This is a genomic window from Methylobacterium sp. FW306-05-D (genome assembly GCF_058782155.1).
On sequence record NZ_JBYSXL010000007.1, the window covers coordinates 1 to 57,022 of the forward strand.

At 70.6% G+C, this 57,022-nt stretch carries 44 protein-coding genes; 19 read left to right on the plus strand and 25 right to left on the minus strand.

Features of this window, described 5'->3' with window-relative positions; translation table 11 throughout:
• The first annotated feature begins 41 nt into the window (after window positions 1-41).
• The 7 genes from urtE to AC3WLN_RS04575 all read left to right on the plus strand — a co-directional run bounded on the left by urtE (window position 42) and on the right by AC3WLN_RS04575 (window position 9,559).
• Window positions 42-731 carry an urea ABC transporter ATP-binding subunit UrtE gene (urtE, locus tag AC3WLN_RS04545; RefSeq protein ID WP_492479982.1) on the plus strand — a complete coding sequence of 230 codons (690 nt, stop codon included), beginning with the start codon at window positions 42-44 and terminating at the stop codon, window positions 729-731.
• A gap of 29 nt (window positions 732-760) precedes the next feature.
• The gene (locus tag AC3WLN_RS04550) at window positions 761-1,777 is read left to right on the plus strand and encodes an alpha/beta fold hydrolase (protein WP_492479983.1); all 1,017 of its coding nucleotides are present in this window, start codon (window positions 761-763) and stop codon (window positions 1,775-1,777) included.
• Between the two features lie 123 nt (window positions 1,778-1,900).
• Window positions 1,901-3,130: a formamidase gene (fmdA, locus tag AC3WLN_RS04555; protein WP_492479888.1), complete on the plus strand. Its 1,230-nt coding sequence runs from the start codon at window positions 1,901-1,903 to the stop codon at window positions 3,128-3,130.
• 218 nt (window positions 3,131-3,348) lie between these two features.
• Entirely contained in the window at window positions 3,349-3,672 is a 324-nt protein-coding gene (locus tag AC3WLN_RS04560) for an FmdB family zinc ribbon protein (protein WP_492479890.1), read from the plus strand.
• A gap of 183 nt (window positions 3,673-3,855) precedes the next feature.
• Window positions 3,856-5,292, plus strand: coding sequence for a carbohydrate porin (locus tag AC3WLN_RS04565; RefSeq protein WP_492479984.1), 1,437 nt, complete (start codon window positions 3,856-3,858; stop codon window positions 5,290-5,292).
• An 80-nt stretch (window positions 5,293-5,372) separates the two neighbouring features.
• Window positions 5,373-6,425 carry an aliphatic amidase gene (locus AC3WLN_RS04570; protein ID WP_492479891.1) on the plus strand — a complete coding sequence of 351 codons (1,053 nt, stop codon included), beginning with the start codon at window positions 5,373-5,375 and terminating at the stop codon, window positions 6,423-6,425.
• A gap of 182 nt (window positions 6,426-6,607) precedes the next feature.
• Window positions 6,608-9,559, plus strand: a complete 2,952-nt coding sequence (locus AC3WLN_RS04575) for a PAS domain-containing hybrid sensor histidine kinase/response regulator (RefSeq protein ID WP_492479893.1) — start codon at window positions 6,608-6,610, stop codon at window positions 9,557-9,559.
• A gap of 96 nt (window positions 9,560-9,655) precedes the next feature.
• Here the strand turns inward: AC3WLN_RS04575 and AC3WLN_RS04580 are convergent, their stop codons facing one another.
• The 12 genes from AC3WLN_RS04580 to AC3WLN_RS04635 form a co-directional block, all read right to left on the minus strand.
• A complete protein-coding gene (locus AC3WLN_RS04580) occupies window positions 9,656-11,332 on the minus strand; it encodes a methyl-accepting chemotaxis protein (RefSeq protein WP_492479985.1) in 1,677 nt (558 codons plus the stop codon).
• 179 nt (window positions 11,333-11,511) lie between these two features.
• Complete coding sequence (locus AC3WLN_RS04585; protein ID WP_492479895.1) at window positions 11,512-12,315, minus strand: inositol monophosphatase family protein; 804 nt, start codon at window positions 12,313-12,315, stop codon at window positions 11,512-11,514.
• A gap of 47 nt (window positions 12,316-12,362) precedes the next feature.
• The gene (locus AC3WLN_RS04590) at window positions 12,363-13,301 is read right to left on the minus strand and encodes a phosphotransferase (protein ID WP_492479897.1); all 939 of its coding nucleotides are present in this window, start codon (window positions 13,299-13,301) and stop codon (window positions 12,363-12,365) included.
• A 25-nt stretch (window positions 13,302-13,326) separates the two neighbouring features.
• Window positions 13,327-14,289: a phosphotransferase family protein gene (locus tag AC3WLN_RS04595; protein ID WP_492479899.1), complete on the minus strand. Its 963-nt coding sequence runs from the start codon at window positions 14,287-14,289 to the stop codon at window positions 13,327-13,329.
• On the minus strand, window positions 14,286-15,584 hold the full coding sequence (locus tag AC3WLN_RS04600) for a Zn-dependent hydrolase (RefSeq protein ID WP_492479901.1): 1,299 nt from the start codon (window positions 15,582-15,584) through the stop codon (window positions 14,286-14,288). The genes AC3WLN_RS04595 and AC3WLN_RS04600 overlap by 4 nt, the downstream gene beginning before the upstream one ends.
• Window positions 15,559-16,311, minus strand: a complete 753-nt coding sequence (locus tag AC3WLN_RS04605) for a DeoR/GlpR family DNA-binding transcription regulator (protein WP_463776777.1) — start codon at window positions 16,309-16,311, stop codon at window positions 15,559-15,561. Before AC3WLN_RS04605 ends, AC3WLN_RS04600 begins: the two co-directional genes overlap by 26 nt.
• Before the next feature lie 436 nt (window positions 16,312-16,747).
• On the minus strand, window positions 16,748-18,292 hold the full coding sequence (locus AC3WLN_RS04610; RefSeq protein ID WP_492479904.1) for an amidase: 1,545 nt from the start codon (window positions 18,290-18,292) through the stop codon (window positions 16,748-16,750).
• A 36-nt stretch (window positions 18,293-18,328) separates the two neighbouring features.
• Entirely contained in the window at window positions 18,329-19,042 is a 714-nt protein-coding gene (locus tag AC3WLN_RS04615) for an ABC transporter ATP-binding protein (protein ID WP_492479905.1), read from the minus strand.
• Window positions 19,039-19,782, minus strand: coding sequence for an ATP-binding cassette domain-containing protein (locus tag AC3WLN_RS04620; protein WP_492479907.1), 744 nt, complete (start codon window positions 19,780-19,782; stop codon window positions 19,039-19,041). Before AC3WLN_RS04620 ends, AC3WLN_RS04615 begins: the two co-directional genes overlap by 4 nt.
• The gene (locus tag AC3WLN_RS04625; RefSeq protein ID WP_492479909.1) at window positions 19,779-20,870 is read right to left on the minus strand and encodes an ABC transporter permease subunit; all 1,092 of its coding nucleotides are present in this window, start codon (window positions 20,868-20,870) and stop codon (window positions 19,779-19,781) included. Before AC3WLN_RS04625 ends, AC3WLN_RS04620 begins: the two co-directional genes overlap by 4 nt.
• Window positions 20,867-21,739, minus strand: a complete 873-nt coding sequence (locus tag AC3WLN_RS04630; RefSeq protein WP_492479911.1) for a branched-chain amino acid ABC transporter permease — start codon at window positions 21,737-21,739, stop codon at window positions 20,867-20,869. The genes AC3WLN_RS04625 and AC3WLN_RS04630 overlap by 4 nt, the downstream gene beginning before the upstream one ends.
• Before the next feature lie 8 nt (window positions 21,740-21,747).
• A complete protein-coding gene (locus tag AC3WLN_RS04635) occupies window positions 21,748-23,001 on the minus strand; it encodes an urea ABC transporter substrate-binding protein (protein ID WP_492479913.1) in 1,254 nt (417 codons plus the stop codon).
• A 422-nt stretch (window positions 23,002-23,423) separates the two neighbouring features.
• On the opposite strand from AC3WLN_RS04635, the gene atzD reads away from it, so the two are divergent.
• From atzD to AC3WLN_RS04670, 7 genes are all read left to right on the plus strand, one after another.
• Window positions 23,424-24,530, plus strand: a complete 1,107-nt coding sequence (gene atzD, locus AC3WLN_RS04640; protein WP_492479915.1) for a cyanuric acid amidohydrolase — start codon at window positions 23,424-23,426, stop codon at window positions 24,528-24,530.
• A 4-nt stretch (window positions 24,531-24,534) separates the two neighbouring features.
• The gene (gene hydA, locus AC3WLN_RS04645; protein ID WP_492479917.1) at window positions 24,535-25,956 is read left to right on the plus strand and encodes a dihydropyrimidinase; all 1,422 of its coding nucleotides are present in this window, start codon (window positions 24,535-24,537) and stop codon (window positions 25,954-25,956) included.
• A gap of 126 nt (window positions 25,957-26,082) precedes the next feature.
• A complete protein-coding gene (locus tag AC3WLN_RS04650) occupies window positions 26,083-27,075 on the plus strand; it encodes an ABC transporter ATP-binding protein (protein ID WP_492479919.1) in 993 nt (330 codons plus the stop codon).
• A gap of 29 nt (window positions 27,076-27,104) precedes the next feature.
• Entirely contained in the window at window positions 27,105-28,379 is a 1,275-nt protein-coding gene (locus AC3WLN_RS04655; RefSeq protein WP_492479920.1) for an ABC transporter substrate-binding protein, read from the plus strand.
• 65 nt (window positions 28,380-28,444) lie between these two features.
• Window positions 28,445-29,401, plus strand: a complete 957-nt coding sequence (locus AC3WLN_RS04660) for an ABC transporter permease (RefSeq protein WP_492479921.1) — start codon at window positions 28,445-28,447, stop codon at window positions 29,399-29,401.
• A 2-nt stretch (window positions 29,402-29,403) separates the two neighbouring features.
• Window positions 29,404-30,294 (plus strand): ABC transporter permease, encoded by an 891-nt coding sequence (locus AC3WLN_RS04665; RefSeq protein WP_492479922.1) that lies wholly within the window; start codon window positions 29,404-29,406, stop codon window positions 30,292-30,294.
• Window positions 30,295-30,357: 63 nt separating this feature from the next.
• Complete coding sequence (locus tag AC3WLN_RS04670) at window positions 30,358-30,690, plus strand: hypothetical protein (protein ID WP_492479923.1); 333 nt, start codon at window positions 30,358-30,360, stop codon at window positions 30,688-30,690.
• 18 nt (window positions 30,691-30,708) lie between these two features.
• Here the strand turns inward: AC3WLN_RS04670 and AC3WLN_RS04675 are convergent, their stop codons facing one another.
• The 8 genes from AC3WLN_RS04675 to AC3WLN_RS04710 all read right to left on the minus strand — a co-directional run bounded on the left by AC3WLN_RS04675 (window position 30,709) and on the right by AC3WLN_RS04710 (window position 41,085).
• Window positions 30,709-31,734 (minus strand): ABC transporter ATP-binding protein, encoded by a 1,026-nt coding sequence (locus AC3WLN_RS04675; protein ID WP_492479924.1) that lies wholly within the window; start codon window positions 31,732-31,734, stop codon window positions 30,709-30,711.
• Window positions 31,731-32,792, minus strand: coding sequence for an ABC transporter ATP-binding protein (locus AC3WLN_RS04680; protein WP_492479925.1), 1,062 nt, complete (start codon window positions 32,790-32,792; stop codon window positions 31,731-31,733). Before AC3WLN_RS04680 ends, AC3WLN_RS04675 begins: the two co-directional genes overlap by 4 nt.
• On the minus strand, window positions 32,789-33,718 hold the full coding sequence (locus tag AC3WLN_RS04685) for an ABC transporter permease (RefSeq protein ID WP_492479926.1): 930 nt from the start codon (window positions 33,716-33,718) through the stop codon (window positions 32,789-32,791). Before AC3WLN_RS04685 ends, AC3WLN_RS04680 begins: the two co-directional genes overlap by 4 nt.
• Window positions 33,718-34,671, minus strand: a complete 954-nt coding sequence (locus AC3WLN_RS04690) for an ABC transporter permease (protein ID WP_492479927.1) — start codon at window positions 34,669-34,671, stop codon at window positions 33,718-33,720. The genes AC3WLN_RS04685 and AC3WLN_RS04690 overlap by 1 nt, the downstream gene beginning before the upstream one ends.
• 190 nt (window positions 34,672-34,861) lie before the next feature.
• On the minus strand, window positions 34,862-36,412 hold the full coding sequence (locus AC3WLN_RS04695; RefSeq protein WP_492479986.1) for an ABC transporter substrate-binding protein: 1,551 nt from the start codon (window positions 36,410-36,412) through the stop codon (window positions 34,862-34,864).
• A 369-nt stretch (window positions 36,413-36,781) separates the two neighbouring features.
• On the minus strand, window positions 36,782-39,118 hold the full coding sequence (locus AC3WLN_RS04700; protein ID WP_492479928.1) for a TonB-dependent receptor family protein: 2,337 nt from the start codon (window positions 39,116-39,118) through the stop codon (window positions 36,782-36,784).
• A 219-nt stretch (window positions 39,119-39,337) separates the two neighbouring features.
• Window positions 39,338-40,432 carry a bifunctional DNA-binding transcriptional regulator/O6-methylguanine-DNA methyltransferase Ada gene (gene ada, locus AC3WLN_RS04705; protein ID WP_492479929.1) on the minus strand — a complete coding sequence of 365 codons (1,095 nt, stop codon included), beginning with the start codon at window positions 40,430-40,432 and terminating at the stop codon, window positions 39,338-39,340.
• 323 nt (window positions 40,433-40,755) lie between these two features.
• On the minus strand, window positions 40,756-41,085 hold the full coding sequence (locus AC3WLN_RS04710; RefSeq protein ID WP_492479930.1) for a CsbD family protein: 330 nt from the start codon (window positions 41,083-41,085) through the stop codon (window positions 40,756-40,758).
• Between the two features lie 375 nt (window positions 41,086-41,460).
• On the opposite strand from AC3WLN_RS04710, the gene AC3WLN_RS04715 reads away from it, so the two are divergent.
• On the plus strand, window positions 41,461-43,086 hold the full coding sequence (locus tag AC3WLN_RS04715) for a hybrid sensor histidine kinase/response regulator (RefSeq protein ID WP_492479931.1): 1,626 nt from the start codon (window positions 41,461-41,463) through the stop codon (window positions 43,084-43,086).
• Window positions 43,087-43,142: 56 nt separating this feature from the next.
• On the opposite strand, the gene AC3WLN_RS04720 is transcribed toward AC3WLN_RS04715, so the two are convergent.
• From AC3WLN_RS04720 to ptsP, 4 genes are all read right to left on the minus strand, one after another.
• Entirely contained in the window at window positions 43,143-44,678 is a 1,536-nt protein-coding gene (locus tag AC3WLN_RS04720; RefSeq protein ID WP_492479932.1) for a carbohydrate porin, read from the minus strand.
• A 106-nt stretch (window positions 44,679-44,784) separates the two neighbouring features.
• Window positions 44,785-46,509, minus strand: coding sequence for a fructose-specific PTS transporter subunit EIIC (locus AC3WLN_RS04725; protein ID WP_492479933.1), 1,725 nt, complete (start codon window positions 46,507-46,509; stop codon window positions 44,785-44,787).
• Window positions 46,510-46,577: 68 nt separating this feature from the next.
• Window positions 46,578-47,537 (minus strand): 1-phosphofructokinase, encoded by a 960-nt coding sequence (gene pfkB, locus AC3WLN_RS04730; protein WP_492479934.1) that lies wholly within the window; start codon window positions 47,535-47,537, stop codon window positions 46,578-46,580.
• Window positions 47,534-50,086, minus strand: a complete 2,553-nt coding sequence (ptsP, locus tag AC3WLN_RS04735; protein WP_492479935.1) for a phosphoenolpyruvate--protein phosphotransferase — start codon at window positions 50,084-50,086, stop codon at window positions 47,534-47,536. The genes pfkB and ptsP overlap by 4 nt, the downstream gene beginning before the upstream one ends.
• Window positions 50,087-50,255: 169 nt before the next feature.
• Between ptsP and AC3WLN_RS04740 the strand changes: the two genes are divergently transcribed.
• Complete coding sequence (locus AC3WLN_RS04740) at window positions 50,256-51,239, plus strand: LacI family DNA-binding transcriptional regulator (protein ID WP_492479936.1); 984 nt, start codon at window positions 50,256-50,258, stop codon at window positions 51,237-51,239.
• 592 nt (window positions 51,240-51,831) lie between these two features.
• On the opposite strand, the gene AC3WLN_RS04745 is transcribed toward AC3WLN_RS04740, so the two are convergent.
• Window positions 51,832-52,062: a hypothetical protein gene (locus tag AC3WLN_RS04745; protein WP_492479937.1), complete on the minus strand. Its 231-nt coding sequence runs from the start codon at window positions 52,060-52,062 to the stop codon at window positions 51,832-51,834.
• Between the two features lie 664 nt (window positions 52,063-52,726).
• On the opposite strand from AC3WLN_RS04745, the gene AC3WLN_RS04750 reads away from it, so the two are divergent.
• From AC3WLN_RS04750 to AC3WLN_RS04760, 3 genes are all read left to right on the plus strand, one after another.
• Window positions 52,727-53,575, plus strand: coding sequence for a hypothetical protein (locus AC3WLN_RS04750; RefSeq protein ID WP_492479938.1), 849 nt, complete (start codon window positions 52,727-52,729; stop codon window positions 53,573-53,575).
• 413 nt (window positions 53,576-53,988) lie between these two features.
• Window positions 53,989-54,633: an SCO family protein gene (locus tag AC3WLN_RS04755; RefSeq protein WP_492479939.1), complete on the plus strand. Its 645-nt coding sequence runs from the start codon at window positions 53,989-53,991 to the stop codon at window positions 54,631-54,633.
• Between the two features lie 22 nt (window positions 54,634-54,655).
• A partial coding sequence (locus AC3WLN_RS04760) for a galactose oxidase-like domain-containing protein (RefSeq protein WP_492479940.1) occupies window positions 54,656-57,022 on the plus strand: 2,367 nt, incomplete at its 3' end.

Here is a 57,022-nt window from a genome sequence, read left to right on the forward strand (position 1 = left end):
CCCCCTCCCCCGTACCGCCCATCCAGGCCGGACTCCCGCCGATGCTGGCGATCGGCGACCTGCACGCGGCCTACGGCCAGAGCGAGGTGCTGCACGGCCTCGACATCGCGGTGGCCCCCGGCGAGATCGTCGCCGTGATGGGCCGCAACGGCATGGGCAAGACCACGCTGATGAAGACCCTGATGGGCATCGTGCCGCTGAAATCCGGCTCGATCCGGGTCGACGGCGCCGAGGTCGGCGGCCTCAAGAGCCACCAGCGCGTGGCGCAGGGCCTCGCCTACGTGCCGCAGGGGCGGATGATCTTCTCCGCCATGACCGTGCAGGAGAACATCGAGACCGGGCTCACCGTGACGAACGAGCGCCGGGTGCCGCAGGACCTCTACACGATGTTCCCGGTGCTGCTGGAGATGAAGGGCCGGCGCGGCGGTAACCTGTCCGGCGGCCAGCAGCAGCAGCTCGCCATCGCCCGGGCCCTGGCGAGCCGGCCCAAGGTCCTCCTCCTCGACGAGCCCACCGAGGGCATCCAGCCCTCGATCATCCGCGAGATGGGCCGCACCCTGAAGAAGATCCGCGACGAGCGCGGCCTCTCCATCGTGGTCTCCGAGCAGGTGCTCAGCTTCGCCCTCGACGTGGCCGACCGGGTGCTGGTGATCGAGAACGGCCACATCGTCCACGAATCCCTGCGCGCCGACATCGACGAGGCCCAGGTCGCCCGCTTCCTCTCCGTCTGACGGGGTCCGGCATGCCGAAAGGGGCAGAGATGGCCGATTACGAGATCTTCGAGCTCGGCGACTTCGTCCTCCAGTGCGGGAAGACGCTGCGCGGCGCCAAGCTCGCCTACAAGACCTTCGGCACGCTCAACGCGGCGAAAGACAACGCCATCGTCTATCCGACCTGGTACTCGGGCCAGCACACCGAGAACGCGTGGCTGATCGGCCCCGGCAAGGCCCTCGACCCGGAGCGGTACTTCATCATCATCCCGAACATGTTCGGCAACGGGCTCTCGTCCTCGCCGAGCAACACGCCGGCCCCCTGGAACGGGCCGCGCTTTCCCAACGTCACCGCCTACGACAACGTCACGGCCCAGCATCGCCTCGTCACCGAGCATTTCGGCATCGAGAGGCTGGTCCTCGTGACGGGCTGGTCGATGGGAGCGCTCCAGACCTACCACTGGGGCGCGCTCTACCCCGACATGGTGCCCCGCATCCTGCCGTTTCAGGGTTCGGCCAAGTGCTCGCGGCACAACTTCGTCTTCCTCGAGGGCGCCAAGGCCGCTCTGCAGGCGGATGCCGCCTACGCGGAGGGCTGGTACACGAGCCCGCCGAACCGGGGCCTGCGCGCCTTCGGCCGGGTCTATGCCGGCTGGGGCCTGTCGCAGACCTTCTACCGGATCGAGGCCGACCGGACCCATATGGGCTACGCCTCGCTGGAGGACTTCCTCGTCGGGTTCTGGGAAGGGCTGTTCTACACCCGCGACGCCAACGACCTGCTCGCCATGCTCTGGACCTGGCAGAACGGCGACATCAGCGCCAACGACCGCTTCAAGGGCGACTTCGAGGCCGCGCTCGGCGCCATCCGCGCGAAGGCGATCCTGATGCCCGCCTCCACCGACCTGTACTTTCCTCCCGAGGACAACGCCATCGAGGCGGCGGCCATGCCGAACGCCGAGCTGCGCGTCATCGACACCTGGTGGGGCCACTTCGCGGGCGGCCCGGGCACGAGCCCCGACGACATCGCCACACTCGACGCGGCCCTGAAGGAGCTGCTCGCAAGCTGACCGGCCCCGGGCCGGGGCGCGTCGCGCCCGGCCATCACCGGCACATCACCCGCCGACGGATCTCACCGCCGGCGCGAACGGGGACGCATGTCCTCACGTCTGGCAAGGGAGCAACGACCCAACATGCCCGAGACCCTGATCAAGGTCGATCTGACCCAATCGGCCTACGACAACGACATGGTGCACAACCGCTGGCACCCCGACATCCCGATGGTGGCCATGGTCAAGCCGGGCGACGACTTCATCGTCGAGACCTACGACTGGACCGGCGGCTTCATCAAGAACAACGATTCGGCCGACGACGTGCGCGACATCGACCTGTCGATCGTGCACTTCCTCTCCGGCCCGATCGGCGTCGAGGGCGCCGAGCCCGGCGACCTCCTGGTGGTCGACCTCCTCGACATCGGCGCCAAGCCCGAGAGCCAGTGGGGCTTCAACGGCTTCTTCTCCAAGAAGAACGGCGGCGGCTTCCTCGACGAGCACTTCCCCCTGGCCCAGAAGTCGATCTGGGACTTCGAGGGCATGTTCACCCAGTCGCGCCACATTCCCGGCGTGCGCTTCCCCGGCCTGATCCATCCCGGCCTGATCGGCTGCCTGCCCGATCCGAAGATGCTGGAGACCTGGAACACCCGTGAGAAGGCGCTGTTCGACACCGACCCCAACCGGGTGCCGGCGCTGGCCACCCTGCCCTTCGCGCCCACCGCCCATATGGGCCGGCTCAAGGGCGAGGGCCGCGACAAGGCGGCCGCCGAGGGCGCCCGCACGGTGCCGGGGCGCGAGCACGGCGGCAATTGCGACATCAAGGACCTGTCGCGCGGCTCGAAGATCTACTTCCCGGTCTACGTGCCGGGCGCGGGCCTCTCGATGGGCGACCTGCATTTCAGCCAGGGCGACGGCGAGATCACCTTCTGCGGCGCCATCGAGATGGCGGGCTGGGTCCACCTCAAGGTCAGCCTGATCAAGGACGGCATGGCCAAGTACGGGATCAAGAACCCGATCTTCAAGCCGTCGCCGATCACGCCGAAGTTCGACGACCACCTCATCTTCGAGGGCGTCTCCGTCGACGAGTACGGCAAGCAGCATTACCTCGACGTGACGGTGGCCTACCGTCAGGCCTGCCTCAACGCGATCGAGTACCTGAAGAAGTTCGGCTATTCCGGCGCCCAGGCCTACTCGATCCTCGGCACCGCCCCGGTCCAGGGCCACATCTCCGGCGTCGTCGACATCCCCAACGCCTGCGCCACCCTGTGGATTCCGACGAAGATCTTCGAGTTCGACATCAATCCCGGAGCGGATGGGCCGACGAAGTTCCTCGACGGCTCGATCCAGATGCCGCTGTCGCCGGACCTCTGAGACCCGGCCCGGGCCCGATCCGGCGCGCAGTCCCCTCCCCCCGGCAGGGGATCGCGGAGGCCGGTTCGCGAGCCGAGACGTCGCCCGTCGCAATCTCTCATCCCGGGGCCGCGCAGCGGAGCCCGGGATGACGCGGCGGGTCGCACGCGAACGCGCGAACGTCCGGAGTCCACGACGCTCGCCGCGCTCCATCACGCAGACATCACCCAGAGGCCCCGATGCCCGTCTACGATTACAGTTGCGTTGCCTGCGGCCCGTTCACGGTGCTGCGCCCGATGGCCGAGTTCCGCGATCCGCACGATTGCCCGGATTGCGGCACCGCCTGCGGCCGGGCCTTCCTCACCGCGCCGAACCTCGCCTCCATGGATGCCGGCCTGCGCAAGGCGCACGCCACCAACGAGCGCAGCCGCCACGCCCCCCGGCGGGTGTCGGGGCACGGCGCCGGCTGCGGCTGCTGCAGCGGCTCGGCGAAGACCAAAACGCAAGCAACGCCGGCGGCCAAAAGCTTCCCATCTGCCCGCCCCTGGATGATTAGCCATTAAATTAAGCAGTGGCATCGCATTTGCAAAGTATTGCCTGACAGCAGATCTGCACAGAGGCTGGGCCTATCGAGATATAATTCCACAGCTGAAGTGGATGGGATGGGCCGAGACGGGATCGATGCTGGAGCGCGGGGTGGTACGATGATACAGAGATTCGAACGGGAACCGGTGTCGCGGCGCCGGATGGGATGGGGGGCGGCCCGGGGCGCCCTCCTGTCGGCGGCGGTCGCCTCCGCCGGTGTGCTGGCCGCGGGGCCGGCCCTGGCGCAGACGGCCTCGCCGGTGGGCCAGCTCAACGAGCAGACCCAGCCGCGCACCGACCCGGCCATCGCCGACAAGCCGAAGGACCCGGTCCGCGTCGGTCCGCTCGCGCCCTGGGCCACCGCGATGGCGGCCCGCGGCCTGACCTTCGACGTCAACGTCTACGACTTCTACCAGGCCAATCCCAGCATGGGCCTGCGGCCCGGCGAGCAGTCGAACTCGGCCTATTTCGTGCTCTCGATGACCGCCGACATGCAGACGCTCGCGGGCATCTCGGGCGGGACGATCAACTTCACCCAGACCTTCTTCGGGCTGGTGCGCAACCTCAACATGGCCGCCGACATCGGCGACACCACGGTCGGCTACCAGCCGCCGTTCAACCCCAACTTCGCCCGGCTGTCGCTCTTCACCTACCAGCAGAAGCTGCTCGACGACCGCCTGGTGGTCGAGGTCGGGCGCACGCATCCGGACCGGTATTACGGCCTGCCGCCGTGCAACTCGATCAATTCCTGCTTCCAGGACATGTTCTACTTCAACGCCGGCTTCACCTCGCCGCTCTACGGGGTCTGGGGCGCCAACGTCGCCTACAAGCTCTCGCCGACCACCTACATCCAGGCCGGCGCCTTCAGCGTGAACCCCAACACCAACGGGCTGTCGGGCTATGATTTCGGCTACGAGCGCCTGGCCGGCGCCGTCGTCATGACCGAGATCGGCCGCAAGACCGACTTCTCCCAGGAGGCCTATCCGGGGCGCGTCTCGCTCACCGGCTTCTACAACACCGCCGACCACGAGGATAACTTCAAGACGGCGCTCGGCCGCTCCAAGGGCCTCTTCCCCGGCGACCCGGCCCTGCAGAAGTCGGGCACCTCGGGCGTGGTGCTGACCGCCTCGCAGACGGTCTGGCGCGCCGACGGGGGCGCCGAGGCCGCCAATCCCCATCCGGCCTCGATCGCGCTTTATACCGGCACCGGCTACGCCTTCGACCCGACCATCCCGATCCGGTTCAATTCGTTCGCCGGCATCCTGCTGCAATCGCCCGACCAGACCCGGCCCAACGACACCTACGGGCTGAAGGCCAACTGGCAGCGCATCAACGCCAACTACGCGGACTTCCTGGCCGATGCGAACGCCTTCGCGGGCGGCTCCGGCGCGCCGTTCTCGCGGGACAAGTTCATCTTCGAGGCCAACGCCCACATCGACGTCGGGGCGGGCGTGATCCTCGAGCCCGTGGTCCAGTACGTCGTCAATCCGAACTCGTTCTGGAATCCCTACACCGCCCGGCGGCCGAAGGACGGCGTCTATGGCGGCTTCACCCTCGTGGTTCCCCTCGGAACCCTCCTCGGCCTCGCGCCGGGCTAGGGGCCCGGGGGACCGCGTCCCCCGCGCGTGCCGCGAACCCGCGCGGCACGCGCCACGTCCAGAAACCGGAGGATCACGCCATGATGCACGGAGACATTTCGTCGAGCCAGGACAGCGTCGGCGTCGCCGTCGTGAACTACACGATGCCCCGCCTGCACACCCGGGCCGAGGTGCTGGAGAACGCGGGCAAGATCGCCGACATGGTGGTCGGCATGAAGTCCGGCCTGCCCGGCATGGACCTCGTCATCTTCCCCGAATACTCGACCCACGGGATCATGTACGACGCGGCCGAGATGTACGAGACCGCCACCACGATCCCGGGGCCGGAGACCGACATCTTCGCCGCCGCCTGCCGCAAGGCCAAGGTCTGGGGCGTGTTCTCGCTGACCGGCGAGCGCCACGAGGAGCACCCGAACAAGGCGCCCTACAACACCCTCATCCTGATGAACGACCAGGGCGAGATCGTGCAGAAATACCGCAAGATCATGCCCTGGACCCCGATCGAGGGCTGGTATCCGGGCGACCGGACTTACGTCTCCGACGGGCCCAAGGGCCTGAAGATCAGCCTCATCATCTGCGACGACGGCAACTATCCCGAGATCTGGCGCGACTGCGCCATGCGGGGCGCCGAGCTCATCATCCGCTGCCAGGGCTACATGTATCCGGCCAAGGAGCAGCAGGTGCTGATGTCGAAGGCGATGGCGTTCGCCAACAACACCTACGTGGCGGTGGCCAACGCCGCCGGCTTCGACGGGGTCTACAGCTATTTCGGCCATTCGGCGGTGATCGGCTTCGACGGCCGCACGCTCGGCGAGTGCGGCGAGGAGGAGATGGGCATCCAGTACGCCGCCCTGTCGAAGTTCCTGATCCGCGACGCGCGCGCCCACGGGCAGTCCGAGAACCACCTCTTCAAGCTCCTTCACCGCGGCTACACCGGCATGATCGCCTCGAAGGAGAACCGGCACGGCCTGTCGGACTGCCCCTACGACTTCTACCGCCGCTGGATCGAGGACCCCGACGGGACCCGCGACGCCGTGCGGGCGATCACCCGCCAGAGCGTCGGCACCGAGGAATGCCCGATCGAGGGCATCCCCTTCGTGGGCAAGGGCGAGGGCCCGCCCGACCCGCGCTGAGCGCTGCGCGCACGCGTCTCGCCCGATCCGGATGCCAGGGCCGGTCCCGCCGCCGCGGGGCCGGCCCTGATCGTTCCGGCGGCGGTTCCGCATTCCCGTTTGACCCGGGCGGGCGGCCCCTCTACCGCCCATGCGGGGCCCGCGCGCCCTTGAGCGAATCCCGGAAGGAGGGACGTCCCGGCATGAGACAGCCCGAGACCGACGCGCGCCTGCGCCGCGCCGAGGAGCTGGAGCGCGAGGCCGCGCGCCTGCGGGCCGAGGCCCGCCGGGCCGGCGCGGTGCCCGAGGGCGAGGGCGAGGGCGAGGGTCATGGCGAGGGCGGGCGGCGGGCCGACCCGGTGCCCCACCGGCAGGCGATCCTCGACAGCACCACCCGCTTCGCCATCGTGGGCACGGACCGCGACGGGGTGGTGTCCGACTGGAACACCGGCGCGGCGCGCATCTTCGGCTGGAGCGCCGCCGACATCCGCGGGCGCAGCATCGCCGAATTGTTCGTCCCCGAGGACCGCGCCGTCGACCGGCCCGGGATCGAGATGCGCTGCGCCCTGGAGCAGGGCCGGGCCGACGACGAGCGCTGGCACCTGCGCGCGGACGGCTCCCGGTTCTGGGCCTCCGGCGAGATGATGCCCCTGCGGGACGCGGACGGCCATCACATCGGCTACGTCAAGGTCGTCGCCGACCGCACCGCCGAGCACCGGGCCGGCGACGCCCTGCAGGACGCGGAGATGCGCCTGCGCCGGGCCCAGGAGGCGGGCGGCATCGGCGTGTTCTCGGTGGGCATCGACGACGGCCTCCTGCACCCGACCCCGGAATTCTGCCGGCTCTACGGCCTGCCCGAGGCCGCGAGCTACCCGGCCACGGCCTTCGAGCGGCTGGTCGTCGCCGAGGACGCGCACCTCGTCTCCACCGCGGAGAGCCGGCGGCGGGGCGAGCCGCCGCGGGACGTGGAGTACCGCATCCGCCGGCCCGACACCGGCGAGCTCCGCTGGATCGCCCGCCGGGGCGAGATCGAGCGCGACGCCGCCGGGCGGCCGCTGCGGTTCTCGGGCGTCGCCCGCGACGTCACCGAGCAGCGCTCCGCCCGCGACGCGCTGGCCACCAGCGAGGCGCGCTACCGCGCCCTGTTCGAGGCGGTCGACGACGGTTTCTGCATCATCGAGTTCTTCGACGGGCCGCACGGCCCCGCGAGCGACTACGTCCATGTCGAGGCCAATGCCGGCTACGAGCGCCACACCGGCATCCCCGACATCGTCGGCCGCACCCTGCGCGACCTCGCGCCGGCCGAGGCCGAGGGCTGGCTCGAACTCTACGGCGGCGTCCTGCGCACCGGCAAGGCGATCCGGTTCGAGCGGGCCTTCCCGCTGGCCGGGCGGTACATCGAGGTCTCCGCCGCCCGGATCGAACCGGCGAGCCGGCGCCAGGTCTCGGTGCTGTTCCGGGACATCTCGGACCGCCGCCGGGCGGAGGACGCCCTGCGCGCCAGCGAGGCCCTGGCCCGGGAGAACATCGAGCGGGTGCAGCTCGCCCTGGCGGCCGGGGCCATCATCGGCACCTGGCTCTGGGACCTGCCCACCGACCGCTTCAGCGTCGACGAGGCCTTCGCCCGCAGCTTCGGCCTCGACCCCGCCGCGGGTCGCGAGGGCCTGAGCCTCGCCCAGGTGGTCGAGACGGTGCATCCGGACGACCGCGCCGGCCTCGCCGCGGCGATCGAGGCCGCCATCGCCCGGGGCGGCCCCTACGCGCACCAGTACCGGACCCGCCGCGCCGACGGGCGCTACTACTGGCTGGAGGCCAGCGGCCGGGTCGAGCACGGCCCGGACGGCACGCCCCTGCGCTTTCCCGGCGTGCTCATCGACATGGAGGAGCGCCGGGCCGGCGAGGCGGAGCGCGCGCGGGTCACCGAGCAGCTGCGCAGCCTCAACGAGACGCTGGAGCAGCGCGTCGCCGAGCGCACGGCCGAGCTGATGCAGGCCGAGGAGGCCCTGCGCCAGTCGCAGAAGATGGAGGCCGTCGGGCAACTGACCGGCGGGCTCGCCCACGACTTCAACAACATGCTGGCGGGCATCGTCGGCTCCCTCGAGCTGATGCAGACCCGCATGCTCCAGGGCCGGGTCGGCGACCTGGAGCGCTACATCGGCGCGGCGCAGGGGGCGGCGCGCCGGGCCGCGGCCCTGACGCATCGGCTCCTCGCCTTCTCGCGCCGCCAGACCCTGGCCCCGAAGCCCACCGACGTGAACCGCCTCGTCGAGGGCATGGAGGAGCTGGTGCGCCGCACGGTGGGGCCCGCGGTGTCGGTCGAGGTGGTGGGGGCCGCCGGCCTGTGGCCGACCCTGGTCGACCCGAGCCAGCTGGAGAACGCCCTCCTCAACCTCTGCATCAACGCCCGCGACGCCATGCCGGAGGGCGGGCGCATCGTGGTCGAGACCGGCAACCGCTGGCTCGATCCGCGCGGCGCCCGCGAGCGCGACCTCGATCCGGGCCAGTACGTCTCCCTCTGCGTCTCGGACAACGGCACGGGCATGACGCCCGACGTCGCCGCCAAGGCCTTCGACCCGTTCTTCACCACGAAGCCCCTGGGCGAGGGCACCGGCCTCGGCCTGTCGATGATCTACGGCTTCGCCAAGCAGTCGGGCGGCCAGGTGCGGATCTATTCCGAGCCCGGCGCGGGCACGATGGTCTGCCTCTACCTGCCGCGCCACCTCGGCGAGGCGGAGGGGGCGGAGACGGTGCCGGACCTGTCCGAGGCGGCCCGGGCCAAGCTCGGCGAGACCGTGCTGGTGGTGGACGACGAGCCCACGGTGCGGATGCTGGTCACCGAGGTGCTGGAGGATCTCGGCTACGCCGCCATCGAGGCGGCCGACGGCGCCTCGGGCCTGAAGGTGCTGCAATCGGACGTGCGCATCGACCTCCTCGTCACCGATGTCGGCCTGCCCGGGGGTATGAACGGCCGGCAGATGGCGGAGGCGGCCCTGGTCTCGCGCCCCGGCCTCAAGGTGCTGTTCATCACCGGCTATGCGGAGAACGCCGCCCTCAACCACGGCCACCTCGCCCCCGGCATGCAGGTGCTGGTCAAGCCCTTCGCCCTGGAGGCCCTGGCCACCCGCATCCGCGGCCTGATCGAGGGCGGCGACTGAGACGGGCGCCGGTCGCGCGAGCCGGCACCCGTACCGGGAGAGCCCGCGCGACGCCCGGATCCGTCGCGCGGCGCGCCCTGGCGGAGCGGGCGCCGCTCAGGCGGCCCGCACCGTCGCGAGGAAGCGATCGACCTCGCCGCCGAGATGCTCCGACTGCCGGGAGAGCTCGCCGGCCGCGGCGAGCACCTGGCTGGCGGCGGCCCCGGTCTCCTCGGCCGCGCTCGCCACGCCGGAGATGTTGTTCGTCACCTCGTTGGTTCCGATCGAAGCCTGGGAGACGTTGCGCACGATCTCCTGCGTCGCCGCGCTCTGCTGCTCGACGGAGGCCGAGATCGCCGCCGCCACGCTGTTGATGTCGCGGATGCGCGCGGTGATCGAACCGATCGCCGAGACCGCCTGTCCGGTGGCGCCCTGGATGTGGCCGATCTGCTGGGAGATCTCCTCGGTGGCCCGGGCGGTCTGGTTGGCCAGTTCCTTGACCTCGGCGGCGACCACCGCGAAGCCCCGCCCGGCCTCGCCCGCGCGGGCCGCCTCGATGGTGGCGTTCAGCGCCAGCAGGTTGGTCTGGCTGGCGATCGTCGAGATCAGGCTCACCACGTCGCCGATCCGGTTCACCGCACCGCTGAGTTCCTGGACGAGGCCAGCCGTCGCGTCGGCCTCCGAGACGGCGGATTGTGCGAGATCGGCGGAGCTCGAAACCTGACGGCCGATCTCCTGCACCGACGAGCCGAGTTCCTCGGCCGCCGCCGCGACCGTGTTGACGTTGACCGACGCCTCCTCCGCCGCGGCCGCCACCGTGGTGGATTGCGAAGCGGTCTGCGTCGCCGTCGCGGTCATGGTCTGTGCCGTGGCCTGGAGCTCGGTGGCCGACGCGGAGACCATGCCGATGATCCCGCCCACGGCCTGCTCGAAATCCTCGGCCATCCGGCGCATGCCGATCTTGCGCTGCTCCTCGGCGCTCGCCCGGGCCGCGATGGTCTCCTGCTCGAGGTGGCGGGTGTGGATCAGGTTCGTCCGGAAGACCTCCACGGCCGCGGCCATCGCGCCGAGCTCGTCGCGCCGGCCCACGGAGGGAACGGTGGTCTCCGTGTTGCCGCCCGAGCTGTGCTGCATCGCCTGGGTCATGCGCTCGATCGGGCGGGCGACGCCGACGACGGAGAAGATCATGGCGGCGACGGCCACGACGATCCCGACGGCGAGCATGACGAGCGAGACCTGGGTCGCCGCCGCCTGCTGCTCGCGGATGGCCGCGCCGGCGGCATTGCCCGCCGCCACGTTGATCTCGACGAGGCGGGTGGCCGCCTCGGCGACCGCCCGGTAATGGGCGTGGTTGGCCTCACGGAAGAATTCCAGCGCCTCGGTCCTGTTGCTTTCCTTCATGGCCCGAAGCTTCTTCCAGTCGGCCAGCAGGACCGCCATCTTGGCGACCAGGTCGTCGTAGGCCGCCTGCTCCACCGCGCCGCTGATCAGCGGCTTGTAGTCCTCGACCGCCTTGTTGCGCTCCTGGATCAGCTCCTGCGCGAGCTGGAGATCGGCCTGCTCGATGGTGCTGTTGGGCGCCGTCACGTAGCGCAGCTGACTGGTTCTGACCCGGAGGACCAGACGATTGATCTTGTGGGCCTGGTCGATCGACGGCATGGCATTGGTGACCAGGAGTTCGGTGGCGGCTCCCATCTCCCGGATCTTCAGCAAGGTGATCAGGCCCTGCGCCGCCGAGACCGCGACGACGAAGCTGAAGAGGCCGATGAGGATTGTCTTGATCGGGAGGCGCATCATCTATTCCAGTATGAAAGTATCCGTTTTGCATCGATAATCGGATCGTCTTAAATTTAGATAAAAACTGATCAGATATATAGTTCATCATGATGGGGCGTTAGACTACGGCGCCGAAGGTCCCGCCGCCGGCCCGCCGCGCTGCCCCGGCAGCCCCTGGCGGCGGATCGGCCGGAACCTCAGGCGAAGCCCGTCAGGTGGCGCAGGGCCGTCGCGTGCAGCTCCGGGTTGGCGGCGGCGACGACGCGGCCGTCGAAATCCGGGGTCAGGGGGCGCCCGGCCCAGTCGGTCATCACGCCCCCGGCGCCCTCCACCACGGGGACGAGGGCCATCACGTCGTAGACCTTGAGGCCGGCCTCCACCACGAGGTCGCAATGGCCCGAGGCGAGGAGGCCGTAGGCGTAGCAGTCGCCGCCGAAGCGGCGCAGGGCCACGGCGGCGCTCAGGGCCGCGAAGGCCTCGGCGTCGGCGCCCCGGAACAGGTCGGGGGACGTCGCGAACAGGCGGGCCTCCCCCAGGGTGCGCCCGCTGGTGCGGATCGGCTTGCCGCCGAACCAGGCGCTGCCGCCGTTGCCGTGCCAGCGTTCGGCCAGAGCCGGCATGTCGATGAGGCCGAGGATCGGCCGGCCGTCCCGCACCAGGGCGATCAGGGTGCCGAAGAGCGGCATGCCGGTGATGAAGCTCTGCGTCCCGTCGATCGGGTCCACCACCCAGGTCAGCTCGTGGGCGAAGTCGCCGCCCTCCTCCTCGCCGAGGATGCCGTGGGCCGGGTAGGCCTGGCGGATCTCGGCCCGCAGGCGGGCCTCGATGCCGCGGTCGGCCTCGGTGACGGGGCTCGCATCGGCCTTGGCCTCGACGGCGAGCGGGGTGCGGAAGTGCCGGCGCGCCAGGGGGCGCACGCTGTTGGCGAGGTGGTGGGCGAAGGCCATCAGCCCGTCGGGCGTGGCGTCGAAGCCCGCCGGCGCGGCGCGGGTCGAGAACATGGCAGCGGCCTCGGTCGAGGAGGAATGGGGGCGCGGGTGGGCGAGGGTCACAGCAGTCGCAGCCAGCGCGGCCAGTCGGGATGGTGGAACAGGGTCCGGGCCCGCGAGAGCTTCCAGGTCCCGTACTTGTAATAGTCGAAGTCGAGGGTCGAGACGCGCTCCTGGATCATCGCCCAGGTGGCCCATTTGAGATCGCCCAGCGCCTTCAGCACCGCGGTGCGGGCGTGGATCTGCGGGGTCCAGCGGCCCCAATAGGCCTCGATCATCTCGCGCTCGACATCGGCCGGGAAGGCCATCTCGTCGAACCACAGGGCGAGTTCGTAGGCGCGCTCGTTGTTGGAGGCGTACTCGAAGTCGACGAGGCGGACCCGGTCCTGCCCGTCGAGCATGAAGTTGCCCGCCAGGGTGTCGTTCATGCAGGGCACGAGGTCGAGGCCCGCGGCGTACAGGGCCGCCTTGGCCTGCCCGTAGCGCCGCATCAGGAAGGCCGAATCCTGCGGGACCCGGCCGCCGACGGCCTCCACCTGCCCGACATGCTCCTCGATCATGTCGAAGATCGTCTTGGTCAGGGTCAGGGCCGGCGCGTCGTTGAAGGCGCGCAGGGCCCGCACCGCGTTGCGGCGGACCTCGGGGCGCAGGAAATCGAGGTTCGAGGAGGCCCGGAAGTCGTCCAGGAAGGCGAAGATCTCGACGCCGTCCTCGGGCAGGTAGTCGAGCACCGCCACCCCGAAGCCGCAGGCCTCCGCCCGCCGGCTCGCCTCGTGGGCGGCCGCCCGGGCGATGAACATCTCCGTGCCGCGCCCCGGCACCTTCAGGAAGAAGTCCGTTCCCTCCCCCGCCTGGACCCGCCAGTTGGTGTTGCTGAGGCCGCCCGAGACGGCGCGGTAGCGCAGGGGCACGTCCGCCCAGCGCTGCACCCGGGCGAGGATCGCCTCGAGCGCCTGCTCGGCGGCGCTCCGCCCCTCGCCCATCCGTGTCCAGCTCATCGCGTCCTCCCCGCCGCCCGGTCCGTCACAGCCGGCGCAGCCAGAGCTCGAAGTCGCGCGCCGCCATCGTGGTGCGCGCATGCAGCAGCCGCCACTGGCCGTACTTGAAGAACTCGATGCCGGGCCGGCGCGACGTGATCGCCCGGGTGATCCCCCACAGGCCCCACATCAGGTCGTCTACCGCCCCGTAGAGGCGGCAGCGGTGGAGGAGCGCCTCGGTGCAGTGCCCGGCATAGATCTCGATGGCCTGCCGGCGCTCGGGCTCGAAGCCATAGGCCTCGTTCAGGAGCGCGCCGACCTCGAACCAAGGGTCGAAATCGCCCGCGAGGTCGAAATCCACCAGCCGGACACCGTCCGGGGCGAGGCCTTCGCCGTCGAATCGCAGCATGAGGTTCGAGGCGGTGCCGTCGTTGCGGCTGAACCGGCGGTCGAAGCCCGCCGCCGCGATCGCCTCCCGGATCAGGGTGGCATTCGCCAGGAGGGCGTCGAGATCGTCGGGCAGGGGCGCGGCGCAGGCCCGGGCCTCGGCCGCCAGGGCGGCGATCCGCCCGAACGGACAGAATTCCCGGCCCAGGCGATCCGCCCCGTGCAGCCGGCGCAGGGCGTCGAGGACCTGCGCCATCGTGCCGGAATCCTGCAGGTCGCCGACCCGGGCGTAGCGCCAGGGCTCGGGCAGGTCGGCCAGGACCAGCACGCCCTCGGCCTGCGCCAGCAGCGCCGGCCCCAGGCCGAGCGCCCCGGCCCGGCCCGTCGCCTCCGCCAGGCCGGGCCCGATATCGGCGGCCATGTCGGCGTGGCGGACCTTGACGAAGACCGGATCGGCTCCGTCGCGCCAGACCCGGGCGCAGTCCGAGGCCACCGCCCGGTGGGTCGGCGAGGCGACGGGCGCCGCCGCCAGGGCGATCCGCGACGCCCCGCCGCTCCAGCCCGGGACCCGCGCCAGCGCAGCGCCGATCCGCTCGGCGAAATCCGGTTCGGGAGGCGTCATTCCGTCGGCTCCGATCGCGCGGCCTGGACGGGGTCGCCGCCGTGGCGGCACAGCCGCTCGGCCGCCTCCCGCATAAGGGCGAGGCCGGCGGCGAGGTCGGCCGGGTCGGTGGCCTCGGCCTCGTTGTGGGCGATGCCGTCGATGCTCGGCACGAAGACGAGCCCGGTCGGGCAGATCCCGAGGAAGCTCAGCGCGTCGTGCCCCGCCACCGTGTCCATCCGCAGGGTCCCGAGCCTTCGCGCCGCGGCGCAGGCCGCGACGAGCTCGCAGACCGCCTCCGGCAATTCCCGGATCGGACGCTCGCTCCGGCCGGCGATCGTCAGCCCGGTGCCGGCCCGGCCGGCGGCCTCGCGCAGGAGCCGGTCGGCCCGCTCCCCGGCCTCGGCCAGGATCGCGTCGTCGGCGGAACGCAACTCCACCGAGATCTCCACGCGCGCGGCGACCACGTTGGCGGAATTGGGCGCGACCTGGACACGACCCACCGCGGTATACAGACGGCCGGGCCACGCCTCCGCCAGCGCCCGGACGTCCGCGATGGCATAGGCGGCCGCGAGCAGCGCATCGCGCCGGCGCTCCATCCGGCCCGGCCCGGTATGGGCCTGGACCCCGGTGAAGACCGCCGCGATCTTGGTCGCTCCCCAGTTGCGGGTGACGATGCCGATGGTCCGCCCCGCCTCCTCCAGCACGGTGCCCTGCTCCACGTGGATCTCGAGGTAGCAGGCCGGGCGCGGCGGCGGCACCGCCCTGCCCGCGTGGCCGATCTCGGCCAGCGCCGTCCCCAGGCTGATGCCGTCGTCGTCGCGGCAGGCCAGCGCCTCCGCCACCGTGTGCCGGCCGAGATAGGTGCCGCTGCCGAGGAGGCTCGGACGGAAGCGGGCCCCCTCCTCGTTGGTCCAGTTCACGGCGCAGAAATCGGCGGTGAAGGGGGCGCCCGCGCGCCGGGCCGTCATCAATCCGGCACCCACCCGCAGGGCCGCGGCGACGCCGTAGGTGCCGTCCAGGCGGCCGGCGCGGCTCTGGCTGTCGAGGTGCGAGCCCATCATCACGAGGGGCGCATCGCCTTGATCCGACAGCGAAAACAGGCCGAACTGGTTGCCCACCGCATCGACCCGCAGGGTGCCGCCGGCCGACCGGACCGCGTCCGCGAACACGGCGCGGGCGGCGCCGTCCTCGGGGCTGGCGCAGAGGCGGGTCACCCCGCCGCCCGGGGTGGCACCGCAGGCGGAGAACCGGGCGAGCAGGTCCTCGAGCGCGGGGGCCTCGCCCGCATCAGGTATGGATGGTCTCGATCTCATGCCGGGCGAACGCGTCCTGGAACGCCTCCGGCGGCGGCCTGTCCGTGACGATGCTCAGCTTCTCGCCGAGGCCGAAGGTGCAGAGATTGGCCTGTCGCCCGAACTTGCGGGAATCGGCGAGCAGGACCGACCGGCGCGACTGCCCCCTCAGCGTCCGGCGCAGCACCGACTCGTGCTCCTCGTAATCCATCCAGCCATGCTCGAGATCGCAGGCGGCGATCCCCATGAAGGCGATGTCGAAGAAGTAGCGCTGGGCATAGGCCACGGTCTCGTAGCCGACGAGCGCGTTGTCGTTGCTCCGCAGGGTGCCGGGCGTCAGGTTGACCCGGGCCGGGCCGCCGCCCAAATGCAGCGCCACATCCACGGAGTTGGTGGTGATCGTGAGGTTGCGCCCGGTCAGCCGCCGCGCCAGCGCGAGCGTGGTGGTGCCGGTGTCGATGAAGATCGACATGCCGTCGAGCACCAGGGCTTCGGCCAGGACCGCCACGCGCCCCTTCTCGCGGGTGTTGAGCTTGCCGCGCTCCTGTAGCGGACGCTCCTGGTCGAGGCGGGGCGGCACCGCGCCGCCGTGGATGCGCCGGAGCAGGCCGCGTTCCTCGAGCACCTTCAGATCGCGCCGGATGGTCTCCTCCGAGACCTTCAGGAAGAGGGCCACATCCGCGACGCCGACCCGGCCCGTCCCATGGAGGCGGGACAGGATTTCCTGATGGCGATGATCCGTCAGCATGCTCGATGGCCGTCCTAAGGTTCACCCGATCATAACGGTGATCCGAGGTCGCGGTCGCACGGGAATGCGGACGCGGGAAACGGTATCCCATGCTCGTTTGCGTTGTAATGCAACCGCAATCGTGCATGGCGCCCGGCGCGACACTCTCGGCGGGTATGACCGCTCGGGCAGAAGCCACACGCACGGGCGCGCGTCCCCGGACCGCCGCCCTGCGCCGCGGCGCCATCGAAGTGCCGATCTCCGGCGCCGGGGCATCGCCCGGGCGATCCATCCCGTTGACAGTCCCACGGGTGGCTCGGGCGTGATCGTGGAGGGACGTCAATCTCGATCCTCGGCGGTTGTGGGATTTGTGATTTGTCTGCCCGATATCGAGGCACCTGCCTGCGGCATGCTCTGCCGCGCGGCGATGCCCGGCGCGGATCATCCTGCCGGACCCTCAGCCGACGAGGTTCGGGGCCCGGCGGTGATGGGTCGCCTGCTCGTAGGCGTAGGCCAAGCCGAGGAGGTCGGCCTCGCTCCACATCCGGCCGACGAAGATCAGGTTGAACGGCGCCCCCGAGGCGTAGAAGCCGGCCGGCACGGTGACGCCGGGCAGGCCCGCGATGTTGATCTCGCAGACCGTGGTCTCGTTGATGGCCCGGCCGCCGTGCAGGGGCGGAAGTTCGTCGCGCATCTGCGGGAAGACCAGGCCGTCGAGCCCGTTCGCGTCCATCGCCGCGTCGAAGATTGCCAGGTAGGCCTCCCGCAGGGCGAGGAAGGCGGAGAGATCCGGCGGCGCGGTCGGGTTGGCGAGGATCGGCGCGAAGGCCGGGATGGCGTGCAGGTAGCGCAGCACGCCGGCCGGGCCGAACGCGTCCTCGGCCCGGGTGGCCTCGGCGAAGGCCTCGACGCTGCGGATGGCCGCGCCGGGGCCGAGCCGCTGCAGGTAGAGGTGCAGGTCGTAGGGCACGGATTCCATGCCGCGCGCATCGAAGAAGTTCAGGCCCGGCGTCGGCCGGGCCAGCGCGGCGAAGCCGGTCCCGGCGAAGGGATCGTCCACCAGCGTGGCGCCCCGGGCGGTGATCTCGCCCTGCGCGCGGGCATAGAGGTCCTGCGCCTCGGCCGAGAGCGGCAGGTCGCGCCAGCCCGGTCCGAACAGGCCGAGGCGCTTGCCCGTCAGGGCCTCGGTGTCGAGGCGGGCGGTGTAGCCGCCGCGCGGGCGCTTTCCGATGCCCGCCACGGTCTTCGGATCGGCGGCCGTGTAGCCCGCCAGCACGTCGAGGGTGAGGGCGGCGTCGCGCACGCAGCGGGCGATGGGCCCGACCACGTCGCGCGTGCTGCCGGCGAGCGGGACCACGCCGGCATTCGGCACCAGGGCGAAGGTCGGCTTGATGCCGACGAGCCCCTGCGCCGAGGCCGGGTTCTGGATCGATCCCCCGGTCTCCTCCGCGAGGCCGAGCACCGCGAAGCTGGCGCCGACGGCGGTCGCCGTCCCGGCGCTGCTGCCGCCGGGCAGGCTTTCCGGCGCCGCCGAGTTCAGGGTGGGGCCGGCCCAGCTGTCGTTGGCGTGGCTGCCGGTGGCGCTCAGGACCGGCACGTTGGTCTTGCCGAGCATGACGCAGCCGGCGGCCCGCATCCGGGCGACGACGGGCGAGTCGGTCTCGGGCACGAGGTCGACGCCGCCGGCCCGGGCGCTGAGGAAGTGCCAGCCCGCCGTGGTCGGCAGGCCGGCCATGTCCATCGGGTCCTTGATCACCACGGGCACGCCGGCGAGCGGTCCCAGTGCCTCACCGGCCGCACGCCGGGCATCGATGGCGCGGGCATCGGCCAGGGCGTCCGGATTCATGATGATGAGGGCGTTGTAATGCGGATTATGCGCCGCGATGCGGTCGAGGAAGGCCTGCGTCAGCGCCTCCGAGGTCACACCGGCGGCGAAGGCGTCGGCCGCATCGGCCAGGGTCATCTCGACCACGTCGAACGGGGCGGGTGTCGTGGCATCCATGCCGGACGTCTCCTGGGGTGGGAAGCGGCATGGCCCTCAGGCCATGCCGACGAACTCGTCGATCATCGCCCGGTCGCGGGCGACTTCGGGCGGGACCTCGCGGGTGATGCGGCCCTTCTGCAGGATCAGCACGCGACGCGAGAGCGAGGCGATGAAGTTCAGGTTCTGCTCGACCAGCAGCACGGTCAGGCCGCGCTGCCGGCCGATCGCCTGGAGCGTCTCGATGATCTCCTCGATGATCGAGGGCTGGATGCCCTCGGTGGGCTCGTCGAGGAGAAGGATGCGCGGCGCCCCGCACAGGCAGCGGGCCAGGGCCAGCAACTGCTGCTCGCCGCCCGAGAGGGCGCCGCCCGGCCGGTCGAGATAGGCCTTCAGGCGCGGAAACAGCGTGAGGATGTCGGCGATCACCGCCTCCTCCTTGTCCCGGGACAGCAGGCAGCCCATCCGCAGGTTTTCGTGGACGCTGAGCGCCGGGAAGATCTCGCGCCCCTGCGGCACGTAGCCGATGCCGGCCCGGGCCCGGGCGGTCGGCGAGAGCCGGGTGATGTCGCGCCCGTCGAAGCGGATCGAGCCGGCGGTGGCGGGCAGGTTTCCGGTGAGCGTCCGCAGCAGGGTCGACTTGCCCATGCCGTTATGGCCGAGGATGCCGACGAACTCGCCCTCGCCCACCTGCAGCGAGACGCCGCCGAGGATCGGGATGCGGCCGTAGCCGGAATGCAGGCCGTCGACGCCGAGGAGCGGGGCGGTCATGCGGCCTGCTTGCCCAGGTAGACGTCGCGGACGCGGGTATCGGCCAGCACCGTGTCGACGTCGCCCTCGATGAGGATACGCCCCTGGTTGAACACCGTCACGGTCTTGGCGATCATCCGGATGAACGGCATGTCGTGCTCCACCACGATGACCGCGTGGGTGCGGTTGATCTCGCGGATGAGGGCGGCGGTGCGCTCGACCTCCTCCTTGGTCATCCCGGCGGCGGGCTCGTCGAGGAGGATCAGCTCCGGCTCCTGGGCCAGCACCGTGGCGATCTCGACCCATTGGCGCTGGCCATGGGCGAGCTGGCCGACGAGGCGTCCGGCGATCTCGGTGAGCTTCAGACGGGTCAGCGTCTCCTCGACGATGGCGCGGGTGCGCGCGAGCGACTTCTTCCGGCCCGCGGCGACGAAGACGTTCTCGTGCACCGACAGGCCGTTGAAGACGTTGGGCACCTGCGTCTTGATGCCGACCCCGAGGCGGGCGATCTCGTGCGGGTGCGCGGCGGTGATGTCGGTGTCGCGGAAATGGATGCGCCCGGCGCTCGCGGTGAGCTGGCCGGTGAGCATCTTGAAGAAGGTGCTCTTGCCGGCGCCGTTCGGACCGATGAGGCAGCGCAGCTCCACCTCCCCGAGGACGAAGTCGACCGCGTTGACGGCGGTGACGCCGCCGAAGCGCATGGTGGCGCCCTTGGCCTCCAGCAGGGGGCGGACGGGGCGTGCCGCGGGAAGCGGGCTCATCGGCGGACCTCGCCGGCGAGGGCCGCGCCCGGGGCGGGCCCGAGGGACTCGGCCTTCACCCGCCGCCCGCTCACAGCCGTGCCGAGGCGCAGGAGGAGATGGCGGGCCACCGGCACCAGCCCCTGCGGGATCAGCAGCACGAAGGTGACGAGGATCGCGCCGAGGCCGAGATTGGAATCGATGACGTTCTGGGCGCCGGCCTCGATGGTCAGCCACTGGATCAGCACCGCGCCGAGGATCGGGCCGAGCAGGGTGCCGAGACCGCCGACGAGGACGAAGATGATCACCTGCGCCGACATGGTCAGCCCGAACACCGTGGGGCTGATGAAGCCGCCCCAATTGGCGAAGAGGCAGCCGGCCAGACCCGCGATGCCGGCCGAGATCATGAAGGCCAGGAGCTTGTAGAGGCGCGGGTCGTAGCCGATGAGCTGCGCCCGGGTCTCGTTCTCGCGGATCGCCACGACCACGCGGCCGAAGCGACTGGCCAGGACCGCGCGCAGGATCATATAGACCAGGATCAGGCTGCCCATCGCGGCGTACCAGATGCCCTCGGGATCGAGCGGGTTGCCGGCATCGCCCGGCAGGTTCAGGGCGGGGATCGCCGGAATGCCGTTGAAGCCCCCGAGTTCGGCCTCGCCGATCCGGTACTGGCTGCCCGAGGTGGTGTTCACGAGCTGGAACAGGATCACCGACACCGTCAGGGTGATGACCCCGATATAGGCGTCCGAGATCCGGCCGTAGAACATGAAGTAGCCGAGCAGCCCCGCGAACAGCATCGGTACCGCGATGGCGAGGAGCACCGGCAGGCTCGAGTCGCCGAGGTTCAGGACGCCGACGGCGTAGGCATAGCCGCCCAGGCCCAGGAAGGCCGCCTGCCCGAAGGACATCACCCCGCCATAGCCCCAGATGAATCCCTGGCTGAGCGCGAACATCGCCATGGCGGTGAACCCGGTCATCTGCACCAGCCCGAAGGTGTCGAGGACGTGCGGCGCGCCGAACAGGATGGCGAAGCCGGAGGCGACCATGGCGAGGAAACCCAGGGCCGACGGACGGGCCAGGGCGCGGAGCGGCGACGGTCGGCGGGTCATAGGCTGCGCCTCAGGTAGCGGCCGGTGATGCCCTGGGGCAGCACGCGGATGAGCAGGACCGCGGCGACGAGCAGGGCGACGTCGCCGATGACGGGGGTGGTCTTGAACGAGACGATCTCGTTGATGACGCCGAACAGGGCGGAGGCGAGGCCCGTGCCGGTGAGGATCGCCGGGCCGCCGCCCAGCACCGTGATGAAGGCGCGCGAGATGTAGGCCGCGCCCATGGCCGGCGAGATGCCGGAGATCGGCGCCAGCACGCCGCCGGCGAGACCCGCCAGACCCGCCCCGAGGGCGAAGGTCGCCATGTAGATCCGGTCCGGCGAGACCCCGAGGGAGGCCGCCATGCGCGGGTTCTGCATCGTCGCGCGCAGGATCAGGCCGAATTTCGTCAGGCGCAGGAGCAGGTAGAGACCGGCCAGCGCCCCGCAGGCCACCGCCACGATGACGAGGCTGTAGAGGCTCGCGCCGTAGCGGCCGATCTCGAAGCTGCCCACGGGCGTCGACACGCCTCGCACGACGTTGCCGTAGAGCGAGGTGACGAGTCCGATCAGTCCGAGGCTGATGCCCCAGGTCGCCAGCATCGTGTCCATCATCCGCCCGTAGAGGAAGCGGATCACGGTGCGCTCGAGGACGAGGCCGATCAGTCCGACCACCAGGGGCGGCAGCACCAGCATGGCGACCCAGATGTTGAGCCCGGCATCGGAGGCGGCGACCGCCGTGTAGGCGCCGAGCATCATGAACTCGCCATGGGCGAGGTTGATGATCCGCATCATCCCGTAGATCACCCCGAGGCCCAGGGTGATCAGCGCGAGCGTGGCGATGCCCGCCAGGACGTTGAAGCCGAGGAGGCCGGCGAGATCGGGCGCCATGCTCCCGTTCAACCCTTCAGGTCGGGGGTGAACTGCTTGTTGGTCTTCGGATTCTTCAGGAGGTCGCAGGCGCCGCCGGTATCAGCCGGGAACTGGTCCGGGAAGCTCGCGAGGATCTCCCACTTCTTGTCTTTCGGTCGGGCCAGATAGGTGCTGCGGATGGTGTGGTGGGTCGCCCCGTCCATGGTCACCTTGCCGGTCGGTCCCTCGTAGGAGAGGCCGGATTCGAGGGCGGCGATCACCTTGTCCCGGTCCAGGGAGCCGGCCTTCTTCACCCCCTCGGCCCAGAGCATGATGCCGTCGTAGGTGGCGGTGTCGAGTTCGCTGAGGTCCGTGACGTCGGCACCGAACTTGGCCTGCATGCCCTTCACGAACTCGACGCTCCGGGCGTCGGGCAGGTCGTTGTACCAGCCGTAGCAGGTGAGGATGCCGCTGGTGGTCGAGGCATCCATGGTGGTGAGCTCGTCGCCGAGGCCGAAGACCGAGCTGGCGACCGGGATCCGGCTCTTCATGCCGGCCGCGTCCCATTGGCGGTAGAAGCCCGAATGGTTGGCGCCGACCAGGGCCGAGAGCACGAGGTCGGGCTGGGCCTGCTGGATGCGGCTGATCGCGGAGGAGAAGTTCGTCACGTCGAGGGGGAAGAAGTCGGTTCCGGCGACCGAGCCGCCGCCGTCCTTCATGAACTTCGTCATCCAGCTCGCGGTGATGTGGCCGTAATTGTAGTCCGCCGCGACGATGTAGGCTTTCTTGCCCCAGGTCTTCAGGGCGTAATCGACGATGTGGTTCACGGTCTGGGCCGGCGTCGTGCCGGTGCAGAATACGTTGCGGTCGCAGACGCCGCCCTCGTACTGGGTGTTGTAGAAGTACAGGGTCTTGGAGCGGCCGAAGATCGGCCGGATCGCCTCGCGCGAGGCCGAGGTGATGCCGCCCTGGATGACGTCGACCTTCTCCTTCAGCGCGAGCTGCTGGGCGTACTGGGTGTAGAGCTGCATGCTCGACTGGGTGTCGTAGGCGATGACCTTGACCGGGCGCCCGAGGAGACCGCCCGCCTTGTTGATCAGATCCACCGCGTATTCCGTGGTCTCGATCATCCGCTTGCCCTCGAGGCCGAGGGCTCCGCTGCCGTCGAGGAGGCTTCCGAGCTTGATCGGCGCCTCGGTCGCGAGGCCGTGGCGTGCCAGGAAGGGCGTCGCGAGGGCGCCCGCCGCGGCGCCCGCCCCGAGCCTGAGTGCGCCGCGCCGGCTGATCGTCGGGTGTGTCATGCGTTCGCGCTCCTCGGGAATACCAGCGGGTGGCCAAGTGCGTCGCCGGCGTCGTCGGGGCCCCGCAGGCCCCGTCTTGCCTGAACTCGTCGTGCCGAAGCCCGTCTTGGCAAAACCAATGCCAACAAATCCCACAGATCGGTCAGGCCTTCGATCGGGCAGTCCGAGTGCCGCCCGCATGATCAGATCGAACAAATAGGCGCCACCCCGCACCGTTCGAAAGCCACAAATCGTGCAGTTCCAAACTGGGCTGCGCAGGAAGGGCCCGCCCGTCCCGGTTTACCCCAGGGCAAGAGCCGTACCGTCCGAAGGGGCGCGGCCGTTGCCGGTTCGGGAGCGACGCGTGCGCAAACCAGCACTCGCGCGGAACGACCGCTCGGCCTAGCCTGACCCCGGTCTTCCCATCCCGATGCGAACACGCCATGCCCGAATGCCTCGTCTTCCGCGTGCCGACCCGGCACCCCGCCGACGTCTCGGGGGTGATGGACCTCATCGCCGCCGGAGCGCTGGCGGCGGACGAGATCGTGGCGATCTTCGGCAAGACCGAGGGCAACGGCTGCGTCAACGACTTCACCCGCCAGCTGGCCGTGATGGCGCTCGAGACCGCCCTCGCCGGCGCGATGGGCTGTACGCCCGCCTCTGTCGGAGCGCGGGTCGCGCTGGTCATGTCGGGCGGTACCGAGGGCGGCCTCTCCCCGCACCTCCTCGTGCTGGCGCGCCGCGATCGTCCCGCCGAAGCCGGCGCCGCGGCGCTCGCCGTCGGCACCGCCTTCACCGCCGATTTCCAGCCCGAGGCGATCGGCCGGATGGCGCAGGTGCGGGCGACGGCCGCCGCGGTGACCGAGGCCATGGCCCGGGCCGGCCTCGACGATCCGGAGGACGTGCATTTCGTCCAGGTGAAGTGTCCGCTTCTCACCAGCGCCCGCATCCAGGAGGCCGCCGCGCGCGGGCAGGGTGTCGCGACCCACGACACCTACGCCTCCATGGGCCTGTCGCGCGGAGCCTCGGCGCTGGGCATCGCCCTGGCCCTGGGCGAAGTCCCGGACGAAGACCTCTCGGACGCCGTCATCGGCACGCGACCGGATCTCTATTCCGGCCGGGCCAGCGCCTCGGCCGGAATCGAGCTCATGCGCAACGAGGTCATCGTCCTCGGCAACGGCCGCGGCTGGTCCGGCCCCCACGCCATCGCCCACCGGGTCATGCGCGACGGCATCGATGTCCAGGCGATCCAGGGCGCCCTGTCGGATCTCGGGTTCCCCGTCCAGGGCCAGCTCGCCCCCGAGGAGTCCGAGCGCGTGGTCGCGCTGCTCGCCAAGGCCGAGCCCTCGCAGGACGGGCTGATCCGGGGGCGCCGCCACATCATGAACGACGACAGCGACATCAACGCCACCCGGCACGCCCGCGCCCTCGTGGGCGGGGTCGCCGCCGCGGCGATCGGCCGGACCGACCTGTTCGTCTCGGGTGGTGCCGAGCACCAGGGGCCGGACGGCGGCGGCCCAGTGGCGATCATCGCGCGCGTGAGGACCTGACGCCATGCCCGAGTTCGACCTCGCCATCCGGGGCGGGACCCTGGTCACCGCCACCGATACGTTCTCCGCCGATCTCGGCATCCGCGGCGGCCGCATCGCGGCGATCGGCGAGCGGATCTCCGATGCCGCCCGCACGATCGACGCCTCCGGCCTCCTCGTCCTGCCCGGCGGCATCGACAGCCACGTCCACATCGCCCAGGATTCCGGTCCCGGCATCGTCATGGCTGACGACTTCGCCTCCGCGACCCGGGCCGCGGCGGCCGGCGGCAACACCTGCGTCATGCCCTTCGCGCTCCAGCCCCGCGGCGCTTCCCTGCGCGCGGCGACGAAGGCCTACCGGGCTCTGGCGGAAGGGCAGTGCCACATCGATGTCGCCATCCACCTCATCGTCTCGGACCCGACGCCGGCGGTGCTCGGCCAGGAACTGCCGGCCCTGATCGCCGAGGGCTACACCTCGTTCAAGGTGTTCATGACCTACGACGATCTCGTCCTGAACGACCGCCAGATCCTCGACGTGTTCGACCTGGCGCGCCGCGAGGGCGCGCGCGTCATGGTCCATGCCGAGGGCTACGACGCCATCCGCTACATGACCGAGCGGCTGGAGAAGGCCGGCGAGACCCGCCCCTTCGGCCATGCCCTGTCCCGGCCGCAGGTGGTGGAGCGCGAGGCGGCGCACCGGGCGATCGCGCATGCGGAACTCGTCGACCTGCCCATCGTGATCGTGCACGTCTCGGGCGAGCAGGCCATGGAGCAGATCGCCTGGGCCCGGGAGCGCGGCCTGAAGGTCCACGCCGAGACCTGCCCGCAATACCTGACGCTCACCGCCGACCACATGAAGGGCCTCGGTTCCGACGACCCGATGGCGGGGGCGAAGTACGTCTGCTCGCCGCCGCCGCGCGAGGCCTCGAACCAGGCCGCGATCTGGCGCGGAATCCAGACCGGCTTGTTCGACGTGGTCTCCTCCGACCATTGCCCGTTCCGCTACGACGATCCGGCCGGCAAGCTGAACCCGAAGGGCCGGACCTCGTTCCGATGGGTCCCCAACGGCATCCCGGGCATCGAGACGCGCCTGCCCATCCTGTTCTCCGAGGGGGTCTCCACGGGGCGCATCTCCCTCAACCGCTTCGTGGAACTCACCGCCACCAACCACGCCAAGCTCTACGGGCTCTACCCGCGCAAGGGCTCGATCGGCATCGGCTTCGACGCCGACCTGACCCTGTGGGACCCGAACCGCCGCGAGACGATCCGGCAGGCCGACCTCCACCACGGAGCGGATTACACCCCCTGGGAAGGGTTCGCGGTGACGGGCTGGCCGGTGATGACCCTCGCGCGGGGCGAGATCGTCGCCGAGGATGGGCGGGTGACCGGCATCCCGGGGCGGGGCCGGATCCTCGACCGGACGGTGGCACCGCCGCGGCCCGTCTGAGCGATTCGACACCGGAGCGATCCGGCACACGGCGCCGGATCGCCCTCGGCCCCGGGGGCGCTCTCGGATGCGAATCGGGTATCGTCTGGCCCGCCCCTTGCTGGGGATCGGGTGGGGAGACAACGCATGGACGTCGAGCTGATCCGCCTGACCAAGCGCTACGGCAACACGACCGCCGTGGACGGTATCGACCTGAAGGTCCGCTCGGGCGCCTATTGCTGCCTGCTCGGCCCCTCGGGCTGCGGCAAGACCACGACCCTGCGGATGATCGGCGGGCACGAGACGGTGTCCTCGGGCGACGTGGTCATCGGTCCGCGCGCCGTGGGCGACGCCACGCCGGCCGAGCGCGGCACGGCGATGATGTTCCAGAGCTACGCCCTGTTTCCCCACCTCAATTGCCGCGACAACGTCGCCTTCAGCCTGAAGATGCGAGGCATCGCGAAGGCCGAGCGCCGCGCCAAGGCGCTGGCGATGCTCGACCTCGTGCAGATGGCCCATCTGGCGGAGCGCTTGCCGGCGCAGCTCTCCGGTGGCCAGCAACAACGCGTGGCGCTCGCCCGCGCGCTGGTCACCGGACCCAAGGTCCTGCTCCTCGACGAGCCGCTCTCGGCCCTCGATCCGTTCCTGCGGGTCCGGATGCGGACCGAGCTGAAGCGGCTCCAGGCCGAGCTCGGCATCACCTTCATCCACGTCACCCACAGCCAGGAGGAGGCGATGGCGCTCTCCGACCTCGTGGTGGTGATGAACGGGGGGCGCATCGAGCAGGCGGCCACCCCGCGGGACGTGTTCGAGCGCCCGGCCACCGCCTTCGTCGCCCGCTTCATCGGCGGCCACAACATCATCCGCCTTCCCGATGCGACCGAGGTGGCGGTGCGCGCCGATCGGATGCGCCTCGGCCCGCAGGCCGGTCCGGAGGCGGTGCCGGCCCGCGTCGTCTCGGTGGAGTACCAGGGCACCAGCGTGCATGTGGGCTTCGAGGCGGACGGTCTCGGCGGAGACCCCGTCACCGCGCTCACGGCCGTGATCGACGACCGCGCCTATGCGGGGCATCCCCTGGCGCTGGGCCAGACCGTGCCGCTGGGCTGGGACGCCGACGCCGCCCACCGCCTGAGCGCCTGATCCGTTTTTTACCGCGTAGAGGAACCCGCATGACGACCCCGATCAAGCTGAGCCGCCGCACCCTGCTCCAGGGCGCGGGTGCCACCGGACTGGCGCTCGGCGCCGGCCCGATCACCGGCTTTCCCAACGTGATCGCCGCCGAGCCCGTGACCCTGCGCTACCTCGGCACCGCCGTGAACCAGTCCGGCGACATCGCCCGCAAGGTGAAGGAGGATCTCGGGATCACCATCGAGTACATTCCCGTCGTCACCGACGAGGTGACGAAGCGCGTGGTGACGCAGCCGAATTCCTTCGACCTCCTCGACACCGAATTCTTCAGTCTCAAGAAGCTCATCCCGTCGGGCAACATCCAGGGCATGGATGCGCGCCGGATCAAGCAGGCCGACAACATCACCCCGGTCTTCACCAAGGGCGAGGTCGCCGGCAAGAAGATCGGCGACCAGGGCACGGCACCCAAGAAGGTGTTCTACCTCGAGGGGCAGAACTCGAAGAACTTCGCCGGCTCGCCCACCGAGTGGATCACCCTGATCCCCACCACCTACAACGCCGACACGCTCGGTATCCGGCCCGACCTGATCAAGCGCCCGATCTCGAGCTGGAAGGAGCTCCTGAACCCCGAATTCAAGGGCAAGGCCTCGATCCTCAACATTCCCTCCATCGGCATCATGGATGCCGCCATGGTGATCGAGGCCACGGGCGACTACACCTATCCCGACAAGGGCAACATGACGAAGGCCGAGATCGACCGCACCATCAAGCTCTTGATCGAGGCCAAGCGCGCCGGCCAGTTCCGCGCCTTCTGGCAGGACTTCAACGAATCCGTGAACCTGATGGCGTCCGGCGAGACGGTGATCCAGTCGATGTGGTCGCCCGCCGTCACCAAGGTCCGCAGTCAGGGCGTGGCCTGCACCTACCAGCCCCTCAAGGAAGGCTACCGTGCCTGGGCGACCGGCTTCGGCCTGCCCAAGACCCTGACGGGCCGCAAGCTCGATGCGGCCTACGACTTCATCAACTGGTTCCTCTCCGGCTGGGCCGGCGCCTACCTCAACCGCCAGGGCTACTACTCCGCCGTGCTGGAGACGGCGAAATCGCACATGGAGCCCTACGAGTGGGCCTACTGGATGGAGGGCAAGCCCGCCGAGAAGGACATCAAGGGTCCGGACGGCAGCGTGCTGGAGAAGGCCGGCGCCACCCGCGACGGCGGTTCCTTCGAGACCCGCATGGGCAGCGTCGCCTGCTGGAACGCCGTGATGGACGAGAACACCTACATGGTCCGCAAGTGGAACGAGTTCATCGCCGCGTGAGCGGGACCGCGCTCCGACCCTCCCCCGCAGAGGGGGAGGGTTTCGCGTGTCATGAGGGTTGAACCATGACCGACACCGCCCTCTCCGCGATACCCGCCGCCGCGAACGTCCCGGCCGCTCCGGCTTCGACCACCAGCCTCACGGCCAAGACCCGGCGGCGCCAGGCGCTGGCCTATCTCCAGGCCGCGCCGATGGCGCTCGTGTTCCTGGTGTTCTTCGTGGTGCCGCTGGCGCTGACCCTGATCGTCAGCTTCTGGGACTACAACGAGTACGAGATCATCCCGTCCTTCACGGTGCAGAACTACATCGACGTGTTCGACGGCTGCCTCAACACGGCGGATGCCTGCACGACCCTGCGGACTTACCTCTCCACCCTGAAGTTCTGCGCGCTGACCTGGGCCTGCACCCTCGTGATCGGCTTCACGGTGGCCTACTTCGTCGCCTTCCACGTCCGCTCGCGGACCATGCAGATGGCGCTGTTCCTGGTCTGCACGATCCCGTTCTGGACCTCGAACGTGATCCGGATGATCTCCTGGATCCCGCTGCTCGGCCGCAACGGCCTCGTCAACGACACGCTGATGGGGATGGGGCTGATCAAGTCGCCGATCGAGGGCCTGCTCTACTCCGACTTCTCCGTGGTCCTCGCCTTCGTGCACCTCAACACCGTCTTCATGATCGTGCCGATCTTCAACAGCATGGCGCGCATCGACCGTTCGCTGATCGAGGCGGCCTATGATTCCGGCGCCACCGGCTGGCAGACGCTCTGGAACGTGGTGGTGCCGCTGGCCAAGCCCGGCATCGCCATCGGGTCGATCTTCGTGATCACCCTGGTGATGGGCGACTTCGTCACCGTTGGCGTCATGGGCGGCCAGCAGATCGCCTCGGTCGGCAAGGTCATCCAGGTCCAGATGTCGGCCCTGCAACTGCCGGCGGCCGCCGCCAACGCGGTGGTGCTGCTGGGTGCCGTGATGCTGATGATCGTGGCCATGACCCGCCTCATCGACCTGCGCAAGGAACTCTGACCGTGAGCGACCGCCCCCGCTCCCCGGCCTTCTACGCCCTGGCGGCGTTCTTCGCCCTCTTCGTCGCCTTCCTGTACGGGCCGACGCTGACGATCCTGGTGTTGAGCTTCCAGGGTCCGCAGGGCGGCCTCACCTTCCCGATGAACGGCGTCTCGACGCACTGGTTCGGCAAGCTCTGGGCCGGGCTCGGCATCGTCGACATCTGGGGCGCCCTCTGGCGCTCGCTGCGCCTCGGCCTCGTGGTGATGCTGCTCACCGTCGTCGTCGCGTTCTTCGCAGGGTTGGCCTTCCGCAAGCGCTTCCGCGGCGAGGGCGCGCTGTTCACCATCGCGGTGGCGAGCCTGATCGTGCCCTCCATCGTGGTCTCCCTCGGCATCGGCCTGGAATTCCGGCTGCTCGACGAGGCGGTGAAATGGGCCGCCGCCGAGACCGGCTGGGGCTGGCTGCAGGAGCACGGGACCCTGATGGGGCTCTACACGTCGGCGCTGGGAGCCCACCTGACCTGGACCCTGCCCTTCGGCCTCCTCATCATGTTCGCGGTCTTCAATCGGTTCGACCCGGCCTACGAGGAGGCGGCCCGCGATCTCGGCGCCACGGGGCCCCAGACCCTGCGGTACGTGGTGGTGCCGATCCTCGGCCCTTCCCTCGTTGGCGTCGCGCTGTTCGGCTTCACCCTGTCCTTCGACGAGCTCGCGCGAACGAGCCAGGCCATCGGCGGCCGCAACACCCTGCCGCTGGAGTTGCAGGGGCTGACCACCACCGTCACGACGCCGGAGATCTACGCGCTGGGCACCCTGACCACCGGCATGTCCCTCGCGGTGATCGGGCTGGCCTTGGGGACGAGCCTGTATCTCCAGAAGCGGAAGGCGAAGGCCGGGCTGCGGCTGGGGTGACATTCGGGAAAGGCGTTCGGGCTACGCTGGCATGCCGATGCGGTCCTGGAGGCGATTCCCAAGATGACACGTGCCTACCTCCTTGCTGCAGCAACGACGGCCTGTCTCATCGGACTGTCCTGGGTGGCGAACGGTCACCTTGGTCACCTCGACCGTCTGCCGATGCAGTGGGGAATCGACGGACGTCCCAACTGGTTCGCGCCAAGATGGATCGCACTTAGCTTCGGGCCGGGGATCGGCATCTTCGCGATGGCGACGGTGCTGGTGCGATATCGGTACGATGCCGATGGTACGCGGGCGTTACGGGCCCTTCTGCCCGTAAGCGTCATCGTGATCGGCGCCCACGTGTTCCACCTTCACATGCTCTGGGTAAAGGCATCGGTCCCACCTGGCTGACGATGGTACGCCCGCAGGCTACGCCATCGCTTCCATCACCGCCGCTCTATCCCCCTGGAACGCCGCGTGGGCCGCCTCGGTGCGCCAGCAGGCGGCCCGGTGGCCGGGCTGCACATCGACGTAAGGGGGCGCCTCGACCCGGCAGCGCTCCTCGGCGAGGAAGCAGCGCGGGGCGAAGGGGCAGCCCGGCGGGCGGTTGGCGAGGTCCGGCGGGCTGCCGGGAATCGTCTTCAGGCGCGTGCCCTTGGCGAGCGCCCCGTCGGCGCGGCTGCGCAGGAGGCCGATCGTGTAGGGGTGATGCGGATTCAGCACCACGTCGCGGGCGGAGCCCTCCTCGACGATGCGACCGGCATACATCACCGCGATCCGGTCGGCGACCTCCACGGCGGCGCCGAGGTCGTGGGTGACGAAGATCGTCGAGAGGCCGAGTTCCGCCTGTAATTCGCGCAGCAGCAGCAGGATCTGGATCTGCACCGTCGCGTCCAGCGCCGTGGTCGGCTCGTCGGCGAGCAGCACCTGCGGCCGGCAGGCCAGCGCCAGGGCGATCATCGCGCGCTGGCGCATGCCCCCCGACATCTCGTGCGGATAGGCGTCGAGGCGCCGCTCCGGGCTCGGGATGCGGACGCGCTCGAACAGGGCCAGGGCGCGCTGGCGCGCCGCCGCGGCGCTGATCCGCTCATGCTGGCGGATCGCCTCGGTGATCTGCTGGCCCACCGTATAGACGGGATCGAGGGCGAGCAGCGGTTCCTGGAAGATCATCGCCACGGCCCGGCCGCGCAGGGCCCGCAGGGCCTTGGGCGACATCGCCATCACGTCCGCGCCGCCCACCCGGATCGTGCCGCCGATCCGTGTCCGGCGCTCCGGGTTGAGGCGCATGATCGCCCGCAGGGTGACGCTCTTGCCGGAGCCGGACTCGCCGATCAGCGCCACGGCCTGGCCGCGCTCCAGGGTCAGGTCGACCCCATCCACGGCCTCGACCACGCCGCCGAAGACCACCGTCAGGCCGCGGATCGCGACGGCCGGCTCGGGTGCGGACGCGCTCATGCGGCCACCGTCAGGCTGGGCGAGAGGGAATGGCCCGAGCCCGGCTGGCGGGCGAGGCAGGCGACGCGGTGGTGCGGGTCGAGGGCGTCCAGCGGCGGGACCGTACCCCGGCAGACCTCTTCGACGAGGGTGCAGCGGGGATGGAAGCGGCAGCCGGCGGGCGGATTGATGGGGTTCGGCGGATCACCGGCGAGCGGCGCCACTTCCGTCCGCGCATCCGGGTCCATCGAGGGCATCGAGGACAGGAGCGCGGCCGTGTAGGGGTGGGCCGGCGCGGCCAGCACGGTATCGGCCGGACCGATCTCGACCACCTGGCCGAGATACATCACCGCCACCCGGTCGCAGATGAAGCGCACCACGTTGAGGTCGTGGCTGATGAACAGGTAGGTGAGGTTGAACTCCTGCTTGAGGTCCATCAGCAGGTTCAGCACCTGCGCCTCCACCGACTTGTCCAGCGCCGAGACCGCCTCGTCGAGCACCACGAGGCGGGGTTCCAGCGCGAGCGCCCGGGCGATGTTCACCCGTTGGCGCTGGCCCCCGGACAGCTCGTGCGGGTAGCGCGCGGCGAAGCGCGCCGGCTCCAGCCCCACCCGGGCGAGCAGGCTGCGGGCGCGCTCGATGGCCTGGCGCTTCGGAACCCCGTGCACCTGCGGCCCGAAGGCGATGGAGCCCTCGATGGTCATGCGCGGATTGAGGGATGAGTAGCTGTCCTGGAACACCATCTGGGCCTGGGCCCGGAAGTCGCGCAGGGGCAGCGCCCGGCCGCCGATGCGCTCGCCGTCGAACAGCAGGTCACCGGATTCGTGCCGGATCAGGCCCATGATCAGCCGGGCGGTGGTGGACTTGCCGCAGCCCGATTCGCCGACGACCCCGAGGGTCTCACCCTTCAGGATCTCGAAGTCGACGCCGTCCACCGCCCGCACCACAGCCTTGGTGCCGCCGAACCCCTTCTTGACGGGGAAGTGCTTCACCAGGCGGTCGACGGTGAGGAGGGGCTGGGCCGGCCCCCCCCGGTCGCGGGCGATCGGGACGGTGGTGAGGCCGATGGGCGTGCTCATGCCTTCACCTCCATGGCGGATCGCAGGCCGTCGGAGAACAGGTTGAACGAGATCGAGACGATGAAGATGGCCAGCCCCGGCAGGGCCGCGACCATCGGGTTCACGTAGATCGCCGTGCGCAGGGTGTTGAGCATCAGGCCCCATTCGGGCTCCGGCGGCTTCACGCCGAGGCCGAGGAAGGAGAGGCCCGAGGCCAGGATCATCGACACGCTGATGAGGCTGGTGGCGTAGACGAAGATCGGCCCGAGCACGTTGCCGAGCACCTGCACCCGCAGGATCGTCAGGGTCGAGGCGCCCGAGAGACGGGCCGCGTCGACGTAGTCGCGGGCGCGGATCTGGGTGGTCACGCTCTCGGCCACGCGGGCGATCTGGGGCACGAACACGCAGGTCAGCGACACGATGGAGTTGAAGATGCCCGCGCCGAGGGCGCCCGAGAGCGCGATGGCGAGCAGGACCGAGGGGAAGGCGAAGAACACGTCCACCGTGCGCATCAGCACGGTGTTGACCCAACCGCCGACATAGCCGGCCAGGATGCCGATGCCGGAGCCGATGACGAAGGCGAGGATGACCGGCGTGACTCCGATGAACAGGGACAGGCGCCCGCCCATCATCAGGCGGCTGAGCATGTCGCGGCCGAGCTCGTCGGACCCTAAGATGTAGGTCGCGTCGCCGATGGGCTTCAGGCGCCGCAGCATCGATCCGCGATAGGGGTCCATCGGGGTGATCCAGGGCGAGAGCAGCGCCACCGCCACGATGGCGAGGATCACGCAGGCGGCGGCCATCGCCACGGGATCGCGCAGGAGCTTGTGGCCGACCTGCCCCCAGAACCCCCGCGAGGGTACGAAGGCGTCGGGCGCCGCCGGTGCGGGGGCGGCGGCGCCGGCGATGTCGAGGACCGGCGCGGCGGCCTGTGTCGCGCGTATCATCAGCCCCTCTCGATGCGCGGGTCGAGCGCCGTCTGCACGACGTCGACGATGAGGTTCAGGGCGACGAAGAACATCGCCAGGACGAGGATCGAGCCCTGGAGCAGGGGCAGGTCGCGCTGGAAGATCGCGGCGTTGAGGAGGAAGCCGGTGCCGGGCCAGGCGAACACCGTCTCGATCAGGATCGAGCCGCCGAGCAGGTAGCCGAGCTGCAGGCCCATGATGGCGAGCGCCGTGGGAGCGGCATTCTTCACCACGTGTTTGAACACGCCGAACTCGCTCATGCCCTTGGCCCGCAGCGCGCCCACGAAATCCTGGGCGAGGATGTCGCCCACCAGCGCCCGGATGGTGCGGGCGATGACCCCCATGGGGATCACCGACATCGTGAGGGCGGGCAGGATGATGTAGCGCAGGTGGTCGAGATCGGGCCGCCAGTTGCCCGAGCCGTCCGGCCCGGCCCCGGTGGGCGGCAGCCAGCCGAGCTGGGCCGAGAACACGATGACCAGCACCATGCCGAGCCAGTAATGCGGCACGCTGACCCCGAACACCGACACCGCCGAGGCGAGCCGGTCCAGGACCGAGTTGCGGAAGTAGCCGGCCACGAAGCCGAACAGGCAGCCGAAGGTGAATCCGATCAGCGTCGCCACGGAGGCGAGGATCAGGCTGTTGACCACGGCCCGGCCGACCTCCTGCACCACCGGGCGGCCCGTGGCGATGGAGATGCCGAGATCGCCCTGGAGCACGTGCCAGAGCCAGATCACGTACTGCACGGGCAGCGGCTTGTCGTAGCCGTAGGCCGCCCGCATGGCGTCGATGGTCTCCTGCGTGGCGTCCACCGGGAGCACGGCGCTCAGGGGGTCGCCGGGGGCGAGGTGGACCAGCATGAAGCAGACGACGCTCACGCCGAGGGCCACCGGCGTGACGGTCAGCAGGCGCTGGAGGATGAACTTCAGCATGGCGCGGACCGCCGGAGGCACCCTCCCCCCTCTGCGGGGGAGGGTGGTCGCGGAGCGAGCGGGAGAGGGGTCGGCTCGGGACTACTCGGAGAAGGCAGTGTTCCCCTCTCCCGATCCACTTCGTGGACCACCCTCCCCCGCAGAGGGGGGAGGGTTCCGTCCTGCGCGCAGCCCGTCATCACCCGTCGCATCACTTGCCCATCGAGATCGGCGAGAAGTCCTGGAACCAGTTCTGCGCCTGCACGAAGCCCTTCACCTTGGGGCTCATGGCGCGCGGGTTGGTGTCGTGGGCCACCATCAGGAACAGGGCGTCGTTGACGTACTTCTCGTGGACCTTCTGCAGGACCTTTGTCTGCTCGGCCGGGTCGAAGGTGGTGCGGACCTGATCGAAGAGCTTGTCCATCTCGGGGTCGCAGTAATGGCCCCAGTTGGTGCCGGTGGGCGCGGCCAGGTTGCATTGGAGATGGCGGATGAAGCCCGTGAAGGGGTCCTGGATGAAGTAGGAGAAGTTCATCCCCGTCGCCTTGCGCGACATGTCGGACTTGGCGCCCGCGCGCCACAGGTTGATGAGCGTGTTCCACTCGACCACCTCGAACTCGACCTTGATGCCGACATCCGCGAGGTTCTGCTGGATGAACTCGTTCATCGGCAGGGGCTGCATCTGGCCCGAGCCCGAGGGCGCGATCAGGATCTTGGTGACGATGGGCTTGTTGGGGCCGTAGCCGGCCTCGGCCAGGAGCTTCTTGGCCGCCTCCGGATCGTAGGTCGGCTTGAAGCTCGGGTTGCCGAACCAGGCCGAGCCCGGCGGCATGAAGCCCTGGGCCGGGATCATCAGCCCGTTGAGCAATTCCTTCATGCCCTCGCGGTCCACCGCGAGGTTGGCCGCCTTGCGCACGCGGATGTCGTTCCACGGCGAGCCCTCCGCGCGGGAGAGGTGCCAGGTCCAGTTGTGCGGGTAGGCATTGGTGACGATCCCGAAACCGGCCGCCTTGAGGGAGGCCACCGCGTCCGGCGGAGGCGCCTCGATCCAGTCGACCTGGCCGGAGCGGAGCGCGGCCACGCGGGCATTGGCCTCGGGCAGCGGCACGAGCACGAGCTTGTCGAGCTTCGGCACCCGGCCCTTGTCCCAGTATTCCTTGTTGGGCGCCATCTCGGCCCGCTCGCGCGGGGCGAACAGGGTCAGCTTCCAGGGGCCGGTGCCGGCCGGGGTCTTGGCGAAGGCGTCCCAGCTCTTGCCGACCTTCTCCCACTGGGCGGGCGACGAGATCATGATCCAGGCGATCTGATAGGGCAGCGTCGCGTCGGGGTTCTTGGTGATCACCTCGAGGGTGGTCGGGTCCACGGCGCGGTAGCTCGCCACCGCCGGGATGCGCGAGCGCCCCTGGGCGGACTGGCGCGGGTCGAATTGCGGCGCATCGGTCTTCAGAAGCTTGTCGAGGTTCCACACCACCGACTCGGCGGTGAAGGGCGAGCCGTCGTGGAAGGTCACGCCCTCGCGCAGCTTGAAGGTCCATTTGGTGTTGTCGGCGGGATCGACGGTCCAGCTCGTGGCGAGGCCCGGCACCAGCACGGAGGGCTTCGTGGCCGAGGAGAGGTCCCAATTGATGAGGCCGTCATAGACCGTGTAGCCCGTGAACCGCATGCCCTCGCCGCCATTGTCGGCTTGGCCCGTGGTGAGGGGGATGTCGGAGGCGGTCATGCCGATCTTGAGCACGCCCTGGGCGAGGGCCGCGGGCATCATCGCCCCGGACAGCAGGGCGGCGGCCAGGAGGCGGGATTTCGACCGGCGGGAGACGGAAGCGAACATGCGGCGACAGGTTTCCAGGGGCTGCGGACGGCTTGACGAAGCCGTGAATGCAATCCCCCGGCCAACGGGCCTGAAGCTCTCGAGAGCCGGGGCGCGTCCGTGCCCTGCGCGCCCGTTGTGCCTGTGCTTTCCAGACGCGCAGCCGCCCTGCCGCAAGAATAATCAGGGCGGTCCGCGGCGGGGCGTAGACACGGAATATGCCTGAAAGATGTGCGGTCGACGTTGGAATCTCTCCGAAATCTCGCCGGCAAGCCTGCGTCGTAGGCATTCCAATGCGATTACGCTCCGAGACCGCCCGGTCGCTCAGAACGACAGCTTCAGACCCCCGACGAGATTGCGTGGGGCCCCGGCGAAGATCGAACCCGTCGTGCCGGCGAGGACCGCCGCGCCGTTCTCCAGGCCGGTGGTCCGGCTGAGGGTGCTGGTGAGGTTCTGGGCGGAGCCGATATAGGTCGTGTCGAGGAGGTTGCGGACCTCCAGGTAGAGGCTGAGGCGCTTGCCATAGCCGCCCGCCAGCGCCGTGGCGTAGTGGATGTTGGCGTTGAGCACGGTGTAGCCGGGCGTCCGCAGGAGGTTCCCGTTGTCGATGAAGACGCCGTCCTGGGCCACGGTCTCCAGGAAGGCGCCGAGGCCGTCGAAGGGGCCGCCGACCTGGTCGTAGCCGACCCGCGCGAGGAGTTGGTGCGCGGGCACGCCCGGGATCGCCCTGCCCGCCCGGTCGAAGCGCGCCGTGAAGGGGCCGGCGCTGAGCTGTTCGGAGAAGCGCGTGTAGATCTGGTCGTCGAAGCTGTAGGCCAGGGTCCCGCGCCAGCCCGGCGCGAAGGCCCATTCGCCGCCCAGTTCGACGCCGCGATGCTCGGAGGCCGGGGCATTGACGAAGTAGTTCAGCCGGCCTCCGCCCGGCGACTGCGACAGCAATTCGTTGCGGAAGAACTCGTAGAAGCCCGTCAGGCTGATCCGCAGGGATTCCACCGGAGTCCAGTCGGCCCCGAGGTCGAAGCCGAGGTTCTCCTGCGCCTGGAGCTGCGTGTTGTTGCCGGGCAGCCCCGCGCTGGTGACGAACAGGTTGCTGCCCGTCGGCGTGGCGTAGCCGGTGGCGACCCGCCCGCGCAGGCTCCAGGCCTCCTGGGGCCGGTAGACGACGGCGAGTTCCGGCGCGACGTTGAGGAAGCTGCGTGCCGCGTCGACCGCCGAACTGGTCCGCCCGGCCTCCGAATAGGCGTAGGCGAGGTTGCGGCCGGTGATCGTGGTGTTCGTCGCGCTGAGCCCGACGAGTCCGGTCCAGTGCTCGGAGAGCGCCACCTCGGTGCGGGCCCGCCCGCCGAGATTGGTCTGGTCGCCGCGCAGGTCGCCGATCAGGGCGCCGAGCGCCGGTCGCCCCGCCCCCGGTGCCCGGTTGAAGGTCGTCACGTGGTTGTCGAGGATCTCGGAGGTGAAGGCCACGTAGCCCACGGCCGGCAGGCCCATCAGGTCGTAGCGCCGGGTCAGGTCCGTGAGAAAGGTCAGGGAGGGATAGCTGCCGCGGACGGCCGTGGTGTAGAACGGCTGATCGAAGTTGCGCTCGTCGAAGCCGAGCTGGGTGCGCCAGGACGTCTGCGCGTCGAGGTCGTGCTCCCAGCGCAGGGCCACGACGCTGCGCCGGTCGTCGCGTCCGAACCCGCCCTCCGCGGCGGTCACCGGCACCGTGGCGCCGAAGGTGCCGTTGCGCAGGAGGTTCGTCAGGGTGCAGCCCGGCGCGGCGGTCGCGGCGCGGGCGCAGCCGCGCTGGTAGGGGTTGATCCGGTACCCGTCGAGGGCGGCGCGCGCCGCCAGATCGGCCTGCAACTGGTTGTTGATCACCTTCAGGGTGAAGCGGTTGTCCGGCGTCGGCGTGTAGCTCGCGAGCAGGTTGACCGTCTGCGTGTCGTAGGCGGTGTGGTCGAGGGAGCCGCCGGCGCGGACGTCGCTGGCGAACAGGCTGATCTCGACGGGGCCGCTGACCCCGCCCACCGTGAAATAATTGCTGAGATAGCCGAAGCTGCCCGCATCGGTGCCGATCTCGAAGCCGTCGATCTCGCGGCCCGTCCGGGTCCGGAAGGCGAGCGCGCCGCCGGTGGCGTAGTTGCCGAACAGCGCCGATTGCGGGCCCCGGAACACGTCGATGCGGCTGTAGGCCCGGGGATCGACGAGGTCGAAGCGCGAGGCGCCGTCCGGCTGGGTCAGGACGAAGCCGTCCTCCAGCACGACCATGTTGCGGATGACGCCGGTGGAGCGGGCATTGTTGCCGCGAATGGAGATCACCACGTCGCGCCCGCCATTGCCCTGGCGCGCGGAGACTCCGGGGCTGTCCGTCAGCACCGAGCCGATGCTCGTGGCCGGACGGTCGTCGATCGTCCCGGTACGGCCCACCCGCGTGGCCGCCGCGCCCAGGGGCTGCTCGATCACCGGTGGACCCGAGCCGGGGGGCGCCGCCACGCCGAAGGGCACGGACGCCGGCACCGGCCGCCCCTCGGCCGTGACCGCGAGTTCCTCGAGGCGCACGCCCGCCGCGTCCTGAGCGTGCAGGTCGACGGACCACGGCAGGGCGGCCACGGCTCCGAGCCAGAGGCACCGGGTCCGGCGCAGGATGGCCGGGCGGTCCAGGGGGATGACAGCGGCCATGCCGATTGCGACCACGGGAGTGGGTGCGGATGACGCCGCGTCGGGCGAGGAGGATGCGCGGTCGTCCGGACGCGTCCCGCTTCCGTCACCCTCGATCGTCGGTGGGACTTATAACCCATCCGGCCTGGGCCGGCGACGGGGGCTACACCCTGCGGTCGTCACCTGTGGCCCCCATACCACGCGGGGCGTCCCACCCTGCCTCGCCCCGCCGCGACGTCCTCATCCTGCGCCCGCCTCGCGGTCGAGCAGCGCGCGCTTGCGCGCGACGCCCCAGCGATAGCCGGAGAGCGCCCCGTCCGAGCGCACCACCCGGTGGCAGGGAACCACGACGGCCAGGCGGTTGGCTCCGCAGGCCTGGGCCACGGCGCGCGTGGCTTTGGGTGCGCCGATGGCCCGGGCGATCGCGGCATAGGTCGTGGTGGTTCCGACCGGAACGGCGCGCAGGGCCTCCCAGACCCGCTGCTGGAAGACGGTGCCACCGATGTCGAGGGGCAGGTCGAGCCCGCGCCCGGGCGTCTCGACGAAACCGACGATCGCCGCCACCCAGAGGTCGAAATCCGCGTCCCCGGGCGACAGATCGGCCCGCGGGAAGCGGTCCTGGAGATCGCGCACCAGGACGTCGGGATCGTCGCCGAGGAGAATGGCGCAGACCCCCCGCGCGGTCGCCGCGACCAGGAGTGCGCCGAGGGAGCACGCGGCCACCGCGAAGCGGATGGCGGTGCCCGGACCGCCCTTCCGGTAGACGGAAGGGCTCATGCCGAGCCGCCCGGAACCCTGGGCATAGAACCGGCTCGAGGCGTTGTAGCCGGCCGCGAACACCGCCTCGGTCACCGTCTCGGCCTCCGGCAGGCGCCGGGCGATGCGCTCGGCGAGCCGGGCCGCCGCATAGGCCTTCGGCGTGATGCCGGTGACCCTCCGGAAGACGCGGTGGAAGTGGGAGGCACTCAGGCCCGCCGCGGACGCCAGGGCGTCGAGGGCCGGCATGGTCTCGGCCGCGTCGATCAGGCGGCAGGCCCGGGCGATCGCCGCCGCCTGCCGTTCCGCCAGCGGGGCCTCGTTCGGCCGGCAGCGCCGGCACGGGCGGAAGCCCGCCGCCTCCGCCGCCGCGCAGGTCGGGTGGAAGCTGACATTGTCCGGGTGCGCCGCCCGCGACGGGCAACTCGGTCGGCAATACACGCCGGTGGTGCGCACCGCATAGACGAACCGGCCGTCCGCGTCGGGGTCCCGAGCCGCGAGGGCGGCCCATCGCTGGGCGCTCGCGATCTCGGACGGGCCGGAGGCCTGGGGCCGGGGATCCGCTTCGGCGCGCTGCATCTGGGACGTCCTCCGTCGTCGGCCGCCGGAATCCGTAGGAACCGGCTCGGTCACGGCCTTCTGACCCGAATGGAATCCGGCGCGCATCCCGATCCTTGCTTTCAAATCCGCGCCACGTCGATTCCGGCGCAGCCGAAGGCACAAGATCCTGTGCGGGGATCGCAGCCCTTCTCCGATCCGAAGGCGCCCTCCCCTTGCCGCGTCGCCGACGCTCGGGCCGCGAGAGGCGAGGAGTCCCGATCTCGATCGGCCGGAACGTCAGGGGCAGGGGCGGCCGGGAAGGACTCCCCGGAGGGATCGGTGGCGCGAAGCGTGCGGAGGCGTCAGATCTTGCTGACGAGGAGGCCGAGGCCGAAGCCGACGAGGCCGGCGACGAGCAGCGAGGCGTGCGGCCACTCGACGGACCGCTCGTGAACCTCGTGCAACTGGCGCTTGCCCTGGTCGTAGGCGTCCTCGGCATAGTCCGAGACCTCGTCGGCCACGGTCCGGACGGCGTCCTTGGCCTGGCCGTAGAGGTTTTCCGCCGAACCCTGGGCTTCGCGCAGGCGTCCCTTCACCGAGTCCTCGCGCGATCCGACCAGGTCGCCGAGGGCGCCCTGAGCCTTGCCGGCGAGGTCCCGGGCGGTGCCCGTCACGCGGTTGGTATCGACCATGATGTTCTCCAATCGTTGTGCGCAGGACGGTCGCCGGGCCGGACAGCTGCCGGGGCGCGTCGGTCACCGTCCACGAACGGGTTGTGCGCAATCCTGTTCCGGTCGCGGCCGCGATTTCTCGGCAGGATGCCTGGTATGGATGCACCAGCCGGCCTGCGCCGGCGATCAGGCCGGATGGGAAGGCCTGCACCGTCCGCATCGGCGGCGTGAGGCCGAGTCCCGACACGCGGCTGGTAAAGTCAGCCTGCGACGACAACGCCGCGACCATGGGTTCAACTTTTGTTCAATCGCCATTCACCGGTCTTGCACCGTATGGCATCTGACCATCTGGAATGGTTCAAGACGCCTCGGTGTCTCGAATACCGGAGCTTTGATTTGCCGACTTCCCCCGAGAAGCCGAAGACATACGGCCCGAAGACGCCCGTCACCGGCAGCGGTCCTTCGGGTGTCATCGATCAACATCACGACATCTTCTTCGCGGCCGTCGAGACCACGCGGATGCCGATGATCGTCACGGATCCGCATCAGACGGACAACCCGATCATCTTCGTCAACCGCGCCTTCGAGCGCATGACCGGCTACACCCGCGACGAGCTGATCGGCACGAACTGCCGCTTTCTCCAGGGTGCGGAGACGGACCGCGAGGTGGTCGCCGAACTGCGCCTCGCCATCGCGGAACAGCGCGAGTTCTCGACCGAGATCATCAACTACCGCAAGGACGGCTCCTCGTTCTGGAACGCGCTCTTCGTCTCCCCGGTGTTCAACCGGTCTGGCGACCTCGTCTACTTCTTCGGCTCGCAGCTCGACGTCTCGCGCCGGCGCGACGCCGAGGAATCCCTGCATCAGGCCCAGAAGATGGAGAGCCTGGGCCAGCTCACCGGCGGCATCGCCCACGACTTCAACAACCTGCTGCAGGTGATCTCCGGGCACAACGAGGTCATGCTCGCCCTGGTCGACCATCCCGACATCGACGTCGGGCGCCTGCGCCGGGCCGGAGAAGCGGTCCGCGACGCCTCCGAGCGCGCCGCCAAGCTGACCCACCAGCTCCTCGCCTTCTCGCGCAAGCAGCGCCTGGAGGGCCGGCTCCTCAACCTCAACGGCCTCGTGCACAGCATGAGCGAGATGGCCGAGCGCACGCTGGGGGACCACATCACCCTGCGCCAGGACCTCCTGCCCGACCTCTGGAACACCCGCATCGACCCGACCCAGGCCGAGGTGGCGCTGCTCAACGTGATGCTGAACGCGCGCGACGCGATGCCGGACGGCGGCACCGTCACGGTGAAGACCGAGAACCTCCTCGTCGAGGACGAGGATGCCGCCCTGTTCAAGACCGTCGGGCCGGGCGCCTACGTCGTGGTCTCCGTCACCGATACCGGGAGCGGCATGCCGCCCGAGATCCTGCACCGCGTGATGGAGCCGTTCTTCACCACCAAGGGCGAGGGCAAGGGCACCGGACTCGGCCTGGCGATGGTCTACGGCTTCGCCAAGCAGTCCGGCGGCTCGGTGAAGATCTACTCCGAGGTCGGGCACGGCACGACCGTGCGCCTGCTGTTCCCGGCGAGCGACCAGAAGATCGAGGAGGAGCGCAAGGCCTCGCAGCGGGCCGCGGACCGGCACGGGACCGAGACGGTCCTGGTGGTCGACGACCGGCCGGACGTGGCCGAGACCGCGGGCATCATCCTGGAGGATTTCGGCTACAAGGTCCTCGTGGCCGACGGCCCGAGAGCCGCCCTCGAGATCCTCGACGGCGAGCGGCGCATCGACCTCCTGTTCACCGACCTGATCATGCCGGGCGGGATGAACGGCGTGATGCTGGCCCGCGCCGCGCGCGAGCGCCAGCCCCGGATCAAGGTGCTGCTGACCACCGGCTACGCGGAGGCGTCCCTGGAGCGCACCGATGCCGGCGGCACGGAATTCGAGATCATCAACAAGCCCTACAAGCGCCTGGAGCTGGCCCGGCGCGTACGGCGCGTGATCGACGGTCCCACGGGCGTCGGCTGAGGCGGCGCGGATGCAAGCGCCGCGGTCGGCGGGGGCGGGCCATCCGCCCGGCCTCCTCAGTTCTGCCCGGGGCCCCGTGCCAGCCCGGCCAGGGTGAAGAGGTCCACCGACAGCTTGGCGCCGACGACCAGGGCATCGGGAATGTTCTTCCTGTAGAAGGGGAACCGGGTCTGGTCCGGGTTGAGGATGTATTGCAGGTTCGGCGTCAGCCGGATCGCGGGCGTGACCTGGATGCCGTAGTTCAGCTCCATCATGATCTGCTGGCGGGGGATCGTCCGGTCGAGGCCGAGCGCGGTCTGCGCGAGCGTGATGTTCGACAGGGCCAGCGGGCTGAAGCGCTGGGTGTTGATCACGAAGCCGAGGGTGTCGAACGGCCGGCCCGCGAAGGTGCCGGTCTGGAGGGCGCCGATCTCCAGGAAGTAATCCTCCACGAGGCGGCCGGACGTGCCCGCCATGGCGACGCCGAACAGGGTCAGCCCCTGGATGCCGGCGGGATCGGGCCGCCAGACCATCTGGTCGAAGCGGGCATAGACGCCCGAGCGTCCGAACCGGGTCGCCGGCGCGAGACCGGTGAGCACCGCCCGCTGGCCGGTGACGTCGCGCACCGGGTCGGCGTAGTCCGAGGCGTCGAACCAGCCGCCGATGCCGTAGTTGCGCGGCAGGGGGTCGTTGGCGAAGGTGGTGGAATAGCCGAGCTCGAACGGCAGGATCGCCCCGGTGGCGCCGCGGGTGGAGAAGTCGAGCCCGTTGTCGCCGGGCTGCTGGTGGCGCGGATTGACCTCGTAGACGCCCGCATGGACGAACACCCGGTCGGTGAGCCAGGCCTTGGCATGGGCGCCCCAGCTCGAGACCGGCCAGAAGGTGAAGTTCGAGGTCTTGAACACGAAGGTCGGGTTGCCGCAGGCGGAATTCGACTGAAAATTGCAGTAGATCGGCGAGTTCAGGAAGGCGATGTTCGCCACCAGCCGGCCGAACTCGACCACGAGCCGGTCGTCGAACAGCTTCTGCTCGTAGCTCAGCAGCGTCAGCCGCGTGGTCTGGCCGCCGCCAAAGATCTCCTGCACCGAGGTGTTGTTGCCGATGTCGTCGCCCGCGAGGTTGTCGCCGTGGCGGTTGGTGACGGCGATGTGGAGGGCGCCCCCCGCGATGCCGGCGAGGCGGTTCAGGTCGGCATCGATGCCGAAGAAGAGCTGGCCGGCATAGGCCGCCCCCTGGCGGATGCCGCCGACCGGGTTGGCGGCGGCCTGGCCGGTATAGTTGGCGCTGAGCGCGAGGCCGTTGCCGAGGTCGAACACCCCGGCGGGCAGGGTCGCGGGGGTCGCGCTCTGGCCGAGGGTGTCGGCGGCGCCGGCCGCGCTCTCGGCGCCGGTGATGTCCTGGCCGTCCGGCCGGGCCGGCGGGCGTCGCAGGGCCGGGCCCCGGAGCGGGCCGGGAACGCCGATGCCGTCGGCCTGCACCGCAGGAACCTCCTGACTTCGCGTCTCCTGACCTTGTGTCTCCTGCCCGCGCGTCACTTGCGCCCGCGCATCCGGGGCCGGCGTCAGCGTCGCCAGGCCGAGGCCGAATGCGGCCGCCCTCCATCCCTTGCTCATCCGTCATCCCCCGTCGGTGGTCGTCTTCGCGTTCCTGGTCTTGGCGCCGGGTGATCGTGGCCGGCCGCTCCGCGGCCGGATCGGTCCCCCGCGCGGGGGAGCGGCCTCAGGCGGCGCGCCTCTTGAGCAGGCCGACGAGCAGCCCGGTGACGAGGGTGCCGGTCGCCAGGGCGATCAGGGCGCCCGGGACGTTGGTGACCGCGTTGGGGATGGGCAGGACGAACAGGCCGCCATGGGGCACCTTCAGTTCGACGCCGAGGCTCAGGGCCACGGCCCCGGCCAGCGCCGACCCCGCCACCATGGAGGGGATGACCCGCAGGGGATCGGCCGCCGCGAACGGGATCGCCCCCTCGGTGATGAAGGCCGCGCCGAGCACGGCGGCCGCGCCGCCGGCCTCGCGCTCGGGCTTCGAGAAGCGCCCCGGGAACAGGCGGGTGGCGAGCGCGATCCCGAGCGGGGGCGTCATGCCGCCGATCATCACCGCCGCCATGGGCGCGGTGATGCCCGACGCGATCAGCGCGGCGGCGGAGGCGTAGGCGGCCTTGTTGACCGGGCCGCCCATGTCCACCGCCATCATGCCGCCGAGCACCAGGCCGAGCACCACGGCGCTCGTCCCCTGCATGCTGCGCAGCCAATCGGTGAGCGCCGCCAGGATCGCCGCCACCGGCACGCCGACCACGTAGACCATGAGCAGGCCGGTGATCGCGGTGGCCAGCAGGGGCAGGATCAGGACGGGCTTCAGGCCCTCCAGATTCCGGTGCAGGCGGATGTGCCGGTTGAGGAAGGCCGTGGTCGTGCCGGCGATGAAGCCCGCCGCGATGCCCCCGAGGAAGCCGGCTTGCAGGTTGGCGGCGAGCATGCCGCCGATCATGCCCGGCGCGATGCCGGGCCGGTCGGCGATGGAGAAGGCGATGTAGCCGGCCAGCACCGGCACGATCAGGGCGAAGGCCGCCTTGGCGCCGATCTCGCCCAGGGCGAAGCCCAGGGTGCCGGCCTGATCGGACTTCATCGCGTCGATGCCCCCGATGGCGAAGGCTAGGGCGATGAGCAGGCCGCCCGCCACCACGAAGGGCAGCATGAACGAGACGCCGGTCATCAGGTGCTTGTAGGCGCCCGCCTTCGTCTCCGCCGCCGCGGGCCGGGCCGGGCCGTCCGCTTCGGCGGGCGCGGGTCCGGCGGCGGGCTGGTGCTGCGCCTCGGCCAGCGCCGTGGCGAGCAGCCCCTTGCCGTCGCGGATCGCCGCCTTGGTGGTGGTGGCGTAGAGCCGCTTTCCGGAAAAACGCGTGCGGTCGACCCCGGTATCGGCGGCGATCAGCACGATGTCGGCGGCCGCGATCTCGGCGGCCGTGAGGGCGTCGCGGGCACCGACCGACCCTTGCGTCTCCACCCGGACCTCGTGGCCGAGGGCCTCGGCCGCCGCCCGGATGCCCTCGGCGGCCATGAAGGTATGGGCGATGCCCGTGGGACAGGAGGTGACGGCGACAATCCGCCGGCGCCCGCTCGGCGCCGTGTCCGTCCCCGCCTCCTCCGAGCCGGCGAGGAACCGGTCGAGCACCGCGTGGGCGTCGGTGAGCACGTCCTCGATGCGGATGCGGGCGCGGCGCATGGCGCCGAAGCGGCCCTCGTCGAGATCGCCGTCGCCCACCAGCAGGACCGCATCGGCGGCCGCGATGGCGCCCGCGCTCAGGGCGTTGCCGGTCACGCCCTTGCCGCGCAATTCGAGGTCGAGGGGCTGGTCGCGCCGGCCCGCCGCCCTGCGCAGGGCCTCGCCGGCCAGCACCGCGTGCAGGCCGAGATCCCCACCGCCCACCACTGCGAGCACCTGCGTCATGGCTTCCTCCCGTCTGGTCCTGTCCCGGTTCGCCGGTGCGTCCGGGTGATGATCCGACGTCCGGCGCCTCAGGCGCGGACGGCGACCGGCGTGATCCGCACCGTCGCGGCGATGGCCAGGACGGTGGCGCGCGCCGGCAGGTTGGCGCCGGCCAGGCCGAGCTTGCCGGCGGCGAAGGCCAGGGCGAGGCGCGCGATCGCGGCCGGGTCGAGGCCCGCATGCAGGCCGGCGACGAGGCCGGCCACGAGGGCGTCCCCGGCTCCGACCGTGCTGGTCACCCGGGTCGGCGGCGGATGGGCGTGGAGCGTGCCCTCGGCCGTGGCGAACAGCGCGCCCTCGGGGCCGAGCGAGACCACCACCAGCGGGATGCCGCGTGCCACGAGGCCGTGGGCCGCCTCGACCACGTCGGCCAGGGCCGGCAGCGAGCGCCCGGCCCAGTCCTCGAGCTCGTGCCGGTTGGGCTTGACCGCGAAGGGGAGCGCCCCGGCCGGGGCGGCCAGGGCCGCCGCCAGGGCGGGGCCGGAGGCGTCGAGGACGAGGCGGGCGCCGGCCGGCCGCAGCTCGGCGGCGATCTCCGCGTAGATCTCCGGCGCGACGCCCCCCGGCAGGCTGCCGGCCAGCACCACGAGCGTGCCCGGCCCCACGGCCCGGCGCAGCACGTCCCGGACGGCCGCGAGGGCGTCGGGACCGACCGTGAGACCCGGCAGGTTGACGTCGGTGGTGTCGCCGGTGCCGGCGTCGAACAGCTTCAGGTTCGTCCGCGTCTCCCCGGGAATCCGCACGAAGCGATCGGCGATGCCCTTGGCCGCCAGCAGGGCCTGGAACGGCGCGGCATTGCCGTCGCCGAGGAGGCCGGTGGCCGCCACCGGCACGCCCCAGTCGGCGAGGCAGGCGGCGACATTGACGCCCTTGCCCCCGGCATCCGAGCGGGTCCCGCGGGCCCGGTGGACGTGGCCGGGCCGCAGGTCGTCGAGGATCACGGTCCTGTCGAGGGCCGGGTTGAGGGTGAGCGTGACGACGCGGGTCATGCCGGCTCTCCGTCGCCGAGGGCGGCCAGCGCCCGGACCGCCGCCGCGTCCTCCTGGGCGCAGGCCCGGGCGGCCAGGGCCCGCAGGGCGCCCATCTCGCTCGCCCGCAGCCGCGCCTTCACCGAGGCCACGTCGCGCGGGGTCATCGACAGCTCGTGGACGCCGAGCCCGGCGAGGAGGCAGGCGCCGAACGGATCGCCGGCGATGCCGCCGCAGACGCCCACCCAGCGCTTGTGCCTGGCCGCTCCCTCGCAGGTCATGTGGATCAGGCGCAGCACCGCCGGATGCAGGGAATCGGCCTCGGGCGCGAGCTCGGTGTTCTGGCGGTCGATGGCCAGGGCGTATTGCGTCAGGTCGTTGGTGCCGATGGAGAAGAAGTCGCAGTGCCGGGCGAGGGCATCGGCCTGGATCGCGGCGGCCGGCACCTCGATCATGATGCCGAGCGGCAGCTCCGGCGCGTCGAGTTCGGCCCGGATGCGCGCGCAATGGGCGCGCAGCGCCAGCACCTCCGGCACCGAGGTGATCATCGGGAACATGATCGAGAGCGGGGCGTCCTTGCCGGTGGCCGCGCCGGGGGCGAGGCCGTCCCGGGCCGCCCGGTAGAGGGCCCGCAGCTGCGGCTCCATCAGGTCGGGCCGGCGCAGGAGCAGCCGGGCGCCGCGCACGCCCAGGAAGGGGTTCTCCTCCCGCGGCAGGTGCAGGTGGGCCACCTGCTTGTCGCCGCCGATGTCGAGGGTGCGCACGATGAGGGGGCGGCCGGCCAGCGCGTCCAGCATCGCCCGGTAGGTGGCGTACTGGTCGTCCTCGCTCGGCGTGTCGCCGCGCTCGAGGAACAGGAACTCGGTGCGCATCAGGCCCACGCCCTCCGCGCCCTGGTCCAGGGCGAAGGGGACCTGCTCGGGGTTGTTGACGTTGGCCCCGATGGCGACCGCGTGCCCGTCGCGGGTGCGGGCCGGCAGGGCGCGCGCCCGGGCCTCCTCGTCGGCCTCGGCCTGCCGGCGCGCGCGCCAGGCCCGGGCCGAGGCGAGGTCGGCCGCGCTCGGGTCGAGGTAGAGCCGGCCGGTGCCGCCGTCGAGGATCGCGGGGGTGTGGTTCCGCAGGGCGAGCAGGCCGGGGCCGCCCGCCACCAGGGCGGGGATGCCGAGGGTGCGCGCCAGGATCGCGGTGTGCGAGGTCGGGCCGCCCTGGGCGGTGGCGAGGCCGATGACCCGGGCGGGGTCGAGCCCGGCGGTGTCGGACGGGGCGAGGTCGGGGGCGACGAGGATGCAGGGCGCGTCCGGCAGGTCGTGGCCGCCCTTGAGCGACGGGTCGATCTGCGCCAGCACCCGGCGGCCGACGTCGCGCAGGTCCGCCGCGCGGGCGGCCAGCACGGGATTGCCCAGGGCCGAGAGCCGGCCGGCCATCCGCTCCACCGCCTGGTTCCAGGCGAAGGCGACCCCGTGGCCCTCCACCATGAGCTGGCAGGCCAGGGTGATCAGGTCGGTATCGGCGATGAGTTCGCCCTGCGCCCGGAAGATGCCGGCATCGGCCTTGCCGAGGCGGCGCTCGGTGTCGTCGGCCAGCGCCCGGAGCTGGCCCTCGGTGGCGGCCAGCGCCGCATGCAGGCGGTCGCCGCCGGAGGTCAGGGGCTCGGGCGCGTCCGGGACCACGAGTTCGGCCTGGCTCAGCACGTGGATCGGCCCGATGGTCAGGCCGGGGCTCGCGCCGATGCCGGCCAGCACCCGCGGCGCGTCGGCGGGGTTCCAGCCGGCCACCGGACCGGCGGCCCGGGCGGCGGCGTCCGCCGCGGCCTTGGCGGCGGCCTTCTCGCCGGCGCTCAGGCCCGTCACCGCCGCGCAGATCCGCGCGAGGGCGCCGGCCTCGTCGTCGCCCTCCGCCGAGATCGTCACCGCGTCGCCGCAGCGCAGGCCCAGCTGCAGCAGGGCGATCAGGTTCTTGGCATCGGCCACCTCGGCGCCGTGGCGGACCTGGATCCGGGCGGGGGAGGCGCGGGCGGTCTCGACCCAGTGCGCGGCCGGGCGCGCATGGAGGCCGGTGGGGTAGTCGACCGTCCAGTCGAAGCGCTGCCGGAGGTCGACGGCCGGGCCGGCGGCGCCGGGGGCGGGCGCGTCCTCCGTGAGGGCCGCGGCGATCTCCTCCTTGCGGGTGGTGGTGCGCAGGGCGGCGAGGCGCGCCTCGTCCTGGATCAGGCGGGTCAGCCGGCGCAGGAGGGTGATGTGGGTGTCCGATTGCGCCGCGATGGCGACCACCAGATGCGCGACCTGTCCGTCGTGCCACTCGATCCCGCCCGGCACCTGCAGCACCGCGAGCCCGCTGGCGCGGACGTGGTGGCGGTCGTCGACCATGCCGTGCGGGATCACCACGCCGTGGCCCAGATAGGTGTTCGCCACGCCCTCGCGCCGCAGCATGCTCGCCGCGTAGGGGGGCTCGATGCAGCCGGCCGCCACGAGGAGCTGCGCCGCCTCGCGGATCGCCGCCTCCTTGCTGGCCGGGGCGGCGGCGAGCTGGATCAGCAGGCGCGGAGGCAGGGTCGGCGTCGGTGCGAGCATGGCGTGCTCCTCCGGTGATCGTGTGTGGCCGCGTTGTTCGTTGTCGCTATGAAAACGTTTTCACAATCCCTGTCAACGCAAATCGGCGCAATAATGCCAAGTCCCCGCTTGCCATAGCGTGGCCCGAGCGTCAGAACCGCTGCATGACGCTGAAAACGTTCTCTCCGCGATGAGTGCCAGTATTCGCGACGTGGCGCGGGCGGCCGGCGTCTCGACGGCCACGGTCTCCCGGGCCCTGGGCCGAGGGCCGGTCAGCGAAACCTTGCGCCAGCAGGTCGAGGCGGCGGTCCGGGCCACCGGATACCGGCCCAACCTGTCCGCCCGGCGCCTGCGCTCGCAATCGACGCAGACCATCGGGCTGATCGTCGCCGATATCCGCAATCCGTTCTTCACGGCGGTGAGCCGGGCGGTGGAGGATGCCGCCTATGCCGCCGGCATGCGGGTGATCCTGTGCAACACCGACGAGGACCCGGAGCGCGAGCGCCTCTATCTGCGCCTCATGGAGGAGGAGCGGGTCACCGGCGTGATCTTCGCGCCCACCCGCACCACCGCCGAGTCGCTCACGGCCGACAGCCTCGACGTGCCCGTGGTGTTCATCGACCGGACCGGCCCCGCGGGCCTCTGCGACAGCGTGGTGCTCGACAACGCGGCGGCGGCCGCGACCCTGGTCGATCATCTCCGGGCGCGGGGCTACCGCCGCATCGGCGGCCTGTTCGGCTCGACGAGTTCAACCGCGCAGGAGCGGCGGGCCGGCTACGAGGCGGCGATCCGGCGCCACGGCGCCGAGCCCCTCGTCCGCGTCGCTCCGCCCACGGCGGAGGCGGCCGAGGCGACACTCGCCCAATGGCTCGCCGAGCCCGACCGGCCCGACGCGCTGATCCTGTCGAACGGCCTGACCCTGATGGGCGCGGTCCGCGCCGCGCGCACGCGCGGCCTGACGGTCCCGGACCAGCTCGGCCTCGCCGGCTTCGACAACGACCCCTGGACCGACCTCGTCGAGCCCGGCCTGACGGTGATCGAGCAGCCGGTGGCGCAGATCGGCGCCCAGGCGATGGCGCTGCTGTTCGACCGGCTGAAGGCACCGGCGGAGGCGGTCCGAAAGGTCACGCTGAGCGGTCGGCTCGTGGTCCGGGGCTCGTCGGGGCGCGGCTAGGAGTCGGGCGAAGGCGGCAGCGCGGGGCCGGCGCTTCCGGTCGTCGGGTGGCCATCGTCTTCCGGCGGCCATCCTGGCGTCCGTGGTCGCCGCGGGAGCGGGACGCCACGGTACCCCCATCCATGCCCGCATCCGCCCGCACGACCGGGGGGCGCCGGACAGATTCCGGCTCGCGCGACGACGCGGATTCACCCGCGGTCCGGCGATCCGGCCGGGGCCTCCGAAACGAGCCGGACTAGTTTCGGGGCGTGAGGCTTCAAGGCGCGATGCTCCCTCTGGTCGAGGGCCGGGCGGCACCCGGTGACCAGGCCGGCGTGGAGCCTCAACGTCGTGCAGATCGTCGCTGTCGCCAGGATTTCACTCTCGCTCAGGATGGCAAACTGGAAGAATTTCTTGGCACCGTGAGCATCTGCCGGGCACTGAACATCGACGAGGTAGACGAGCATAAAGCAACGACAGTTCGTTCCGATCGGAGAATGTCCTTGCAGACGTCATCTCAGGTGATTCCGTTCCATCACGGTTTGGTGGCACGCACGAAACGCTTGTTCGTGTCGCGACATGTGGGTTTCGGATCTGTGCAAAAAGCTTGCATTTACATGCGGAAGCTGCTGACGAGCCGCGCTTGACGGGTTGCCTGATCGAACATCGAGTTCGAGGCATCCCGAATCTTCGTTGCCGAACGCGCAGTCCTGCAATAACCGGTCGAGACGCACGTCTGCAGCGACTGGGGAACACTGGGGATCAGGCTGTCGACCCGCTCGTTCTCGTCCCCGACATTCGTATCGTGCGGCTTGGCGAGGGGAACAGCGGGGATATGCAGCACCGGTATGGTGATCCCCGATCCTTCAGGGGTTTACACAAGGTGCTGTCGAGCCGCTGCGGCTTCGAGCCGTCGAAGCCGTTGTCGTAGGACTGGCCATTCGCCATTCCATCCGCGATCAGGAACAGGAAGGCCTGCGGCTTCAGGGCGCTCGATCCATCCCCGACATGGGTGACTTCGCGGTCGATCGCCAGGAAGACGTTCTCGTAAGGGGTCCCCCCGCTCCCACGCGGACCCCTTCCGCTCCCGAGGCCCATGTGGCCTTCGAGATCGATTGCGGAGAGGGACGTATCGTTTCTCGTGATCGGGACTGCCCTCTCCCGATGTCCCACCAGCGTCCCGCCGCGCAAGACTCCATCGCGTCTTGCCGGGATCGATCCGCCCCGATTCTGCAGTCGAGGCCGCCCGTGGGGCGCGGCCTGATCTCCGATCTTGGTCGGCAGGCCAGGTCCGCACCGGATCGGGCCCGCACGGAACCTTCCGGCGCCGTGGATTTTGTTTTCTGCCATCCTCAAGGATCGGTATTTCAACAGTATCGATACAGGTCAGGGTGCCGAGATTTACGATTGTCTCGGATTGCTCGTGAAGGCTTATTGTTATTTCGGATTTCTTATCAAATACGAGGCATTCCTCTCATCTTGGTTCCCCGCGCCCGGAGAGGAGCGCCATGCAGAGATCCGAACCCGGCGGTCCCGTGATCCGGGCCTGCGTCACGGCGCTGGTGGCCCTGGCCGTCGGCCTCGTCGCGCTGCTGTGGGTCTGTGCGGCGGCGGGGCCGGGGCTCGGCCGTCCGCTGATGCTGGCGCTGCCGGCGCCGCTTCCGCCGGTGCGCCTGCTGACGCCCCTGATCGGCCTCCACCTGATCGGCCTGTGCTTCGGCCTCGGCGGGGCGACGATGCTGGATTTCTGGATCCTGCGCTGGATGCGCGAGGGCGCGATGCCGGCCGCGATGGAACGCAGCTTCCACTTCATCAGCAAGGTCGTGAGCATGGGCATCGCCCTGCTCTGGATCTCGGGGCTCGGCTTCCTCGGGCTCTACGCCATCGAGGCGCCGGAGAAACTCGCCAATCCGAAGATCTGGGCCAAGGTGGCGGTGGTCGGCGTGCTGACGGTCAACGGCGTGCTGATCCACGCCCTGGTGCTGCCGAGGGTCCTGCGCGACGTGCGCCGCCCCATGCTCGACGGCGTCTCGCGCCTGGCGGCGGGGATCTTCCTGGTCTCGGGCGCGGTCTCCGGCGTGTCCTGGTACTTCGCCTTCGCCCTCGGGCTGCTGCGCGAATTCAACGGCAAGGTCTCGATCGGCCTGCTCCTGTCCTTCTGGGGGCTCGGCGTGGCCCTGGCGACGCTGGGCGCCTTCGCCCTGCGGGAATCGCTGATGCGGATGGCGGCACGGCGGCGGGCGCGCACCGTTCCGGCGATCGAATGGGTGCCCAACCGGCCCGGCGCGCCGTTCTCCTCCGTGCGCCTGCGCCGGATTCCGGACGGGCTCATGGTGCCCATCCGCGCGCCCCGCTAGGCCTTCCGGCCGGCCCGTCCTGCCCGATTGCTCCCGTCCGGCCCGGGCGGCAGCGCAGCAAAGCTTCGCCGCGGGATCGTTTCCGTGGCGACCATGCGCGGGTCCGACGCCCGACGGCAGCGATTCGGTGCGCCGGGTTGCGTGCGAATGCTTCGGCCCTGCCGGGCACGGACTGTCCCGACGAGAACCAGATCACGCCGGCCTCGATCCAAGTCTGCTGTTCGCGGGCTGGGCCCGATGGGCAAACTATATTTGTTCTTTCAGTCGTGAACATGAAGACATGGCGCTAAGCTGTTAATAGTGAATCGTATTAAGTAGTTTTGTGAACTGCATCGCAAAGGTTCGGCGGTCTATTCCTGCTTCTGTCCAGCAGAGCGGCGCAGCCCTCCGCTGATGAAGCAGGATCAGCTGCGATGTCGTTCCGGTTCGGTGACTTTTCTAGGACCCTGCGCGTCCTGGCCGGCGCGGCCCTGATCCTCGCCTCCGGGCCGGTCCGGGCCGGTGGACCTGGTCCGGATGCGCCGCGGAGCGATCTCGAATCCCTGCTTTGGCCGACCCCCGACGCGTTGCGCCGCGACCAGGCCGGCCACGCGGTCTCGGCCGCGCGGCTGGCGGACCGGGTGGTGGTGGTGAGTTTCCTGACCACGGGCTGCGGGATCGCCTGCGTGATCCGCCTGCGCGAGATCGCCGCCCTGGAGCGGAGCCTGCCCGCTCCGCTGCGGGTGCGGGTGGCCGTCCTCGGCGTCACCCTCGACCCGGCGCGGGACGACGGGCCGGCCCTGCGGGCCTTCGCCGACGGCCTCGGGCTCGATCCGGCGCGGTTCGCCCTGGTCGACGGCGATCCCGACACGGCGGCGCGCCAGCGCGCGGCCCTGCGCTACCCGGCCGACCGGAGCGAGCCGCCCGACACCGTGCTGGTCTTCGACCGCATCGGTCAGCTCGCGATGAGCTACGGCGCCAACCCCCTCGACCGGCCGCGCCTCGCCCGCGACCTCGCCGCGCTCGACCGCTTCGCGCAGGGCGTCGGGCATCCCCCGACCGCCGCGCCCGCCCCCTGACGTTTCTTCCGAAAGGCCTTCGATGCTCCCCTCGACCCGTCCGCCCGGTTCCCGTCCCGGCTCCGCCCGCTGGCGCGCCCTCGCGGCCGCCACGTTCCTGACCCCGGCGGCCTGGACCGGTGCCGCCTTGCCGGCCGCCGCCGCGCAGCTTCCCGTGGTGGCCACGCCCGTGGCGGACCCGATCCTCGCCAACCTGACGATCCCCGACACCGCGCCGACCCAGGGCATGTGGTCGGGCGTGAAGGCCTGGCCCCTCAACGCCATCCACATGACCCTGCTGCCCACCGGCAAGCTGCTGACCTTCGGCACCCCGATCGGCGACCCGGGCGCGCAGAACGGCCGCACCTTCGACATCTGGGACCCGAGCCGGGGGCCGGTCGACGGCGCCCACGTGAACTTCCAGGAGCCGGGCTTCGTCAACAGCTTCTGCGCCGCGACCTCCTTCCTCGGCGACGGCTCGCTGCTGGTGGCCGGCGGCATCTTCGACGGGGGGGTCGACAAGAGCAGCGCCCTTCTCAATCCCACCGGGACGAATGTGGGCCTGATCGACGCCAAGCTCGCCAACGACCGCTACTACTCGACGATGATCACCCTGGCCGACGGCCGGCCGCTGATCATGGGCGGATCCTTCCCCTACCAGGGCGGCTTCGCCGACCCGCAGGGCAGCATCGACCGGGGCCTGATGACCGGCATGACCCCGGAGGTCTATGACGGGGCGAAGTGGAACAGCCTGTTCGGTGCCAACAGCCGCGATGCGTTCGGCCCCGACAACAGCCGCTGGTGGTATCCCCGGGCCTGGGTCGCCCCGAACGGCCGGGTCTTCGGCATCTCGGCCGAGAAGATGTGGTTCCTCGACCCCAACGGGAACGGTTCGGTGAACGCCATGCCGTTCAGGGAGCCGCAGCGGAACGCCAATTCCGCCACCGACGCGCCCAATGTCGGCCCGGTCTCGACGGCGGCCCTGTACGACACCGGCAAGATCCTGCAGGTCGGCGGCAACAGCTACGACAACGGCCAAGGCTTCCTTTCCAGCAGCCGGGCCACGCTGGTCGACCTCAACGGCGGCAATCCGGTCCTGACCGAGGCGCCGCCGATGCGCTTCGGCCGGGCCTGGGCCAACGCCACCGTCCTGCCCACCGGCACGGTGGCGGTGACCGGCGGCAGCAAGTTCAACGACCAGGCCGGCGACAACACCGTCCTGGCCACCGAGCTCTGGGACCCCAAGACCAATTCCTGGACGCTGGGCGCGTCGAACGCGGTCTACCGGGGCTACCATTCCTCGGCCGGCCTGATGCAGAACGGCACGGTCCTGGTCTCGGGCGGCGGCGCCCCCGGCCCGGTCGCCAACCTCAACGCCGAGTTCTACTATCCGCCCTACCTGTTCGTCACGGTGAACGGGAAGGCGGCCCTCGCGCCCCGTCCGCAGATCGTCAGCCTGAGCAGCACCAGGCTCGCCCACGCCCAGTCGATGCAGATCGAACTCGCCTCCCAGAACGGGCTCGCGCAGGTGGTGCTGGTGGGCCTCAGCCAGGTCACCCACAGCTTCAACAGCGGGCAGCGGCGCGTGCCGGTGAGCTTCACGCAGGCCGGCGCCCTCGTCACCCTGCAGACGCCGGCCTCGGGCAACCTCGCGCCCCCCGGCTACTACCAGCTCATCGCCATCGACGGGAAGGGCGTGCCCTCGCCCGGCGTGATCGTGGCGCTCGGCGCCAACGTCGCCGCGCCCGCCGGCGGCGTCACCGTGCCGTCGGTCACGGCCGCGGGAACGGGACCGGTCGACAACACGGCCTGGACCCGCTGCTCCGCCGAGTACGAGACCTGCACGGTGGCCAACGGCCCCAGGACCGTCCGTTTCGGCGCCAACGGCCAGTACGTCACCAAGACCGTCACGGGCTCCACGCCCTGCTCGAACGAGGCCTTCGGCCGCGATCCCAGCCCCGGAAACATCAAGATCTGCGAGGTCGCGAGCACCGCCGCCACCGCGCCCGTCCCGGTTCCGCCGGTTCCGGTGCCGCCGGTAACGCCCGTCCCGGTGCCGCCGGTACAGCCCGTCCCGGGGCCGGCGGACAACGTTGTCGCCTGCGCGGCCGAGCGCCAGACCTGCGTCGTGACCAACGGACCCAAGACGGTCCGCTTCGGCGCCAACGGTCAGTATGTCTCGAAGCAGGTGATGGACTCCATCTTCTGCACGAGCGGTGCCTTCGGCGCGGACCCCGCCCCCGGGACGGCCAAGGTCTGTGAGGTGGCGAGCACCGCCACGGCGCCCGTCCCGGTGCCGCCGGTACAGCCCGTCCCGGGTCCGGCGGACAGCATTGTCGCCTGCGCGGCCGAGCGCCAGACCTGCGTCGTGACCAACGGACCCAAGACGGTCCGCTTCGGCGCCAACGGT

Excerpts from the sequence above, each read along its gene's own strand:
- AC3WLN_RS04605 (WP_463776777.1), bottom strand. The coding sequence starts at position 16,311 with ATGCTGACGGATCATCGCCATCAGGAAATCCTGTCCCGCCTCCATGGG.
- AC3WLN_RS04580 (WP_492479985.1), bottom strand. The coding sequence starts at position 11,332 with ATGCGCCTCCCGATCAAGACAATCCTCATCGGCCTCTTCAGCTTCGTC.
- ada (WP_492479929.1), bottom strand. The coding sequence starts at position 40,432 with ATGCAGCGCGCCGAAGCGGATCCCCGGCCCCAGGCCTCCGGCCCGTCC.
- AC3WLN_RS04570 (WP_492479891.1), top strand. The coding sequence starts at position 5,373 with ATGATGCACGGAGACATTTCGTCGAGCCAGGACAGCGTCGGCGTCGCC.
- AC3WLN_RS04710 (WP_492479930.1), bottom strand. The coding sequence starts at position 41,085 with ATGGTCGATACCAACCGCGTGACGGGCACCGCCCGGGACCTCGCCGGC.
- AC3WLN_RS04700 (WP_492479928.1), bottom strand. The coding sequence starts at position 39,118 with ATGGCCGCTGTCATCCCCCTGGACCGCCCGGCCATCCTGCGCCGGACC.
- AC3WLN_RS04595 (WP_492479899.1), bottom strand. The coding sequence starts at position 14,289 with ATGACGCCTCCCGAACCGGATTTCGCCGAGCGGATCGGCGCTGCGCTG.
- AC3WLN_RS04655 (WP_492479920.1), top strand. The coding sequence starts at position 27,105 with ATGACGACCCCGATCAAGCTGAGCCGCCGCACCCTGCTCCAGGGCGCG.
- AC3WLN_RS04635 (WP_492479913.1), bottom strand. The coding sequence starts at position 23,001 with ATGACACACCCGACGATCAGCCGGCGCGGCGCACTCAGGCTCGGGGCG.
- AC3WLN_RS04565 (WP_492479984.1), top strand. The coding sequence starts at position 3,856 with ATGGGATGGGGGGCGGCCCGGGGCGCCCTCCTGTCGGCGGCGGTCGCC.
- AC3WLN_RS04620 (WP_492479907.1), bottom strand. The coding sequence starts at position 19,782 with ATGAGCCCGCTTCCCGCGGCACGCCCCGTCCGCCCCCTGCTGGAGGCC.
- AC3WLN_RS04560 (WP_492479890.1), top strand. The coding sequence starts at position 3,349 with ATGCCCGTCTACGATTACAGTTGCGTTGCCTGCGGCCCGTTCACGGTG.
- AC3WLN_RS04670 (WP_492479923.1), top strand. The coding sequence starts at position 30,358 with ATGACACGTGCCTACCTCCTTGCTGCAGCAACGACGGCCTGTCTCATC.
- AC3WLN_RS04680 (WP_492479925.1), bottom strand. The coding sequence starts at position 32,792 with ATGAGCACGCCCATCGGCCTCACCACCGTCCCGATCGCCCGCGACCGG.
- AC3WLN_RS04675 (WP_492479924.1), bottom strand. The coding sequence starts at position 31,734 with ATGAGCGCGTCCGCACCCGAGCCGGCCGTCGCGATCCGCGGCCTGACG.
- AC3WLN_RS04740 (WP_492479936.1), top strand. The coding sequence starts at position 50,256 with ATGAGTGCCAGTATTCGCGACGTGGCGCGGGCGGCCGGCGTCTCGACG.
- ptsP (WP_492479935.1), bottom strand. The coding sequence starts at position 50,086 with ATGCTCGCACCGACGCCGACCCTGCCTCCGCGCCTGCTGATCCAGCTC.
- AC3WLN_RS04590 (WP_492479897.1), bottom strand. The coding sequence starts at position 13,301 with ATGAGCTGGACACGGATGGGCGAGGGGCGGAGCGCCGCCGAGCAGGCG.
- AC3WLN_RS04685 (WP_492479926.1), bottom strand. The coding sequence starts at position 33,718 with ATGATACGCGCGACACAGGCCGCCGCGCCGGTCCTCGACATCGCCGGC.
- AC3WLN_RS04750 (WP_492479938.1), top strand. The coding sequence starts at position 52,727 with ATGCAGAGATCCGAACCCGGCGGTCCCGTGATCCGGGCCTGCGTCACG.
- fmdA (WP_492479888.1), top strand. The coding sequence starts at position 1,901 with ATGCCCGAGACCCTGATCAAGGTCGATCTGACCCAATCGGCCTACGAC.
- AC3WLN_RS04650 (WP_492479919.1), top strand. The coding sequence starts at position 26,083 with ATGGACGTCGAGCTGATCCGCCTGACCAAGCGCTACGGCAACACGACC.
- AC3WLN_RS04690 (WP_492479927.1), bottom strand. The coding sequence starts at position 34,671 with ATGCTGAAGTTCATCCTCCAGCGCCTGCTGACCGTCACGCCGGTGGCC.
- AC3WLN_RS04550 (WP_492479983.1), top strand. The coding sequence starts at position 761 with ATGGCCGATTACGAGATCTTCGAGCTCGGCGACTTCGTCCTCCAGTGC.
- AC3WLN_RS04720 (WP_492479932.1), bottom strand. The coding sequence starts at position 44,678 with ATGAGCAAGGGATGGAGGGCGGCCGCATTCGGCCTCGGCCTGGCGACG.
- atzD (WP_492479915.1), top strand. The coding sequence starts at position 23,424 with ATGCCCGAATGCCTCGTCTTCCGCGTGCCGACCCGGCACCCCGCCGAC.
- AC3WLN_RS04575 (WP_492479893.1), top strand. The coding sequence starts at position 6,608 with ATGAGACAGCCCGAGACCGACGCGCGCCTGCGCCGCGCCGAGGAGCTG.
- AC3WLN_RS04660 (WP_492479921.1), top strand. The coding sequence starts at position 28,445 with ATGACCGACACCGCCCTCTCCGCGATACCCGCCGCCGCGAACGTCCCG.
- AC3WLN_RS04630 (WP_492479911.1), bottom strand. The coding sequence starts at position 21,739 with ATGGCGCCCGATCTCGCCGGCCTCCTCGGCTTCAACGTCCTGGCGGGC.
- pfkB (WP_492479934.1), bottom strand. The coding sequence starts at position 47,537 with ATGACCCGCGTCGTCACGCTCACCCTCAACCCGGCCCTCGACAGGACC.
- AC3WLN_RS04585 (WP_492479895.1), bottom strand. The coding sequence starts at position 12,315 with ATGTTCTCGACCCGCGCCGCGCCGGCGGGCTTCGACGCCACGCCCGAC.
- urtE (WP_492479982.1), top strand. The coding sequence starts at position 42 with ATGCTGGCGATCGGCGACCTGCACGCGGCCTACGGCCAGAGCGAGGTG.
- AC3WLN_RS04725 (WP_492479933.1), bottom strand. The coding sequence starts at position 46,509 with ATGACGCAGGTGCTCGCAGTGGTGGGCGGTGGGGATCTCGGCCTGCAC.
- AC3WLN_RS04610 (WP_492479904.1), bottom strand. The coding sequence starts at position 18,292 with ATGGATGCCACGACACCCGCCCCGTTCGACGTGGTCGAGATGACCCTG.
- hydA (WP_492479917.1), top strand. The coding sequence starts at position 24,535 with ATGCCCGAGTTCGACCTCGCCATCCGGGGCGGGACCCTGGTCACCGCC.
- AC3WLN_RS04625 (WP_492479909.1), bottom strand. The coding sequence starts at position 20,870 with ATGACCCGCCGACCGTCGCCGCTCCGCGCCCTGGCCCGTCCGTCGGCC.
- AC3WLN_RS04615 (WP_492479905.1), bottom strand. The coding sequence starts at position 19,042 with ATGACCGCCCCGCTCCTCGGCGTCGACGGCCTGCATTCCGGCTACGGC.
- AC3WLN_RS04600 (WP_492479901.1), bottom strand. The coding sequence starts at position 15,584 with ATGAGATCGAGACCATCCATACCTGATGCGGGCGAGGCCCCCGCGCTC.
- AC3WLN_RS04755 (WP_492479939.1), top strand. The coding sequence starts at position 53,989 with ATGTCGTTCCGGTTCGGTGACTTTTCTAGGACCCTGCGCGTCCTGGCC.
- AC3WLN_RS04695 (WP_492479986.1), bottom strand. The coding sequence starts at position 36,412 with ATGATGCCCGCGGCCCTCGCCCAGGGCGTGCTCAAGATCGGCATGACC.